The organism is Nocardia sp. NPDC057227, assembly GCF_042669725.1.
Classification (GTDB): Bacteria; Actinomycetota; Actinomycetes; order Mycobacteriales; family Mycobacteriaceae; genus Nocardia; species Nocardia asteroides_A.
In genome coordinates this window covers 277,836-330,740 of sequence record NZ_JBHUXA010000004.1, presented here as the reverse complement: position 1 = coordinate 330,740, position 52,905 = coordinate 277,836, and the positions used below count along the sequence as shown (strand labels likewise).

The following is a 52,905-nucleotide window of genomic DNA, read 5'->3' as shown; positions in this document are numbered from 1 at the left end:
CCCAGTCCAGCCCGAGCTCGTCGCGGAACCACTGCGGCAGGTAGCCGGTGGTGAAGAAGCGGTTCACGCGCTTGCCGAGCAGCTGCTGGACCCGGCTGTACGGGCCGAGGTCGACCACCTGGTCGAGCAGGTAGCGGCGCACGCCCTCGTCGATGGAGAGCTGCGGCAGCATGGACTCCCAGTACGCGGTGAAGGCCGCGCGGTCGGCGGGCCACAGCTCGGCGGGCATCTGCAGCGTGGTGCCGAACCGCGCCGACTCGCGGTACAGCGCGTCGGAGAACTCCTCGGTCTGCTCGCCGTAGAGCAGCCGGAAGGAGTCGGCGGTGCCGAGGTAGATGCAGCCTGCCACCCAGAGCTGCAGCTTCGGGTCGAAGGCGCTGTAGCGCACCTCGGCGCCCGGCTGCGAGCGGACCTGCCGGTGCGAGGTGTCGGTGGCCTTCCGGTAGGCCACCCGCTCCTCCTCGGTGCCGAGCATGGCGACCGCGAGGTAGGTGAGCGTGGTGCGGCCGCGCTTCTGCGGCCGGAGGTCGAAGCGGCCGCTGGCCACCGTGCTCTCCACGACGCCACGGCCGACCGGCGCCAGGCTCAGCTGCATGATCACGTTCGCCGGGCCGCCGAGCAGCGCGCCCGGACCCGCGATGAAGCGGCGGCGGTCCGTCGGCTCGGCGCCCGGCGTGCTGGGCACCGGCTGGATCGAGCGGGTCATCTCCGACCTCCCGAGAGTTGATGAAACAAGTTGACTCAAAGTCTCTCATGTAATCAACGGTTCAACAACGATCAGGCTTCCGATGACGCCGGATGTCGAAATAAGTGAATGGGCATTCTGCTCCTGCGCTACGCTCTGCGCACCGATCCGTCGCCGCTGAGGGAGAACCGCCGTGGGGCTGCAGGAGCTGACCCGTCCGCTCACCGATTCGCTCGCCGCGGCGAGCGTGCTGGTCCGGCGCGGCATGCTGGATCCGCTGCGCCCGGACCACACCCTGCGCGCCGCGCGGGACGCGAGCCGCTACGGCCCGTTCACCACGGTGCTGCGGGCGGCCGCGCGGCGCTGGCCCGCGCGCACCGCGGTGATCGACGACCGCGGCGGGCTGACCTTCGCCGAGCTGGACTCCCGCTCGGACGCGCTGGCCCGCGGCCTCGCCGCAGGCGGCCACGGCGCGGGCACCGTGCTCGGCGTGCTCTGCCGCGACCACCGCGGCATGCTGCTGGCGCTGGCCGCGGCCGGGAAGCTCGGGGCCAGGGTCGTGCTGCTGAACACCGGGTTCGGCGGGCGGCAGCTGGCCGAGGTCGCGGTGCGCGAGCGGATCGCCGCGCTCCTGCTCGACGCCGAGTTCCTTCCGCTGCTCGCCGCGGCGCCGGAGGCCATCGCGCGCATCCTCACCAGGGCGGACGGCGCCGAGCCGGGGGTGCCCACCGTGGACGGGCTGGCCGCCGCGCACGCGCCCGAGCCGCTGCCCGCGCCCGCAAGGGCGGGCGGGCTGGTCATCCTGACCAGCGGCACCACCGGGACGCCGAAGGGCGCGCCGCGGGAGAAGGTCTCGCCGCTGCAGTCGGCGCAGTTCCTGGACCGGATCCCGCTGCCGAGGGACAGCGCCATGGTGCTGGCGGCTCCGCTGTTCCACGGCACCGGGCTCTCCCAGCTCGGGCTCGGCTGGGCGCTCGGCAACACCGTCGTGCTGCGGCCGGGGCGCTTCGACCCGCGCTGGACGGTCGCGGCGGTGGCCGAGCACCGGGCCGCGAGCCTGGTGGTGGTGCCGACCATGCTGCAGCGCATCGTCGACCTGCCCGCCGCCGAGCTGGCCGCGCACGACACCTCCGCGCTGCGGGTGATCTTCGCGGCCGGATCGTCGGTGTCGCCGGATCTGAGCAGGCGGACCGCCGAGCTCTTCGGCGACGTGCTCTACAACCTGTACGCCTCCACCGAGGTGGCGGTGGCGGCGGTGGCGACGCCGGAGGACATGCGGCTGGCGCCGGGCACCGTCGGGCGGCCGCCGGTGGGGTGCCGGGTGGCGCTGTACGACGAGCGGCGGGCGCGGATCACCGAGCCGGGGGCGGTCGGGACGATCTTCGTCTCCAGCGGGCTGAGCTTCGCCGGGTACACCGACGGGCGGACCAGGGAGACCGTGGACGGGCTGCTCTCCAGCGGGGACGTGGGGCACTTCGACGCCGAGGGGCGGCTGTTCGTCGACGGCAGGGACGACGACATGATCATCTCCGGTGGCGAGAACGTCTTCCCGCTCGAGGTGGAGAACCTGCTGGTGGAGCGGGCGGATATCGCCGAGGCGGCAGTGGTGGGGGTGCCGGACGCGGACTTCGGGCAGCGGTTGCGGGCGTTCGTCGTCCCGGTCGAGGGGGCGTCGGTGGACGTGCGGGAGATCAAGGATTACGTCAAGGCGGATCTGGCGCGGCACAAGGTGCCGCGTGAGGTGATCGTGCTGGACGAGCTACCGCGGAACGCGACCGGGAAGTTGCTGCGCCGGGCGCTGCTCGACTACGACCCGGACGCCGCCGGATGAGCGCCTCCGTCGGGCGCCGCACCGCCACCGAGATCCTCGACTACTTCGGGAAGTGCCCGCGCTGCGGGTATCCCGCCACCGCGTGGCTGCACACCGTCGTCGCGGACGGGCGCACCAGGCGCGAGGTGATCGGGGTCTGTGACTCGCCCTGCGGGTGGAGTGGGCCGGTCCGGGTCACCAGCATGACGAAGCAGGGTCGGTGATCGTCGGGTCAGGCGAGCGCGGCGCGGACGGCTTCGGCCACCCCGCGGGGGCGGAGGGTCGGGGCGGTGTGCCCGCCGGGGAAGACAGCGACCGGAACTCCGAGGAGCGCGCCGAGGGCGTGCGCGCATTCGGCGGTCGGCCCGTCGGTGGACCGCCCGACCGCGGGCACGACGAGATCCGCGCGCAGTGCGGAGACGTCCGGGCGGTACTTCCGGACGGCGGGCGCGTCGGAGCGCAGAAAGACCTCGAGGTTGGGGCGCTCGAAATTCGCCGACCCCACCTCGACCTCGGGTTCCCGATCCCCGGGATCGACCGCGATCAACCGCGCGAACTCCACCATGGCCGCCGCGACCCCGGCCTCCGCATACGCCTCTTCGAGCCGCTTCTGCGCCGCGAACAGCGCCATCCCCTCGGCATCGGGCAGTAGCGCCGAGATCGGCGGCTCGTGCGCCACCACCCGGGAGACGGCATCCGGGTGCCGTATCGACAACTCCAGCGCGATGGCCGCGCCGATACTGCTCCCGAACACCGCCGCTGGCCCGCCGCCCACCTCGGCGAGGACGGCCGCCGCGTCGTCGGCGTGCTCGGCGAGCGCGGAGGCGGGCGGCAGCGCGGTCCGCACCTGCCCGCGCCGGTCGTGGTTCAGCACCGTGAAATCCGCGGCAAGCAGGTCACCGAGCGCACCGTAGGCATCGGCGTCCCCGTCTCCGCCGGGCAACAGCAGCAGCACCGGCCCCGAACCCCGGACGCGATAGTGAATCCCGGTCATACCGTCGAACCTACCCGCGGGGCTCAGGAGTGCGGCGGCCGCAACTCCAGATCGGCGACCTTGACCAATCCCGCCTCCGAGCGCGCGGTTTCGAGCACGAAACGCCCGCGCCGCCCGTCCAGGTGCAGCGCGGCGAGCGAGTTCCCGAAGTGCGGCCCGCTGATCTTCTCCCAGCGCACCGGGTCCGGCGAGATCCCGCGCCGATCGGCGAGCCGGCGCAGCGCCCGCGCCAGCCGGCGCCCCCAGGCCGCGGCGAAGACGGCGTGGAAGATCTTCGGCGGCTCGTTGTGCACCGGTGAGCAGACCAGTTGCAGCACCGTCGATGTGGTCGGCTCCGGATAGTCGGCGCGCGCGGCGTAGCTGTGGTGCACGTCCCCGGAGAGCACCGAGATGGTGGCGGGCGCGTCCGGCCCGCTCCCGATCCGCTGGATGAGCGCGGCCAGCCGCTCGAAGGAGGCACGGAACGCGGGCCAGTGCTCCAGATCCGCCTCCTGCCGCACCTTCTCGCCGAGCTTCCCGCGCCAGCCGGGCAACCCGGCGGCGCGCTCGTTCAGCGACTGGAAGTGGCTGAGCGCGGGCGGCATCAGCCACGGCAGCGACGACCCGATGAGCAGGTGGTCGATATCGCCAGCGGCGTTCGCCTCCAGCCACTCGAACTCCTCGGCGCCGACCATGAGCCGGTCGCCGTCCAGGATGCGCCCGCTGCGGGTGTCGATGACGAGCAGCCGGACCCGCCCGAAGTCGCGGCGGTAACTCCAGCGCACCGGCTTCCGCCCGTCCGCCTCCTTGTCCGCCGCGGCGCCGAACTCCTCGAGCAGCCCTTGGACGTCGCCGCCGTGCGCGGTCACCGTCCGGTACAGCTCGTTCGCGGCCAGGTCGTCGGGCGCGAGGTTGCCCAGGTGCTGGTACACCCAGTAGGAGGCGAGCCCGGAGCGGATGCGCTCCGGCCACCAGGGCAGCGCCGCCATCTGCTCGCGCCAGGTGCGTGAGGTGTTCCAGTCGTCGCGCACGTCGTGGTCGTCGAAGATCATCGAGGTGGGGACGGTGGACATGAGCCAGCGGATCTCCGGGTCGGCCCAGGACTCGTGGTACAGCTCGGCGTACTCGCGGAACGAGACCACCTCGCCCGCGGGCTCGGCCCCGTCCCGCCGCCGCGCCAGCCACTCCTTGATCCGCGGCGTCGGTTCGTCGGCGTACACCTGGTCGCCGAGCAGGACGAGCGCGTCCGGCCACGCCGACTCGGAGAGCTCCTTCATCCGCAGCGCGTAGGTGTCCAGCGCGTCCACCCCGACCTTGTCCGCGGCGAGCGCGCCCGGCGTCGCCTTGGCCGCGCGGCAGGAGCCGAAGATCAGGGTGCGCACCCGGTGCGTGCGGATCCGGCTCGGCGGGAACTCCGAATCCGGCTCCGGCCACACCCGCGCGCCGTCCAGCGCGACCTCGTAGGGCACCGAGCTGTCCGGCTCCAGCCCGGCCACCACGACCAGGGCGAAGTGCAGCTCGCCCACCTGGAAGGTGCGGGCGCGGGCGCCCAGCACCGTGACCTCGCAGGGCGCGTCGGTCTCCACCCACACCGTGGCCGAGGTGGCGTCGACGTGCCGCAGCACCGGACCGAGAACCAGTTCCGCCATGATCTCGACGGTACGTCGCCCGCGCCGCGGCGGCTCGCCGAATCGGCCCGGCCCGTTCGCTCAGGCGGCGCTGAACACGTCGAAGACCGCTTCCGCGCGGTCCCGCTCGCGGGTCATTCGCCAGGCCGTCTCGGCGAGCTCGTCGGGGTCGAGGGTATGTCCGGCGAGCGGCCCGAAGGTGCCGGGATCGGCGGCGACCATGGTGTGGATGTCGCCGCGCTCGACCACGCCGCCGATGGTGAGGGTGCCCGCGTAGACCCCGTCGCCTGCCAGCGCCGCGTGCAGGGTGAGCGCGTAGTTGCGGATGGCGGCGGCGGGCAGCGCCAGCTGGCCGAGCATCGGCATGGGCCGGACGCTGGAGAGCCCGCCGGCGAACAGCAGTGCGCCGGAACCCCGTTCCCGCATGCCGGGCAGCACCGCGGCGACCGCGTCGGCGGCGGGCCACACCCAGTCGAAGGCGGTCCGGGCGACGGCGCCGTCGGTCGCGGTGAGCGGGATCGGCAGGTGGCTCGGGGCGGGGCCGTAGTAGAGCAGCTCGACGTCGCCGTGGCCGCGCGCGGCGTCCAGCGCGGCGCCGAAGCTCGCCGGGTCGGTGACATCGGCGGGGTAGGCGTGCGCGGTGACGCCGTCGGCGGCCAGCTCGGCCAGGTAGCGCGGGTGCCGCTCGGCCGAGCGGGACACCAGCACCACACCGAGCCCCGCGCGGCCGAACCGCCGCGCGATGGAAAGGCCGAGACCGGGACCGGCGCCGACGACGAGGGCGATGGGGGAACGGGACATTGCTACTACCTCCGAAAGTGAGGGGGGCCTCGATTTACCGCACCGTACCACGGAACTCGAGGGGCACCTCGATTTCGTAGAATGGCGGCCGTGCCCACCCGACCGCTGCGCCGCGACGCCGCCCGCAACCGCGAGAAGCTGCTGCGCGAGGCGGCCGAGGTCTTCACCGAGCAGGGGCTGGACGGGTCGCTGGAGGAGGTGGCGCGCCGGGCCGGGGTGAGCATCGGCACGCTCTACAACCACTTCCCGCACCGCGACGCGCTGATCGAGGCGCTGCTGCCGGAGCGGCTCGCGGTACTCGGCGAGCTGGCCGTCGCGGCCGACGCCGAGCCCGACCCGTGGCGGGCGCTGACCGGGTTCTGCGCGGGTCTGGTCGCGCACATGATCGCCGACCGCGGGTTGCTGGAGGCGCTGGTGCGCGAGCACCCCGCGGCCGCCGGGATCGCCGAGGCGTGCCGCGACGGGGCCGCGCGGCTCACCGCCGTGCTGGCGCGGGCCAGGGCCGCCGGGGTGGTGCGCCCCGACCTCGGCGATACCGACGTGGCGCACCTGATCTGGGCCATGTCGCTGCTCGGTGCGGAGGCCGGGGCCGAGGCCGGGCAGCGCTGCCTCGCGCTCGCGCTGGACGGGTTGCGCGGCCGAGCCGATCTCCGATTCCGCCCGGAATAATTGCGTTGTCCCCCGAGCGCGGAATTCGTACCGTCGGTCGCATGGATCCGATCACCGAGGGCGAGATCCGCTCGTCGTTCGTCAACTGTTCCAAGGGCGAGGCCAAGCGGCTGCCGGTACCCCGCGACCTGGCCGAGCGGCCCTGGGACGACCTCGACTTCCTCGGCTGGAGCGACCGCTCGCTGCCCGGCCGCTGCTACCTGGTCGCGCCGGGCGCCGACGGCCCGGTCGGGGTCGCGCTGCGCTACGAGACCGGCGGCTCCGGCCGGGCCCAGATGTGCACCATCTGCCTGACCACGCACACCGGCGGCGGCGTCTCGCTGCTCACCGCGCACAAGGCGGGCGAGGCCGGGCGGCGCGGCGACTCGGTCGGCACCCTCATGTGCACCGACCTGGCCTGCTCGCTCTACGCCCGCGGCCGCAGACGCCCCGCGCTCGGCAACCGCTACCGCGAGAACCTGAGCACCGAGGAGAAGGTCGAGCGGGTGCGCGACAACCTGCGCGCCTTCCTCGACCGGCTGCACCGCTGAGCGCTGCAACCCGGCAAACAGGGGGTTACGATCCTCGGTATGGCCATCTTCTCGCCCGGGTTCCGGGGCCGGGCCCGCGGGGCCGACGACCGGCTGCCGCCGGGGCAGTACCTGACCGAGGACTTCCCGGTGCTCTCCGCGGGCCCGACGCCGCGGATCGCCCCGGAGCGCTGGAGCTTCACCATCACCGACGAGACCGGCGCCGAGACCACCTGGAGCCGCGCGGAGTTCCTCGCGCTGCCGCAGGAGCAACCGCACGTGGACATCCACTGCGTGACCCGCTGGAGCAAGCTCGACACCGACTGGACCGGCGTCTCGCTGGACACCCTGCTCGGCGCGGTCGAGACCCAGGCCGAGTACGCGCTGGTGTACAGCTACGGCGGCTACACCACCAACCTCCCGCTGGACGACCTGCTCGACGGCAAGGCCTGGGTGGCGCACCGCTACGGCGGCGCCGAGCTCGACCCCGAGCACGGCGGCCCGGCCCGGCTGCTCGTCCCGCACCTCTACTTCTGGAAGTCGGCCAAGTGGGTGCGCGGCATCCGGCTGCTCGACCGCGACGAGCAGGGCTTCTGGGAGGCCGCCGGCTACCACGACTACGGAGACCCATGGCGCGAGCAGCGGTACCGGGACGACTGACCGCGGCCCGCGGCTGGCGCCCCGCCGAACTGGCGGGCGAGCGGTTCGAGACGCCGACCGCCCGCACCCTGCTGCTGCGGGTCGCGGACTGGCCGGGGCACCTGCCCGGGCAGCACGTCGACATCCGGCTCACCGCGCCGGACGGCTACCGGGCGGTGCGCAGCTACTCGCTCGCCGCGCCCGCCGACGGCGACATCGTCGAACTCACCGTGCAGCGGGTGCCGGACGGCGAGGTCTCCGGCTACCTGGTGGACGAGCTGCCGGTCGGCGCGAGCGTCGAGCTGCGCGGCCCGGTCGGCGGCTGGTTCGTCTGGGATCCGGCCACCGGCGGCCCGGCGATGCTGGTCGCGGGCGGCTCCGGGGTGGTGCCGATCATGGCCATGCTGCGGGCGCGGCGCGCGGCGAACGCGGCGGTCCCGGTGCGGGCGCTGTACGCGCTGCGCACCCCGGCGCAGCGCTACTACGGCCCGGAGCTGGACGCCGACGGCGTCTTCGTCGCCTACACCCGCCGGGTGCCGGAGGGCTATCCCCGCGACCCCGGTCGGCTCACCGCCGCCGAGCTGACCGAGCACGGGCTTGCCCCCGCGCCGGACGTCACCTGCTACGTCTGCGGGCCGACCGGCTTCGTCGAGGCCACCGCGGCGCAGCTCGTCGAGCTGGGGCACGATCCGGCCCTGGTCCGCACCGAACGCTTCGGCCCGGCCGGGAGGTAGTCGATGAGCACGCACCTGGACGGAAATGCCCTGGCCGGGCCGCTGGCCGAGATCTTCGCGGCCGAGGTCACGGCCTGCGGCTGCCGCTGCGGGGCCTGCGGCGCCGCGGGCCCGATCGGCGCGGCCCCCGCCTACCTGCACGGCCCGGGCGCGGTGCTGCGCTGCGCCTCCTGCGCGGCGGTGCTGCTGGTGCTCACCGAGACCCCGGCCGGGCACCGGCTGCGCCTCGGTGACGGCGTGAGCCTGATCGTCCCCGAACTGGACACCTGAACGGAGTCCTGTCCATAGGATGGCCGGGTGAAAGTACACCTGCAGGTCGACGGCGCACCCGGCCGGGCCGCCACCCACGCCAGGGAATTGGCCGAGACCGGCGCCGACGGCCTGTTCACCTTCGAGGGCCCGCACGACGTCTTCTTCCCGCTGGTGGTCGCCGCGGGGGCGGGGCAGCTCGAGCTCATGACCAATGTCGCCATCGCCGGGCCGCGCAGCCCGCTGCACCTGGCGCACGCCGCGTACGACCTGCAGAGTTACAGCGCGGGGCGGTTCCGGCTCGGGCTCGGTTCGCAGATCCGGGTGCACATCGAGAAGCGGTACGGCAGTACCTGGGGCAACCCGGCCGCGCGCACCGCGGAGACGGTGGCGGCGGTGAAGGCCATCCTGGACGCCTGGGAGGGCAAGGCGCCGCTGAACTTCCGCGGTGAGTTCAGCACGCACACGCTCATGCCGCCGAACTTCGACCCGGGCCCGAACCCGTTCGGGCCGCCGCAGGTGCTCATGGGCGCGCTCGGCCCGGTGATGACCCGCAAGGCCGCCGAGGTGGCGGACGGGCTGCTGGTCATGCCGTTCAACACCGACCGGCACCTGGCCGAGCGCACCGCCCCGGCGATCGCCGAAGGGCTCCGCCGCTCCGGCCGCAGCGCCGCCGACTTCCCGGTGATCGGGCAGGTCATGGTGGCGGTGGGGCGCACCGAGGCGGAGCTGGCGGCGGCGCTCGCCGGGGTCGGCATGCTGATCTCCTTCTACGGCTCGACCCCCGCCTACCGCCCGGTCCTGGAGGCGGAGGGCTGGGGTGAGGTGCAGCCGAAGCTGAACCAGCTCTCCAAGACCGGTGGCTACGCCGAGATGCGCGCGCTGGTCACCGAGGAGATGGTGCGGCGCATCGGCATCGTCGGCACGCCCGCGGAGTGCGCCGCGCGGATCCGCGCCCGGTTCGGGGCCGACGTCGGCGAGGTCTGCTGCTACTTCCCGGGGTACACCCCCGACCCCGAGGCCGTCGCAGAACTGGTCACGGCGCTGCACGCCGCCTGAACCCGGCCACCCGCTCCCGACCCCGGCGCTGCCGGTGCCGGTGCCGGTGCCCGGGATCAGGCCACGCGCGCCGGGCCTGGCGCCACCGCTGCCCCCGGATCAAGCCAGGGGCGCTCGGTCCGGGGTGAGCAGGGCCGGGTTGTAGCCGCTGTCGCGCAGCGCCTCGAAGGCGCGCTCGCGGTTGCGCGGGCTGCGGAACTCGGCGTGCACCGTCTTGCGCTCCAGGTCGATGTCGTGCACGGCGATGTCCATCGAGGTGAGCACGGCGGTGATGGTGCGGACGCAGTGCTTGCAGTTCATGTCCGGCACCGTGACCAGCCCGTCCGGCCCGTCCTCGGCGGCGGCCGGGGGAGCGGGCAGCACGTCGACCCGCCGCACCGCGGCCGCGAACGCCTCGACGAACCGCTCCGCCACCAGGCCGTGCAGCTGCAGCGGGGTGCCGTCCACCCGCTGCCAGCTCGTGGCCGGGCAGACCGGCCGCTCCGCGGGGCCGAGCAGCGCGTACTGCCGGGAGATGAGGTCCAGCTCGTCGTGGTACTTCGCGATGGCCTGCTCGGTGCCGAGCCCCTCCGCGGTGCGGGCCCGGTGCATGACCGCGCGCGCCTCGGCGAGCGTCGCGTTCTTCATGGCGTGCAGCGTCGCCACCGAATCCGGGGTGTAGCGCAGCCGCTCGCCGGTGCTCTGGAACGCCACCGGGATCATGCCGCGCCGGTGCGTCGATGCCTGCAACTCCCAGAACCAGCGCGTCGCCACCGCGCCGAAGATCCCCGAGTCCCGCAGCGCCCGCGCGAAATCCACCGGATCTCGGTGCGGGGTGCGGTGCGCGAGCAGCGCGTGCTGGGTGAGCGCCCGCGCGGCCGCCTCCACGCCGACCCGGACGATCTCCAGCGGCTCCTGGTCGGTGGTCGTCCCGGCCAGCACCGCGCGGGCGGGCCCGTCCAGGGCGCGCACCCGGCCGAGGAACTCCGCGTCGGTGCGCAGCGCCCGCCAGAGCTCGAGGAACGCCGAGCGGGCGGCGATCGGCACGATCGGGCCGGGCCCGTCGGCGTGGAAGTGCCCGATGTTGCTGATGCCGTCCTCGTCCACCCAGGTGAGGCGGTGCGTCGCCGAGGTCACCAGCTCCGGCGGGCAGGGCCGCATGAAGCGTTCGAGGTAGAGCCGCTGCGAGAGCGTCAGGTGGCGGCCCGGTTCGGGGGTGAGCGGTACCGCCCGGTAGTGCGCGGTGAACGGCTCGCGCTCCGGCGCGGCCGCGGCGAGCAGCCCGGGGTGGGCGAGCGAGCCGAGTATCCGGGCGAGGGCGGCACGGTCGTGACGCGGTTCCACGGGACCTCCCGATTGCGTCCGGCGCACGACGACGCGGCGTCGTGCCCGCACGCGTAGTGCTGGCGCGGCGTCCGGCCCCCGTCCAGAATAGCGACGCACGCCGCGCGGACCGACGAGTTCCGGCGACTCGGCCCGTCGGTACCGATGACGTCGACGTGAGGAGCCGGAAATGCGAATCGTGCGCGAGGGGATCGGATTCGGGGAATCGCTGCGCTGGCACGGCGGAAGGCCATGGGTGGCCGACTGGGCCGCCGGGCAGGTGCTCGCGCTGGACGACGCGGGCGGCGCGGAGGTGGTCGCCGAGGTCACGTCCTTCCCGCTCTGCTTCGACTTCCTGCCGGACGGCAGGCTGCTGCTGCTCGACTCCGCCGGGCGCCGGGTGCTGCGCCGCGAACCGGACGGCACCCTCGTCACCCACGCCGAGCTGGCCGAATTCGGCGCCACCCCGTGGAACGAGATCGTGGTGGACGCGGCGGGCCGCGCCTACCTGAACAACATCGGTTTCGACTTCCCCGGCGGCGACTTCGCCCCCGGCTTCCTGGTCCTCGTCGACACCGACGGCACCGCGCGCCGGGTGGCCGGTGCCGTCGCCTTCCCGAACGGCATGGCCGTCCTGCCCGGCGGGCAGACCCTGATCCTGGCCGAGTCCTACGCGGAGCGGTTGACCGCGTTCGCCGTGCACCCGGACGGCACGCTCGGCGCGGCCGCGGAGTGGGCCGCCACCCCCGGTGACCACCCCGACGGCATCTGCGCCGACGCCGACGGCGCGATCTGGTACGCCGATGTCGGCACGTCCCGCTGCGTCCGGGTGCGCGCGGGCGGGGAGCGCTGCGGCACCGTGGAATTCGACCGCGGCGCCTTCTCCTGCACGCTCGGCCGCGGCGCGAATCCGCAGCTCTACGTGGTCGGCCAGCGGTGGGGCGACGAGCGGGGCGGGCCATCGGGAGTGGTGGCCGCGGTGCCTGCCCCCGCGCCCGGCGCCGGGTGGCCGTAACCCGTTCGCGGGCAGCGGTGCCCGTTTCGGCGCCGCGCGGCCGGGTAACTCGCCGAACGACCGCACCGCACTGATGAGAAGGCGCCATGGCTATCACCAATACCTCGACGGGCTCCGCTAGCCGGATCGCCCAGAACAGCACGTTCGAGCGCGTCGCCCGCGCCGGATACGTGATGAGCGGAATCGTCCATCTGCTCGTCGGCTACATCGCCCTGCGCGTCGCCTTCGGCGGCGGCGGCACCGCCGACCAGTCCGGCGCGATGGCCGAGATCGCCGCAGCGCCCGGCGGGAAGTTCGTGCTCTGGTTCGCCGTGGTCGCCTTCGTGCTGATGGCGCTCTGGCGGCTCGCCGAGGCGGCGTTCGGCAGCGCCAACAAGCCGGACAAGAACAGCAAGCAGGGCGAGGCGTTCCGCCGGGTCAAGGCGCTCGGCACCGCCGTGATCTACCTCGGGCTCGCGCTGACCGCCTTCTCCTTCGCCAAGGGCGGCGGCAGCTCCAGCAGCGGCCAGAACAAGGGCACCACCGCCAAGCTGATGGAGAGCACCGGCGGCAAGGCTCTGCTGATCATCGCGGCGCTGGTCGTGCTCGGCGTCGGCGCCTACTACGTGTACAAGGGCGTCACCAAGAAGTTCCTGGAGGACCTGGACACCAACAGCCAGCTGGCCAAGCGCCTCGGCACCACCGGCTACGTCGCCAAGGGGCTCGCCATCGCCGTCATCGGCGGCCTGATCGCCTGGGCCGTGTTCGACCACGATCCGAACAAGGCCTCCGGCCTGGACGGCGCCTTCAAGACCCTCGGCGCCCAGCCCTTCGGGCAGGTGCTGCTGGTGCTCGCCGCGCTCGGGATCGCCGTCTACGGCCTGTTCAACTTCTTCCAGGCGAAGCACGCCAAGATGTGACGTACCGGTTCAACCGGTCGGCCAGCTCGCGCGGACGGCTCAGCATCACCCCGTGACTTCCATCGATTTCATCGGGGTCGATGCCGAGCCGTTCGCGCACGAGCGTGCGCACGAACTCCGCCGGGAAGAAACGGTCGTCCCGGCACAGCAGGAACCGGGTCGGCACGTCCGGCCAGGCATCCAGCGGAATCGGGACGTCGCCGTCCTCCACCTGCTCCCGGCCGCGCGCCAGCTCCTCGGCCGCCAGCTCGGCGGGCACGTCGTGCAGGAACGTCGCGACGATCTGCTCCTCGGTCTCCATCGGCAGCTCCAGGCCGAGCGCGTCGTACCCGCTCTTCGACCACCACTCGTTCGGCGCCTCGCCCGGCGCCGGGATCATGGCGCTCACCAGGATCAGCTGCTGCACCGGGCGCCGCGCCGCGAGCACCGGCGCCACCAGCCCGCCGTACGAGTGCGCCACGACCACCACCCGCTCCGCGTCGCCGAGCTCGGCGGCCAGGAAGTCCGCGTACTCGGCGATCCCGCTCTCCGGGTCCTCGATCGGCAGATCCGGCGCCAGCACCTCGTGCCCGTACTCCCGCAGCAGCGGCGCGACCAGGTGCCAGTCCCAGCCGCTGGCGCCGCCGCCGCCGTGGATCAGCAGGACGGTGATGGGGGAGTCGGTCATGGTCGAAAGCCTAGACGCCGCGGTGCTGTCGGACGCCGATGGCAGGATTCCGGGTCATGACCGCATCGGGGGACGACGTCCGCGCCTACGCCCTGTCACTGCCGGAGACCTCCGAGGAGTTCCTGTGGCAGATGCCGATCTTCCGGGTGGGGCGCTCGCTCTTCCTGACGCTGCCCGACGACGAGACCTCGATGGCGGTGCGCTGCCCGATCGTCGACCGGGACGAGCTGGTCGCCGCGGAGCCGGAGAAGTTCTGGATCGCCGCGCACGAGGCGGGGAACGCCTGGGTCCGGGTGCGGCTCACGGCCCTGGACGACCGGGAGGAGCTGTGCGCCATCGTGCTCGACTCCTGGCGGCTGGCCGCGCCGAAGCGGTTGCTCGAAACCTGAGCGACCGACCGGATCGCTCCCGGATGCCGGCCGATACAGGCAGTTCGCGCCGGGTTTGCTCGCCGGACGCCGCTGCGCCCGGGCGCGAGTTGTCCCGGGAGCGCGGGGCGAGAATCGTCGGAGGCATGCATTCCGATGACTACGCCCAGTTCCTGCCACCGGAGTACCGGGAGCGGGCCCGCGTCGCCCCGGTCTCGACCTGGTGGCAGTGGCGCGGCCGTCGGGTGCATATCGCGCGCGCGGAGCGACCGGAGGCGGGCGTGCGGGTGCTGGTCCTGCACGGCGGCGGCGGGCACAGCGGGGCGCTCTGGCCGCTGGCCGCCGCGGTCGCGCCGGACGGCGTCGAGCTGCTCGCCGTCGACCTGCCGCTCTACGGCGCGACCGTCGAGCCGAACCCGCGCTCGGTGCGGTACCGCGACTGGGTCGAGCTGGTCTGCGACCTGGTGCGCGCCGAGACCGCGCGCGACCCGCGGCCGCTGGTGCTGTTCGGGGCGAGCATGGGCGGGATGCTCGCCTACGAGGCGGCGACCCGCACCGGCGCGGCCGCGCACGTGCTCGCCACCTGCCTGCTCGACCCCGCCGACCCGGCCGCGCGCCGCGCCGCGGCCCGCACCCCGGCGGCCGCGCGGCTGGCGCCTGTGCTGGCCGTGCTGGAGCCGGTGCTCGGCGGCGTCATGATGCCGATCCGGCTGCTCGGCGATCTCGGCCGGATGAGCGCGAACCCGGAGCTGACCCGGTTCTGCGCCCGCGACCCGCGCGGCGGCGGGGCGAAGGTGCCGCTCGGCTTCATGGCCGGCTTCCTGAACTTCGAGCACACCGCGCCCACCCGCTACACCGGCCCGCCGGTGACGCTGGTGCACCCGGCCGACGACGCCTGGACCCCGCCCGCGCTGAGCCTGCGGGTGCTGGAGCGGATCGCCGCGCCCACCGAGGCGGTCCTGCTCGAGGGCTGCGGGCACTTCCCGGTCGAGCAGCCGGGGCTGGATCAGCTCGCCGCCGTCATGCTGCGGCTGCGCGACACCGTTCAGCCGGTGCGCCGGAGCGCCGGCGAGTCCGGTTGATCGGCGGCGGTCGACACGCGGTGCGCTAGGTCGTGCCGCCCGGGGCGGTCGCCGCACCGGTTGCCCGCGCGGGGACATGGGCCCGGATCAGCGCCGCAGCCTGCGCTCGGCGGTGCGCAGCACCAGCTCGAAGCCGCTGCGCACGATCGGCGTCCAGACCCGGGTGAGCAGCCCGGCCGCGACCGGCGTCGCCACCGCGAACTCCGAGTGCCAGCGCACCCGCGTTCCGCCGGGGACCTCCGCGCAGGTGATGCTCCCGGCCTCGTGCCGCAGCGGGGGCACCGCCCGGACGATCCGGTACTCCATCCGGTGCGGCGGCTCGTACCCGGTGACCAGCTCGGTCAGTGCCAGCGCCGCCGTCACCACCTGCCGCACCGCCCCGGCGCCCTGCGGCACCGGCGCTCCGGGAGTCACCAGCCGGGCGCGGAGCACGCCGGGCACCGACCGGTAGTTCGCCGAGTCGGTGAGGAAGTCGAAGACCTCCGCGATCGGGGCCGCGATCACCCGCTCCACCTCGACCGTGCGCAGAACAGCGGTCCCCACCGCGGCGCTCCCTCCACTCGAAATGCATTCGCAAGAGTGCGAACCTCAGCTAACTTAGCGGTTTCCGTGCGCCGGTGGGGGCGAAACTCGCGCGTTGTTTCTGGCCGATATGGACCACGGGGTATTGGAATCGGCGGTAACATCGCCGACTGAATCATGTGGTGTGCCCTGATCCGGGCCACCGGGAGCAGGGAGGTTCTCGTGGGCGTCGAGGTCAGGACCGAAGGGGTCACCAAATCGTTCGGCTCGCAGCGGATCTGGCAGGATGTTTCGCTGACGCTGCCGTCCGGTGAGGTCAGTGCGTTGCTCGGCCCGTCCGGGACGGGTAAGTCGGTGTTCCTGAAGTCGCTGATCGGGCTGCTGCGTCCCGAGCGCGGATCGATCTACATCGACGGTGTCGACATCACGACGTGTTCGAACAAGCAGCTCTACGACATTCGCAAGCTGTTCGGGGTGCTGTTCCAGGACGGTGCGCTGTTCGGCTCGATGACGCTGTTCGACAATGTGGCGTTCCCGCTGCGGGAGCACACGAAGAAGTCGGAGTCCGAGATCCGGCAGATCGTGATGGAGAAGCTGGAGCTGACCGGTCTGATCGGGGCCGAGGGCAAGCTCCCGGGTGAGATCTCCGGTGGTATGCGCAAGCGTGCCGGGTTGGCTCGCGCGCTGGTGCTCGACCCGCAGATCATCCTGGTCGACGAGCCGGACTCGGGCCTGGATCCGGTGCGTACCTCGTACCTGAGCCAGCTGCTGATCGACATCAACGCGCAGATCGACGCGACGATTCTGATCGTCACGCACAACATCAACCTGGCGCGGACCGTTCCGGACAATATCGGCATGCTGTTCCGCCGTCAGCTGGTCATGTTCGGTCCGCGCGAGGTGCTGCTCACCTCCGACGAGCCGGTCGTCAAGCAGTTCCTCAACGGGCGCATCATCGGGCCGATCGGCATGTCCGAGGAGAAGGACGAGACCCAGATGGCCCGCGAGCAGGCCATGGTCGACGCCGGGCACCACCACGGCGGCGCCGAGGAGGTCGAGGGGATCGCCCCGCAGATGCGGGCCACCCCCGGCATGCCGGTGCGCCAGGGCATGCTGCGCCGCAGGCAGCGGGTGCAGGAGATCCTGCACACCCTGCCGCCGAACGCGCAGACCGCGATCCGCAACTCCTTCGAGGACGGCGATCGCACCGAAGTGATCGAGCACTATCCCGCCGGCGCGCAGAGCCGCTACTGATCCCCTGTTCCGTTCTGTGGTCTTCGTGACGGCGAAACGCGGTCGCGGCGGGTATACGCCTCAGGAGTAGAACCCGCCCGACAGGAGAAGCCGATGAGCGCCGTGCGCACCGTTGACCGGACGATACCGGGGCGGCAGGGCGCGATACCGGTCCGCGACTACCTGCCGACGGAGCCGCGCGCGGGGGCGGCGCCCCTGGTCTGGCTGCACGGCGGCGGCTTCGTCACCGGCGACCTGGACACCCCGGAGTCGCACCGGGTGGCGCTGCGGCTGGCCGCCGCCGGGCGGCTGGTGCGCGCCGTCGACTACCGGCTGGCGCCGCGGCCCTGGGGGCGGCGCTCGAAGGACACCCCGGCGGGGCACCACTACCCGGCCGCGCTGGACGACGTGGTCGACGCGAGCCGCGCGCTCGCCGCCGAGCACGGGCGGATCGTGCTCGGCGGCGCCAGCGCGGGCGCGTGCCTGGCCGTGACCGCGGCCGAGCGGATGCCGGGAACGGCCGGACTACTGCTCTGCTACGGCCTCTACCACCCGGAGCTCCCCGCGCTGCCGGCCTCGGTGCGCAGGCGGACCAGGGGGCTCGCGGGCTACCGCCAGTTCACCCCGGCGGCGGTGTACAAGATGAACGTCAATTACGTGGGCCACGAGGAGCTGCTCACCGGCGGCGCCTTCCCCGGCGGCACCGAGCTCACCGGCCTGCCACCCACCCTGATGCTGGACGCCGACTTCGACACCCTGCGCGCCTCCGGCGAGACCTTCGCCGCCGAACTCGCCGAAGCGGGCGTCCCGGTGGCGCACGCCGTCGTCCCGCACTCCTGGCACGGCTACCTGAACCGGCACCGCCTCAACGGCTTCCGGTTCGCCCTCACCGCCATGAACGGCTGGCTCGCCAAGCGCGACGCCGCCATCGCCCGCACCCCCTGAGCGGCGGGTCAGCGACCGGCGGCGGCCAGCCCGCGCCGCACCGCCTCGGCCACCGGAGCGGGCCGGTCGCCGTCGAGGTCGAGCCCGCCGACCGGCTCCAGTGGCGGCTGCGCCAGGAACCGCGGTACCCGGCCGCGGTGCGCCTGCGCGGTGTGCACCAGGAACGGGTGGCACAGGAAGACGTCGCCGATCCGGCCGGTCGCCGCGACCACCCGGCACCCGTCGGTGGCGGGCACGACCTCGGCGCAGACCTCCGTCCAGTCCCGCCCCGCCGGCCCCGAACCGCGGAGGAAGGGCGGCACGGCGAGGTGCGACCCCACCCGGAGCAGCGTCGGCGCGTCGTCCGCCCCGACATCGGAGAACAGGAACAGCATCAGCAGCGCCCGCCCGCGCGAGCGCAGATCGACCCGCGGCCCCCCGTCGGCCCCGGTGAACGACGCCTCGACGTGCCACCCCGCCGCCTCCGGCGGCTCGGAGCTGGGGAAACGCAGCGGGAAGGTGCCGAGCCCGAGCCGCGGCCGCCAGCGGCCCGCGCCCACCAGCCGGTCGTACGCCGCCACCAGCACGTCGGTGCCCGCCGCCGCGGTGAACGGCGGCGAGCTCAGCCCGGGCACCCAGATCAGCGAGCGGGTCCAGGACGCCGGATCGGCGGCGTCGAGGCCGATGTGCGCCCAGAGTTCGGCCGCGCAGCGCAGCCCGAGATCACGATCGAAGGCGCCTGCGACGCGCACGAACCCATCGGTGATGAAGCGCTCGACCGCGGCGTCGTCCATGGCCGGTGAGGATGCCACCTCGGGACGGCCACCTCAACCGAATTCCGGCCCGCCCCCGGGAGTTCCGGGGGCGGGGCGGGTTCAGCCGAGTTCCGCGGCCCGCGCCCAGACCCGGTGCTCGGGCAGCGCGGCGGCGAGCGCCTCGAAACCGGCGGTGAGCCCGGCGGCGGCGTCGACGCCCGCCGAGCCGGTGTCGATCCCGGCGCGGGTGAGCGCCTCGGCACCGCGCTCGGTGTAGGCGATGCCCTTGAGGTGCCGGTGCGCCTCCTGCAGCAGCACCCCGAGCTTCGGGTGCGGCGGCGCCGCGGCGATCAGCAGGGCGTCGAACTCGATCGAGCGCGCGGTGTCCAGCGTGCGGGAGATCGGCACCGGGCCGAACTCGCCGCCGTGCGGGCCGATCACCAGCGGCGTGACCCCGGCTCCGAAGGCCGCCGCGACGGCGTCGGCCAGTTCACCGGTGTCGGTGTCGTCGTCGGCGACGATCCCGACCAGCCTGCCGTCCACCGGCCAGGTGTCGCCGAGCTGGGAGAGCGCGGGCGAGGGCGTCACCTCGGCGAGCTCGGGCGCGGGCCCGTCCAGCGCGAGCCCGAGGTTGCCCGCGACGGTGCTCGCCAGTTCCTCGTCGATGTGCCGCAGCACGCCGAGCGTGCGCTGCTTGATCGCCTTCTCGTATACCTTGCCCAGCTCGAACGAGTACGCCTCGGCCACGTGCGCCCGCTCGATCTCGGTGAGGCTGGCGTAGAAGAGCCGGGCCCCGCTGAAGTGGTCGTCGAAGCTCGCTGGTGCCTCGCGGACCTTGTTCCCGACCACCATCTCCGGGAACTCGATCAGCGCCTCGGCCGGGTTCGCGGTGAACGGGCAGCCGCCGTCCAGGCTGTTCGGCCGGTACGGCGCGACGCCGGTGTGCACGGCGGTCTGGTGCATGCCGTCGCGCAGCATGTCGTTCACCGGTGTGTGCGGCCGGTTGATCGGCAGCTGCGCGAAGTTCGGCCCGCCGAGCCGGGTGAGCTGGGTGTCGATGTAGGAAAAGAGCCTGCCCTGCAGCAGCGGGTCGTTCGTGACGTCGATGCCGCGCACCAGGTGCCCGGGGTGGAAGGCCACCTGCTCGGTCTCGGCGAAGTAGTTGCGCGGGTTGGCGTTCAGCGTCATCGTGCCGATGATCCGCACCGGCGCCAGCTCCTCCGGCACGAACTTGGTGGGATCGAGCAGGTCGAAGCCCTCGAAGGTCTGCTCCTCGGTGTCCGGGAAGACCTGCACGCCCAGATCCCACTCCGGGAAGGCACCCGCCTCGATGGCGTCGGCCAGGTCGCGGCGGTGCAGGTCGGGGTCGACGCCCGCGGCGATCTGCGCCTCCTCCCAGACCAGCGAGTGCACCCCGAGCCGCGGCTTCCAGTGGAACTTCACCAGCGACGAGCGGCCGTCGGCGTCGATCAGCCGGAAGGTGTGCACCCCGAACCCCTCCATGGTCCGGTAGGAGCGCGGGATGCCGCGGTCGGACATGTTCCACAGCGTGTGCGCGGTCGCCTCGGTGTGCAGCGAGGCGAAATCCCAGAAGGTGTCGTGCGCGCTCTGCGCCTGCGGGATCTCCCGGTCCGGGTGCGGCTTGGCGGCGTGCACCACGTCCGGGAACTTGATGGCGTCCTGGATGAAGAAGACCGGGATGTTGTTGCCGACCAGGTCCCAGACGCCGTCGGCGGTGTAGAACTTGACGGCGAAGCCGCGGGTGTCGCGCACGGTGTCGGCCGAGCCGCGGGAGCCGAGCACGGTGGAGAAGCGCACGAAGACCGGGGTCTCCACGCCCTGCGCGAAGAGCCCGGCGCAGCTGATCTCGGCGGCCGCGCCGTTGCCGACGAAGACGCCGTGCGCGGCGGCGCCGCGGGCGTGCACCACCCGCTCCGGAATCCGCTCGTGGTCGAAGTGGGTGATCTTCTCGCGCAGGTGGTGGTCCTGCAGCAGCACCGGGCCGCGCGGCCCCGCCTTGAGCGAGTGGTCGGTGTCGCGCAGCCCGGCGCCCTGCGCGGTGGTCAGGGTGGCGCCCCGCTGGTTCCGCACCCCCGGCTCGCCGCCGGTGGGCGAGACCGCCGCAGGCCCGCGCTGGTCGGCCTTCGGCGGCAGTGGGTCGCGCGGGGTGGTCGGCTCGGCGAGCGGGGCGGGTTCGGTGCCCGGGACGCCGGGCGCTTGCGGGGTTTCCGGCATTGCGGAAGGACCTTTCGATCGGGGCTGGAGTCAGGGGCGCTCTACCCTGCGCCCCGGCCCCGAAACACCCCCCGATCAGCCGCGCTGATGCACCGTGAGCAGCACGTGGTCGACGACTGTTCGCAGCCGGGCCGGCACGTCGACGCCGTCGGCCACGGCCGCGCAGAGCAGCTCGGCGAAGCGGGAGAGCGCCAGCCCGTGCTCGGCGGCGCGGCTGCGCAGCAACTCGTCCGCGCGCCCGGCCGGGATGCCGTAGACCACCATGAGCATCCCGGCGGCCTGCTCGATCGGGCCGCGCAGCCGCGCGTACTCCGGCAGCGCGGCGTCGATCAGCGTCCGGTGCTGCGCCAGCACCGGGCCGGTGAGGTCGACGTAGAAGCCGGTGGGGCCCGGCTCGGCGAGCACGACGACCACCCGGGCGTTGCCCGCGGCGTCGGTGAGCCGCTGCCGCAGGCAGAACCCGTCCCCGGTGCCGACGGCGGCGAGGAACACCGCGCGATCGTCCGGGTGCTGGTGCGCGGCGAGCAGTTCCGCCGTCGGCACGACCTCGCCGAGCTCGTAGCCGTGCATGGCGGCGGTCTCCGCCGACCACTGCCAGCGCTGCTCGGCGGCGAGGTAGCCGAAGGTGCCGATGCGCAGCGCGGCCGGGGATCTCCGGCTTCTCATGAGCCCGGGTCGGCGGGGGAGTTCGTCATGGCCGTTTCAGTATCGTCCAGCCGTCCGGCGGGGCGGTGCGCGGGGCGCTGCCGCCGCTTCGCCCCGGCGTGCGCACCCCGGAGCAGCGCGGGGAGCACGGAAGCGGTTCGGCCGCCTGGGTTCACCACCGCGAGCCAGCCCGCGGCGCCGTAGAGCGGGTGCGCGAAGAGGGTGTCGGTGGCGGCGGGGTCGGGGGCGGGCACCCCGGCGCGCGGCGGGTGCCCGGTGTGCGCGGCGAAGGCCGCCGCGCCCGCGGCGATATTGAGCCGGAAGCGGTGGGGGGCGCGCAGCCGCGAACCCTCGTCACCGGGGTAGTCCTTGATCACGATGGTGGCGAAGGGCTGGGCGCGGGGGAGCCTGCCGTCCGGGGCGTAGAAGAAGAAGGTGTCGCCCCAGGCGATCTCGGGCACGCCGGGGTCGCCGGGGCGCGGGCACTGCGCGAGCACACCGTCGAGGGCGGAGACGAAGCGGACGATCTCGTCGATTTCCATGCCTTCGAGCGTTACATTCGAGTGCCTGTGGAGACTTGCGACCGCACGACCGGGGATTCGGCCCACCCGACCCTCCACTACGGCACCGCGCAGCTCGCCCGCCGCGCGGACTGTTCGGTGCAGCACGTGCGCGACCTGGAGCGCACGGGGGTGCTCCCGCCCGCCCGGCGCGCGGGCAACGGCTACCGTCGCTACGGCGACATCCACCTGCGCTGCCTGCTCGGCTACCGCGCGCTGGCCGCCGCGATCGGCCCGGTGGCGGCGAAGGAGCTGCTGCGCGCGCTGCACCGCGACCCACCGGACGCCGTGCTCGCCCGGCTCGACGCCGCGCACGCCGGGCTGCACCGGGAACGCGCCGAACTCGCGGAGGCGACCGCGGCGGCCGCCGCCGTCGCGGCCGAGCCGGTGCCCGATCCGCGCCCGGCCGATGCCATGGGCATCGCGGAACTCGCGGCGGCGCTCGGGGTCAGGGCCTCGGCGCTGCGGCACTGGGAGGCCGAGGGGCTGATCGGCCCCGGCCGCGACCGCGGCGGTGCCCGCCGTTACACCCCGGCTCAGGTGCGCGACGCCAGGATCGTGCACCAGCTGCGCGCCGCGGGCTACCGGATCGGGGCCGTGCGCGCGGTGCTCGCCGGGCTGCCGCGCGGCGGCACCGCCGCGGTCGCCGCTGCGCTGGCCGCCAGGGAGCGTGACATCGCCGCCCGGTCGCTGGCGCTGCTCGGCGCGGCCGCCGCGCTGGCGCCGCTCTGCGGAGCATGACGGATCTCTCACCGCCGGGCGGCGGCGGGCAGGGCATGCTCGATGGGGCGGCGATGTCGAGTGAAAGGTGCCCCATGTCCGCGGATTTCCACGGTCCGGAGCGGCCCATTCGGTTCGGGTGGATGCGGCCGTGGCATCCGAGCCCGCTGCTGCGCCCGCTGGACCGCGTGGAGGCGGTGCTCCGGCTGGCGGTGGTTGCCGCCGTGCTGTGCACCCTTCCGCTGGCCTGGGGGCTCGGCGCCGAGGTGTACGCCGCCGACGCGGCCCGCATCCGGGTCGAGCGGGAGACCAGGACTTCGGTGCAGGCCACCGTGGTCACCGAGCCCGTCGAGGTCGCGCCCTACACCGTCCGGGCCACCGTCCGCTGGGACGAGAGCGGCAGGTCGGGCAGCGCCGAGACCTCGGTCCCGCAGACCGCGTCGGCGGGCGACCGGATCACGCTCTGGCTGGACCCGGCGAACCGCCCGGTGCTCGCGCCGCGCAGCCCGGACGCCGCCTCGATCGGCGGAATCGGCACCGGGCTGCTCGTGCTCTTCGCCGCCGCCGGGCTCGGCTGGCTGCTGGTGCGCGCGATCGCGCTGCTCTTCGACCGGCACCGCTACGCCGCCTGGGGCGCGGCCTGGGAGCGCAGCGCCCCGCGCCGCTACCGCGACCCGCCCGCGGCGGTGTAGCGCAGCCCCCAGCCGCGCTCGGCGCGCTCGCCGGGCGCCAGCCGGACCAGCCCGCGCCTGGAGTTCAGCGCGTCCGGCGGCGCGGTCATCGGCTCGACCGCCACCGCGAGGCCGCGCGCGCCGTCGCGCGGGAAGATCCGCGGTGTGAAGACCTGGGCGTACCCCCAGCCCGCGCCCTGCAGCAGCTCGACGGCGGCGCCGTCCGGCGCGGTCAGCCGCGCCGCCACGCCGTCGACCGGGACCACCTCGCCGAAGGCGGTGTCCAGATCCAGCTCGCCGACCCGGACGCCGCCGCGCAGGTCGAAGGCGGTGCCCGCCACCGGATGCTCGCCCACCGGGTTCATCCGCTCGTCCGCCTCGAAGCGGGTGCCCGCGTGCAGCGTGAGCACCAGCTCCTCGATCGGGTGCGCGCCGACCCGCAGGTAGGGGTGCGCGCCGACCGCCCACGGCGCCGTGCGCCCGGAGTGGTTGCGCACGCTGTGCATGACCGCGAGGCCGTCCGGGCGCAGCGCGTACCGCACGGTGGTGTCGAGCAGGAAGGGCCAGCCGTGCTGCGGCGGGATCAGCGCGCCGAGCGTCACCGCGCCTGCGCTCTGCTCGAGCACGGTGTAGTCGGTGTTGCGCAGCAGGCCGTGGATGGCGTTGCCGCGGGCCGGTTCGGTGAGGTCGAGCTGCTGTGCGGCGCCGTCCAGGGTCCAGCGCCCGTCGCGCACCCGGTTCGGCCACGGGACGAGGACGAGGCCGCAGCCCTGCGGCGGCGGCGCGGTGGCGGGCACCGGTTCGGTGACGGCGACCCCGTCGACGGTCAGCGAGCGGAGGACGGCGGCCACGGTGCCGATCTCGGCGCGCACGCCGCCGGACTCCAGCGTGACCGCCCTTCCGGTGGCGGTGATAGCGGATTCGAGCACGTCGTGAGCCTACGGGGATAATCCCTGGCTATCGTGGTGCGGTGGCATCCGGAATCGTCAAGCGGCAGGCGCGGCTCGCCGACGGCCGCGAGCTGATCTACTTCGACGACGCCGACACCGGGCTCGGCGCCGAGCGCCGGATCGACACCAGGGCGCTGGAGCCGCGGCCCGGCACCGCGGCCATGCGGCTCGACGTGCTCACCGGGGAGTGGATCTCGATCGCCGCGGCCAGGCAGAACCGGGTGGTGCTCCCGCCGTCGGACCGCGACCCGCTGGCCCCGCAGACCCCGCTGAACCCCTCCGAGATCCCGGACGTCTACGACGTCGCCGTCTTCGAGAACCGCTCACCCGCCTTCGGCCCCGCGCTGCCCCCGCAGGTCACCGGCGCGCCGCCCGCCCCGACCGGCCTCGCCGACCTGGCCGAACTCGGCCTCGGCCGGGAGCTGGCCGCGGTCGGCCGCTGCGAGGTGGTCTGTTTCAGCCCGGAGCCGAACGGCTCGCTCGGAACGCTCGGCACGAGCCGCGCCCGCACCGTGATCGAGGCGTGGGCGGACCGCACCGCCGCACTCTCCGCGCTGCCCGGGATCGAGCAGGTCTTCCCGTTCGAGAACCGGGGCGAGGCGATCGGGGTGACGCTGCACCACCCGCACGGCCAGATCTACGCCTACCCCTACGTCACCCCGCGCACCGCCCGCCTGCTCGACGCCGCCGCGCGGCTCGGCCCCGGATTCCTCGGCGACATCCTCGACTTCGAGCGCGCGGGCCCGCGGGTGGTGCTGGCCGGTGCGCACTGGACCGCGTTCGTCCCCTTCGCGGCGCGCTGGCCCATCGAGGTGCACCTGCTCCCGCACCGGCACGTCCCCGATTTCGCCGGCACCGACGGGGCCGAGCGCGCCGAGCTCGCCGAGCTGCTGCCGCGACTGCTGCGCGGTATCGACGCGCTCTACGGCACCCCGACGCCCTACATCGCGGCCTGGCACCAGGCGCCGGTGCGCGCAGGCCGGGACGCGCTGCGGCTGCACCTGCAGCTCACGTCGCCGCGGCGCGGCATCGACAAACTCAAGTACCCGGCGGGATCGGAGGCGGCCATGGGCGCGTGGATCGGGGACATCCCGCCGGAGAGCGCGGCGGCCCGCATCCGGGAGGCGCTGTCGTGAGCGGCTCGGGAGCGGAGCGGGACGGCCACGGCGGGCCCCCGGCCGGGCCGGAACAGCGCGGCGTGACCGCGCGGGAGCTGTTCCGGCAGTTGACCGGGGGAGACGCGGCCGGGGTGTGGTCCGCTCCCGGGCGGGTGAACCTGATCGGCGAGCACACCGACTACAACGAGGGCTTCGTGCTCCCGTTCGCCATCGACCGGCGCACCGTGGTCGCCGCCGCACCGCGCACCGATGGAGTGCTGCGCGTGGTGAGCACCTTCGGCGAGGAGCCGGTCTCGCTCCCGGTGGCCGACCTGGTCCGCGCGCACGCCGACGGCGAGCTGCGCGGCTGGTCCGCCTACCCGCTCGGCGTCGCCTGGGCGCTCGGCGAATTCGGCGCCGACCTCGCCGCCGTTCCCGGCGCCGACCTCGCCATCGCCTCCACCGTCCCGGTCGGCGCCGGTCTCTCCTCCTCGGCGGCGATCGAGAGCGCGGTCGCGCTGGCGCTGACCGAGCTGTGGGGTCTCGCGCACTCCAGGGAGACCCTGGCGAAGGTGGGGCAGCGCGCGGAGAACGACGCGGTCGGCGCCCCCACCGGCATCATGGACCAATCCGCCTCCCTGCTCGGGAAACTCGACGCCGCCGTCTTCCTCGACTGCCGCTCGCTCGCCGCCGAGGTGGTCCCGCTCGGCTTCGCCGAGGCCGGGCTGGTGCTGCGCGTCATCGACACCGGCGTCCGGCACGAGCACGCCACCGGCGGCTACCGCGAGCGCCGTGCCTCCTGCGAGGCGGGCGCCGCCGCGCTCGGCGTCCCCGCGCTGCGCGACCTCGAGGTCGGCGACCTGGAGCGGGCGCGGGAGTTGCTCGACGACGTCACCTTCCGCCGGGTCAGGCACGTCGTCACCGAGGACCGCCGGGTCCTCGACACCGTGCGCACGCTGCGCGCCGACGGCGCCACCGCCATCGGCCCGCTGCTGGACGCCTCGCACGTCTCCATGCGCGACGACTTCGAGATCTCGGTCCCGGAGCTGGACGTCGCGGTGGAGTCGGCGCGCGGCGCGGGGGCGCTCGGGGCGCGGATGACCGGCGGCGGGTTCGGCGGCGCCGCCATCGCGCTGGCGCCCGCCGACGCCGTCGGGGCGATCTCCGACGCGGTCGACCGCGCCTTCGCCGCGCGGGGCTTCGCGCCGCCGACGCAGTTCACCGTCGTCCCGTCGGACGGCGCGCACCGGGACTCGTGAGCCGCGGCCTGTCGGCTCAGCCGCCGTGAGCCGCGGCTGGTCAGGTCAGCCGCTGTGAGCCGCGGCAGGTCAGCTCAGCGGCCGTGCGCCGCGGCCGCTGTGCGACCCGGTCCGCGCGGCGGGCGCGACCCGGCGCAGCACCGCGCCCCCGGCGATCCCGGCCACGATCAGCCCGATCCCGACCGCCGCGGAGGTGCCGTCGGTGATCAGCCCGGCCACGCCGACGCCGATCAGGTAGGGCGGGAACCAGTCCAGCAGCCGGGCCACCGGCCGCGGCGGCTCGGTCGGCTCGCCCGCCTCCTGCGCCGCCCTGTTCGGCGCGTACTCCGGATACCACTCGGTGAAGGCGATGGCGAAGAGCGTGGTGCCGAGCTGCACCACCCACCCGGTCCAGAAGTTGTCCGGGTCGTGCTGCACCCCGTCGGCGAGGAAGCCGAGCAGCGCGTTCAGCCCGAAGGACGCCGCCCAGACCCCGGTGATCGCGTAGTTGACCCGCAGGAAGAGCGGTGAGACCCAGTACTCGCGCGGCGTCTGCTCGCGCGCGTACTGCAGCGTGAACGGCACCCGCGCGAGCAACGAGCCGAGCGCGAAGAGCGCCAGCGCGATGTTCGAGACCTCCCCGGCCCACAGCTCCAGCCACTCGATGGCCCCGGGCGTCGCCAGGATCCCGATCACCGCCAGCGTGCCGAAGAAGGCCAGATCGAAGAGCTCCAGCAACTTCACCGAGGTCCCGTGCCGCCGCGCGGCGACGAAGACCAGCAGCGCGATGCCGAGCGCTGCCGCCACCGCCTCCTCGAAGCGGCCGGGGCCGTTGAACAGCGACATCACGATCCACGGCGCGAGCCCGGCCAGCGGGGATTCGACGAAGCGGTCGATCAGTCCGGAGCCGGAGACGTGCGGACGGTTCACTGCGCCCTCCTCGACGGTCGGGATCTCAGCGTAGACCGGCGTCCGGCGAATGTCTGGCAATCAGCGCCGCGGCGGCGAGGTGCTCCACAGCGCGAGCCCGATCAGCACCGGCTGGAAGAACAGCCGGATCAGCCGCTTCCGGTCGGTGTCGAGGCCGAAGCCGTCCCGCTTGTTCGTGTACTGCGCGACATTGCCGGGGAAGACCGCGACGAAGAAGAGCGCCAGCAGCCTGCCGAAGCGGGCCCGGTCCCGCGAACTCGCGGCGAGCAGCGTGCCGAGGGTGATCTCGACCCCGCCGGAGGCCATCACCACGCCGTCCTCGTCCAGCGGCGTCCAGCTCGGCACCTGGGCGCGGAAGGTCTCCCTTCCCCAGAAGAGGTGGCTGAGCCCGGCGAACACCATGCCGCCCGCCAGCCCGTACCGGACGACGTCCCTGGCGGTCGAAGAAGAGGTCATGCGTGCTGGGCTACCCCGCGCCCGCGGCGCCAACCCGTGGCCTCCGCCGCCGGTTTCCCGGCCGGGAAACCGGACACCCCGCCGATGGAACGCCCCCGACCCGAGAGGAGCACGCGATGCCGGACAGGGACACCATCGCCCAGCTGAACCAGGACATCACCACCGCCGACAACCTCGGTGACACCGAGACCGTCGAGCGGCTGAAGGGTGAACTGGAGAAGGCGAAGCTGGCCGCCGAAACCGGGGACGCGAACCTGGAGTGAGCGCGCGCGGCGGGGCCGGTCCGGCTCCGCCGCACCCGGCGACCCCTGGGCTAGGTTCGGTGGCGACCGTCCGAGAGGGGAGATCCATGCCGGATTACGAGAACCACGCGGGCACCCGCCCCGCCGCCTGGTACGAGGACGCCACCGCGGGCGCCGGCTCGCCCTACGCGGGCCGCCCCGAGCCGGTGCGCGAACACCGGTACGCCACCCTCACCTACGAGGTGACCGACCGCATCGCGCGGATCACCTTCGACCGCCCCGAGCACGGCAACGCCATCACCCCGGACACCCCGCTCGACCTGGCGCACGCCGTCGAGCGCGCCGACCTGGACCCGGCGGTGCACGTCATCCTGGTCTCCGGCCGCGGCAAGGGCTTCTGCGGCGGCTACGACCTGGCGCTCTTCGCCGAGCAGTCCGGCTCCGCCGACGATCCGGACTCCACCCTCGGCACCGCGCTCGATCCGATGGTGCAGGCCCGCAACCACAACCCGTGGGGCACCTGGGACCCGGTGCTCGACTACCAGATGATGAGCCGCTTCAACCGCGGCTTCGCCAGCCTGCTGCACGCGAACAAGCCGACCGTCGCCAAGCTGCACGGCTTCGCCATCGCGGGCGGCACCGACATCGCGCTCTACGCCGACCAGATCGTCTGCGCCGACGACACCCGCATCGGCTACCCGCCCACCCGGGTCTGGGGCATCCCCGCCGCGGGCATGTGGGCGCACCGCCTCGGCGACCAGCGCGCCAAGCGGCTGCTCTTCACCGGCGACTCGCTCACCGGCGCGCAGGCCGCCGAATGGGGGCTCGCCGTCGAATCCTGGCCCGCCGCCGAACTCGACGCCCGCACCGAGGATTTCGTCGCCCGGATCGCCCGTATGCCGCTGAACCAGCTGGTCATGGCGAAGCTCGCGGTGACGAGTTCGCTGCTGGCCCAGGGCGTCGCCAACTCCGGCATGGTCAGCACCGTCTTCGACGGCATCTCCCGGCACACCCGCGAGGGGTACGCCTTCCAGCTCCGCGCCGCCACCGCCGGGTTCCGCGAAGCGGTCCGCGAGCGCGACGAGCCGTTCGGCGACTGGAAGGGCAGCCCGAAGGGCTGACCGGGCTCAGCGCTCCGAAATCCCCTCCGCGCGCGCGAAACTCGACTCCTCCGGGCTGACCAGGCCGAGCAGCGCCAGCGGGCGCTGGGTGACGGTGTTGGTCAGGTAGGTCATGACGATGGCCCAGCGGTTGACCCCGCGCGGCACCGCGAACGTGTGGTAGGCGCGGGTGACCACCTTGGCGAGCAGCCCGGAGAGCGGAATCCCGAGCGGGTTGGCGACGGCGAAGCGCGGGCCGAGGTCGACGACCAGCCCGAGGTCGCGGTGCCGGTACGGCGCGAAGGTGCCGATCCCCAGGCTGGCGGCGACATTGCGGGCCAGCGTCTTGCCCTGCCGGGAGGCGTGCTGGGCGGTGGGCGGGGTGATCTCGCCCGGCTTGGTCAGGTCGGGCACGGCGGCGGCGTCGCCACCGGCGAAGACCGACGGGTGGCCGGGCACGCGCAGTTCGGCGTCGACCACCAGCCTGCCGCGCTCCAGCGGCAGGTCGAGCGTCTCCAGCACGGGGGCGCCGGTCACGCCGGTCACCCAGGCGACGGTGTGCGTCGGCACCTCGGTGCCGTCGGTGAGCACCACCCGGTCGGCGGTGAGTTCGCGCAGCGAGGTCTCCAGCCGGATCTCGATCCCGCGGCCGCGCAGCTCGTGCAGTACCTTCTCGCCGAGTTCGGCGCCGACCTCGGGCATGACCTGCTTCGCGGTGTCGAGCAGCAGGAACCGGATGTCCGCGCGGTCCAGCCCGCGGCGCCGCGCGTAGTCGTCGGCGAGCGCGCGGAGCTGGGCGATCAGCTCGGTGCCCGCGTAGGAGGCGCCGACCACCACGACGGTGCGGCGGGCCCGGCGCACCGCCTCGTCCTCCTCCTGATCGGCCAGCTCCAGCTGCCGCAGCAGCTGCTCGCGCAGGTAGAGCGCCTCGGCGACGGTCTTCAGGCCGCGGGCGTGCTCGCGCAGCCCCGGCACGTCGAAGAGCCTGGTCACCGAGCCGGGGGTCAGCACGAGGCGATCCCAGGAGAGTGTGCGTGGCGCGTGGTGGTCGCTGGTCACCGTGATCGTGCGGCCCGCCAGGTCGATCGAGTCCGCGCTCGCCACCACCAGCCTGACCTTCGGCAGCGCGTCCGCCAGCGGAATCGCGACGAAGCGCGGGTCGATCAGCCCGCCCGCCACATCCGGAAGCAGCGGCGTGTAGAGCATGTAGTCCTGCGGGGTCACCAGCACGATCTCGATGTCGCGGCCGGACTTCGCGACCCGCCCGCACAGCTCACCGGCACAGGTGAAGCCGGCGAATCCGCTGCCGACGACGACGATCCGTTCACGGGCGGTGGTCTCGGGCACGGCGCACCCCTCCTTCGATTCGGTTATCGGGGGCGTTGCCCGGTTGCCGCCGCCGAAACTCAGACGGCCAGCCCGATGGCGAGGATCACGATACCGAGCAGCGGCGCGACCAGCTGGATCAGCGCGGGCCGCAGCTTGCGCCGGTCGGAGAGCAGCAGCACCAGCCCGGCCGCGACCATGCTGCCCGCGCCCGCGAACACCAGCGTCGCGCCGACCGCCCGGTGGTCGAGCGCGACGGCGACGATCCCCGCCGCGATCGTGATCGCCAGGAAGAGGTTGTAGAAGCCCTGGTTGAAGGCGAGCGGCTTGGTGATCTCGGCGTCCTGGGCGTTCACCCCGAAGATCGCCCTCGTGCGCGGCGCGGTCCAGGCCAGCGATTCCAGCTGGAAGATGTACACGTGGATCGCCGCGGCGATTCCGGCCAGGACGAGTCCGGCGACGATCATGGGGTGGCCTCCCTCGGTTGTGCGGTGGGGTCCCAGTATGGCCGCGGCACGGCCGCACCGGCGGTATGGCACAGTCGGTGCCGTCGTGGCGCCGCGCGCTGATCAGCGCAGCGCGGCCGCGATCCGGAGCCACTCCGCGCGCGGGAAGGCGGTCTGGTCGGCGCGGAGCACCTGCAGGCACACGTGGTCGGCGCCCGCCTCCCGGTGCTCGGCGATCCGGCGCAGCACCGCCTCCTCGTCGCCCCAGGCGATGACGGCGTCGAAGAGCCGGTCGCTGACGGTCGCGATGTCCTCCTCGGTGAAGCCCGAGCGCAGCAGGTTGTTGGCGTAGTTCGGCATGGAGAGGTAGCCGCGCAGCCACGGGGTGCCGATCGCGCGCGCCTCGGCGGCGTCGCCGGTGAGGATGACGGTCTGCTCCGGCAGCAGCAGCGGGCCGTCGCCGAGCACCTCGCGCGCGGTGCGCGTGTGCTCGGGAAGCACCAGGTAGGGGTGCGCGCCGCGGGTGCGCTCGGCGGCGAGGGCGAGCATCTTCGGGCCGAGCGCGGCCAATACCCTGCGGTCGGCGGGGACCGGGCGCTCGGCGGCGTCCAGCCCGTCCAGGAACGCCGTCGTCGCGGCCAGCGGCCTGCGGTAGCGGCCGGGCGACTTCGCGTCGACGAGCGGCGCGTGGCTCACCCCGATGCCGAGCAGGAAGCGGTCGCCGTAGCTCTCCGCGAGCCGGTGGTACGCGGCGGCCACGTCGGCGGGCTCGTGCATCCAGAGGTTGAGGATGCCGGTCGCGATCACCGTCTTCGAGGTGGCGCGCAGCAGGTTCTCCACCGCGTCGAGGACCGGGCCGCCGACATCCGGGATCCAGAGCGCGGAGAAACCCGCCTCCTCCAGCTCGGCCGCGGCCTCCGCGGCCTCGACCGGGTCGCTGTAGCGCAGCGGGGAACTCCAAATTCCGACACCTGAGAGATTCACGGTCGCCATCTTTCACACCGTTCGGTCGGCCCGCCACCCGCGCCGGTCAGGGCGGGGGCGTCGTGGTGGCGGACGGGCTGGTGGTGGTGGGTAGTTCGCGGGCTTCGGGGGGTGGGGTGGTCGTTGTCGTGGTGGTGGTGGGTGCGGGGGCCGGTGGTTCCGGCGCGGGGGCGGGGGTCGTGGTGGTGGTCGCCGGGGCGGGGGGTGGTGTGGTGCCCGGTGTGGGGGAGGTGGCCGGGGCGGTCGTCGTCGGGGTGGTCGAGCCGGTGCCGGTGGCGGTGGCGGAGGTGCTGCTCGACGGTGCGGACTGCGCGCGCAACCCCGCGGCCGGGCAGGCCACCGAGGTGGTGGTGACGGTCAGGTTCTGCTGCGCGAACTCGCTGGAGACGGCGGAGCCGTTCGTCGCCCGGATCTCGGCGACGGCGGCGTTGCCGGTGCGCTGGGTGAGGTCGAGGTCGGCGACGGCGATCGTGCTGGTCACGTTCTGTCCCGCCTGCGCGGGGCCCGCGATGTTCTGGCGGGTGAGCATGCTGTTGCGGCTGGTGCCGTCGCGCACGATCAGCGTGTAGGTGTACGGGGCGCCGAGGTGCGGCCAGGTGAGGGTGACGCGCGGGGCGGCGTCGGCGCAGGAGACCGAGGCCGGGCCCGGCACGTAGGCCGGGGTGCCGTTCTGCTCGGTGCGGAGCACGCCGCAGTCCAGGTCCTCCGGGGTGATCAGCCCGATGAGCAGCACCTGCTGCACGCCGTAGCCGCGCCAGGCGGTGCTCACGGCCCCGGAGGAGACGGGCGGGCCGGGGAGGACGGTGTGCACCTCGAGGTCGTAGAGGTACGGCAGCGCCAGCCGGGCGGGCAGCCCGGCACCGGTGATCACGAAGCTCACCGTGTCGCCCGCCGCGGCGGGAACGGTGGTGACGTCCCAGGTGCGCCAGATCGTCCCGCTGAGATCGCGAAGCACCAGGCGGTAGCGGTACGGGGCGCCGATGTGCCGCCAGCGCATCGTCACCGGGTCCGGTCCGGTCGCGGAGGCCTTCGAGCACGTCACGTAGGAGCCGTTGGCGAACGGCTGGTTGATCCGCGGCACGAACTCGGTGCGCGAGGTGAAGGCGCCGCTGTTCGCCGCCGCGGCGTCGGTGGACGCGGCCCGCGCCTCCGGGGCGCCGGCCGACCCGGTGGCGGTGACCAGCGCCGCCACCACGAGGAGCGGCGCCACCGCGTGCTTCCCGCCCCCGCCGGGGGCGGTGCGGGCCGGGCGGGGCAGGAACGCGATGGCGAGCAGCAGCCCGGCGAAGGCGCCGCCGAGGAACACCGCGGCCGGGCTCGCCAGCCACGCCACCGCGTAGCCCAGCTTCTCGACGTGGAAGAAGACCCGCTCCGCCTCGGTCACGGTGTAGGGCTGGGCATCCTCGGACTCGTTCGCGTCGCCCTTGAGCCGGATGGTCGCGCTGTTGCCGGTGACCGCGTCGACCGCGACCACCCGGTGCGTGAGCCGCTCGCCCGCCGCGTTCCGCACCGACACCACGTCGCCTGCCTCGATCTCCCCGGCGTCGATCGTGCGCACCAGCGCCACCGCCCCCGACCCGATCTCCGGCTCCATCGACCCCGAGCGGAACAGCAGCGGCGTGATCCCGAACAGCAGCGCGGCCGCCGCCGCGATCAGGCAGAGCGTCCCCGCCACCGCCCCGATCGTCAGCGCGAGCTGCGCGGGCGTCCGCAGCTCCGGTCGCGCGTGCTTCCCGGCCGAGCCGGAAGGCCCGTCCGGCGTCCAGGGCCCGCCGACCTGCCCGGGCGGCCCGAGACCGCCTCCCGGCAGTCCAGCTCCGCCGTTCGTCGCGACACCGCCGCGCAGTCCGATCCCACCGCCCGGCCGGGCTCCGCCGTTCGCACCGGTCTCGCCGTTCGGCGGGGCCGAACCGCCGGGTCCGTTCGCGTATCCGTCGGCGGGCCGCACCGGCGCACCACCCGCGACGGCCTCCGGAAACCCGGACCCCCGCGTTTCGGGCGCCGCCGGGAAACCCCGGTTCCGCTGCCACGGCGGCACCCCGCTCACGGCTGCCCCACCGCGGTCGCGGTGAACGCGAAGCGCACCGAGGCGACACTCTGGTTCTGCACGGCGACCGGCGCCGCGGTCGTCAACTGCGCGACCACGCAGAGCGGGTCGGTTCCGGTGCCGGCGGCGATCGGCCGCGCCGTGCTGACCAGCGGCGTCGAGCCGCCCGCGGTCAGCGTGGCCTGGGCGAGCCGGGTCCCGCTACAGGTTCCGGTGCGCATCCCGTTCGCGGCGGCATTGCTCGCCGCACCACCGGGGTGGATCGAGATCTGCAGGTACCCGGCGAGCGCGGCGCTGCCCGCCGGAGTGCTCGCGGCCATGGTGTAGGTCAACGGGATCGTCCCCCTGTTCTGGGCGGTGAGCTGGGCGGCGACGCTCTCGCCCGGCAGCATGCCGGTGAGCGCGAGCGCGGGCAGCGCGAGCTCCTTGGTGTCGTCGACGCGCAGGTCGAGGGTGCCGATGCTGAAGGTGCCCGAGGTGGCCGTGGCCGAGTCGCTCCAGGCCGCGAGCGTGCCCGCGGTGCCGAGCCCGAGCACGATGCCGAGCGTCAGCAGCGCGCGCACCCGCGCGCTCGCCCACAGGTTCCCGAGCGCGGCCGGGTACTTCACCGCCCCTCCCGCCCGGCCCGCACCCGGTCCCTGGTGTCGGTCGCGAGCGCGAACAGCGCGTACCCGCCGAGCAGCACGATGAGCGCGGCGATGGTGTAGGTCCGCTTCGGCCCGGAGAACCAGTTGTTGACGTAGCCGAGGTACGGGATCGAGTACCAGACGGCACCGCGGATCTGCTCCGGATTCACGATCTGCTCGTCGTCGACCGGGTTGGCGTCGCCCCGGGTGAGGAAGCCGATCCGGCCGTCGGCATTGCGCCGGACCTGCACGATCCGGTGCGTCACCACCTCCGGCTGCCCGGACCGGAGCTGGTAGGTGATCGGGGTGCCGACCGCCAGGTCGATCGGGTCCTCCGGCCGCACCACCACCAGCGTCCCCGGCGGATAGGTCGGCACCATGGACCCGGTCAGAATGGTGTAGCGGTGCCCGCCGACCACGAGCGGCAGCACGATGGTCACCACCAGCAGCGCGCCGAGGACGAAGAGCAGCACCCAGCTCAGCACGGACTTCAGCCACCAGCCCGCGCCGGTGGAGTCCTCTGCCTGCGCCTCGGGCGCGGTACCGCGGTGTGCGTTCACGATGAACTCGCCAGGAAGTCGAAGGTCACGGTCGTGGAGGTGTTCGGGGCGGCGGCCGCGCCGACGGTGGCGCGCAGGCACCACACGGCGCTCGCGCCCGGCGTGAGCGTCGGCGCCCAGGCCGGTGCGCTCGGCACCTGGGCACCGGCCATCGGCCCGCTGTAGAGCGCGGTCCCGCCGGGCGCCGCCGACGCCGGGCAGCCGGATTCCGCGCCCACCAGCCAGATCTGCAGCGTGAGCGGCAGCGCCGCCGAGCTCTGCCGCACGTTCTGCAGCCGGTAGAACATGGTCACATCACCCGAGTTGCGCACGGTGAGCGGTTTCTGCACGACCGCGGCCGGGGCCAGGTTGCTACCGCCGAAGGCGTCGAAGACGTAGTTGCTCACCTGGTTCGACGCGCCGCCGACGCGCAGTGCGAGTGTGCCGGAGCGGATGATGTCGCCGCCGATCCGCGACTCGCCGCGCCAGTAGGCGCCGGACTGCTCGGCCACGCCGAAGGCCAGCAGCACCAGCGCCGCACCGGCGATCGCCCACCATCGCAGCCGTCGCATCGGATCCCTGTCAGGGCGCGGGATTGGTGTTCTGCGTGAGCGTGATCGCCACGTTGTTCAAGGTGACGCTCGCGTTCTGCGCCTCCTTGTTCGGCGTGGTCGGATCGAAGGTGAGCCGGGCCGCGACGGTGACGGTCTGGCCGTCGTTCGCCTCGGTGATCTGCGCGTTCGGCAGCACCGCGCCGCTGCTGCTGGTCGCGGTGAGCGAGGTGTTGATCAACCGGGCCCGCAGCGTGGGATCGCTGCCCGCCGCGAACATCTGCGAGGTGTCCGCGGCGAGCGTTGCCGTCAGGTTGTCACCGTCCGCGCTGACCGTGGTCGTGCAGGTGTAGCGCAGGGTGTCGCCGGGCACGATCCGGAAGCTCGCGACATCGACCGGCTTCGCGGTGCCGCCGGTGATGTCTTCCCACCCGGTGGTCCCGACCGGGACGCAGGGGCTGAGCGCCAGCTCGCCCGCGGTGATGGTGCCACCGCCGGACTGCGTGCTGTCCTGCCAGAAGGCCAGACTACCGGCGCCGCCGAGCAATAGGATCGCGGCGGCTCCGGCGGCGAGTGCCGCCTTTCCTCTCTTGTCCATTCGTCCTCATCCTCACGTCGCTGTCGGCTTGGACCATTGCACTTCGACAATTCCCGGGAATTCGGTAAAGCAAACTTATGGCTAATCGTTCCGTCCGGCACCGTAAAGAGGACTGAACGTGCAGTTCAAGCCCTACGGGGATCGCGCCTTACGCATGTCGAGTTTCCCGGCGGAAAGAAGACCGCTAACCATAGTTCGGCGGCGTCTCTTCCGATCGCGGTGAGAGAAAGGATTCAGTACCGGCGCCCGCGCTCGTAGCGTGCGTTCGGGATATTTTCCGTCACGGAGGAGGTCGGGGCATGGCGCTCGTCGTCGGAGTGGAGATTCCGGATGCCGATCTGGCCGCCACGGTCGGCTCCGGTTTCGACCGGCTGCCCGAGCGGCTGGACGCCGCCGGCGTCGGCTACGTCCTGCTCGGCGCCGACCGCGCGGCAGGTACCGGCCCCGCGCTCAGCCCCGCGCTCACCGGCACCGTCTTCGCCCGCCGGACAACCGGTCTCGGGCTCGTCGCCGCCGCCTCGCCGCAGCGCGACCACCCCTACAACCTGGCCCGCCGCATCGCCTCGCTGGACCACATCGCGCGCGGCCGGGCCGGTTGGCTGGCGCTGCGCGCCGACGCCGCCATCGCGCTCGGCGCCCCCGACCGGGGCAGCTGGGCGCCCGCCCGCGGGCCGCGCGGCGCCGAGCTGCTCGCCGACGCGGTCACCGCGGTGCGCGCGCTGTGGCGCACCTGGCCGCTGGAATCGCTGACCCTGGAGCGCCCCGCGCGGGTCCGGCCGCCGGAGGCCGAGCTCCGCTACGCCGACCACACCGGTGCCTACGCCAGCACCGGCCCGCTGAACGTGCCCACCACCCCGCAGGGCGAACCGGTCGTCTTCTGGGAGCACGCCGACGGCGACGGTGCGCACGCGGCCACCGCCGACCTGGTCCTCGCCGGCCCCGGCGACGAACCGGCGGCGTCCGCGCACCTCCGGCTCGACGCCGCCGATCCCGCACTGCGCGAACGGATCACCGCGCTCGCCGACCGGCCCGGCGGGACCGGCGTCCTGATCCGGGTCGGCCGCGCCGACGTGGGCGGCTTCCTCACCGGCACCCTGCCCGCGCTGGCCGCGGCAGGCGTCGTCCGGCTGCGCGACACCGCCGACCCGGAGCCGCTGCGCGTGCACCTCGGGATCGACCGCCGCGCCGAACCCGACCCGCGCCGGTGGCGCCCGGTCTACGCCTGATCGCCAAGGAGCCAACCATGAGCCGTGCGCACGTCGTCCTCAATGTGAACGTTCTCGACCTCGGGATCAGCCCGGTCGCCTGGGAGCTCTCCGGGCTGCCCAAGACCGCGGTCGCCACCGGCGACTACTTCGCCCGGATCGGCCGGATCGCCGAGCGCGGCACCCTGGACGCCTTCTTCCTCGCCGACAACCCCGCGGTCCGCGAGGACCCGCTGACGCGCCCCGGCGGCCGCGCCCTCGAACCGACCGCCATCCTCGCCGCCGTCGCGGCCGAGACCGAGCACCTCGGGCTGATCGGCACGCTCTCCACCACCTTCAACGACCCGGTCGAGCTGGCCGAGCGGCTGCTCACCCTCGACCACCTGAGCGGCGGCCGCGCCGCCTGGAACGCGGTGACCACCTACAACCCGGCCGCGGGCGGCAACTTCGGGCTCGGTGCCATCCCGGACCGCGCCACCCGCTACCGGCGCGCGCACGAGTTCGTGGACGTGGTGCTCGCGCTCTGGCGAGCGGCGGTGGACGGCAGCGGAATCCGGCACCACGGCGAGTTCTTCGAGGTCGCCGGGCGGTTGCCGCTCGGCGCCTCGCCGCAGGGGTACCCGCTGCTGGTGCAGGCGGGCGGCTCGCCGCAGGGCAGGGCGCTGGCCGGGCGCACCGCGAACGCGGTGTTCAGCGCGGAGCTCTCGCGCGCGGCGGGGGTGGAGCACTACGAGCAGGTCAAGCAGATCGCGACCGGGCACGGCAGGGCGCGCGGCGACATCGCGATCCTGCCCGGGCTGATCACCGTCATCGGCAGCACGCACGCCGAGGCGGTCGCCCGCTACGAACGGGCGCGGGAGCTGCAGGATCCCGGCTACGAGGCGGCCAGGCTCGGCGCCGTGCTCGACCACGACCTCACCCGCTACCGGCTGGACGAGCCCTTCCCGCGCGAGACGCTGGCCGAGCCGGCGAACCCGGACACCTTCACCGCCTCGCTCGGCTTCCGCGAGTCGGTGGTGCGCGGCGTCGAGGAGCGGATCGCCGCCCGCGGCGACCGGTACACCCTGCGCGACGCGCTGTCCGAGTTCGGCACCGGCGGGCACCGCCGCATCATCGGCACCCCCGAACAGGTCGCCGACACCATCGAGGACTGGTTCCTGGCAGGCGCCGCCGACGGATTCAACCTCATGCCGGACGCCTTCCCGTCCGGGCTGGAGATCTTCGTCGACGAGGTGGTGCCGATCCTGCGCCGCCGCGGCCTCTTCCGGCACGAGTACGCCGAGACGACGCTGCGCGATCGCTTCGGCATCGGCCCCGTGCGCGCCCCCGCCGCCGCCTGACCTCGAAGGAACCCCGTCCCATGAGCCGACCCCGGCTGCTGCTCAACGCCTTCACCATGAACACCGTGACGCACGTGTCGTACGGCTCGTGGCGGCGCGACGACACCCGCCAGACCGAGTTCCACACCCTCGACCCGTGGCTGGAGCTGGTCCGGATCCTGGAGCGCGGCACCTTCGACTCGGTCTTCTTCGCCGACATCGTCGGGCTCTACGACGATTTCGGCGGCGGCTGGGAGACGCACGTGCGCGAGGGGCTGCAGGTGCCGAACCACGACCCGGCCGCGCTGGTCTCGGCGCTCGCCGCCGCCACCGAGCACCTCGGCATCGTGATCACCAGCTCGGTGCTGCAGGACCACCCGTTCTCCTTCGCGCGCAAGATCTCCACGCTCGACCACCTCTCCCGCGGCCGGATCGGCTGGAACATCGTCACCAGCGCGCTGCGCAACTCCGCGCGCAACTTCGACCTCCCCGACCGGGTGCCGCACGACGAGCGCTACGCCTGGGCCGAGGAGTACTCCGAGGTCGTCTACAAGCTGTGGGAGGGCTCCTGGGACGACGGCGCGCTCGTCCGCGACCGCGTGCGCGGCATCCACGCCGACCCGAGCCGGATCCACAAGATCCACCACCGCAGCGAGCGCTACGCCGTGGAGGGGCCGCACCTCTCGGCCCCGTCCCCGCAGCGCACGCCGGTGCTCTTCCAGGCGGGCACCTCGGACGCGGGCCGCGCCTTCGCCGCACGGCACGCCGAGGGCGTCTTCATCAACCAGGGCTCGCCCGCCGCCGCCCGCGAGGTCATCGCGCACACCCGCGACCTCGCCGCGGCGGCAGGCCGCGCCCGCGACGACATCAAGTTCTTCCAGGGCCTCACCGTGATCGTCGGCTCGACCGCGGCGGAGGCCCGGCGCAAAGCCGCCGACCTGGACGAATCCTTCAGCCTCGACGGGCTGCTCGCGCACCGCAGCGGCAGCATCGGCATCGACTTCGGCGGGCTGCCCATCGACACCCCGATCGGCGAGCTCAGCTCCGCGGTCGACGGCACCCGCAGCGCCATCGAGAGCCTGATCCGCGCCGCCGGCGGCCGCACCGACGTCACCATCGCCGACTTCGTCACCCACAAGCAGCACGCCACCCGCCTCGTCGGCGCCCCCGAGCAGATCGCCGACGAACTCGAGCGCTGGCAGGACGCCGGCGTCGACGGCATCAACCTGCAGTACGCCGTCACCCCCGGCTCCTTCGCCGACTTCGCCGACCACGTCGTCCCCGAGCTCCGCAAGCGCGGGCTCGCCCAGCACGAGTACACGCCGGGCACGCTGCGGCACAAGTTCTTCGGCGCCGCCGACACGCTCCCGGAGACGCATCCGGCCCGGCGCTGGCACGGCGCGTTCACCCCTGCTCCGGCAGCTCCATCCACTCCAGCGCCCACCGGTTGAGCCGGAGCAGCACTCGCCCGAGTGCCGCGCCCTTCTCGGTGAGGTGGTACTCGATGCGCACCGGCGTCGTCGGGTGGACCCGCCGCTCGACGAGCCCGTCCGCCTCCAGATCCTTGAGCCGCTGGGAGAGCAGCTTGTCGGTCATGCCGGGGACGGCGGCGGAGATGTCCCCGAATCGGGTGGCGCCGCCGACCAGGGCACGCAGGACGACGGCGGCCCAGCGGCGGCCGAGTGATTCGGTGGCGGCGGCGAAGTAGGGGCAGTAGGGGAGGATGTCGTCGGGAACCTCCGGCTGTGGCATGCGTCACCCTCCATCTACTTTCTTTTCGAAAGTGCCTATCTTCAGGATATGACAATCGAGACCGCGCCGGCCACCTGGGGTCCGGCTCGCAGCAAGACCGTGACCTGGTTCGACCCGATGGCGACGGCGCAGGCGGGCGCGGCGCTCTCCGGCATCGCGTACATGCGGGCGATCGCGGCGGGGGAGCTTCCGGCGCCGCCGATCAGCGGGCTCTTCGGCGGGTTCGGCGAGATGACCGTCGCGGACGGCGAGGTCGGGTTCGCCTGCGTGCCCGACGAATCCGCGTACAACCCGATCGGGCTGGTGCACGGCGGGCTGGTCTGCACGCTGCTGGACTCGGTGGTCGGCTGCGCGGTGCACACCACGCTGCCCGCCGGCACCGGCTACACCTCGATCGAGCTGAAGGTGAGCTACCTGCGGCCGATCCACGGGCACACCGGCGCCATCCGTGCGGTGGGCCGGGTGACCAAGCCGGGGCGGCGGATCGCCTTCGCCGAGGGCGAGGTCCGCGATTCCGGCGGGAAGCTGCTGGCGACGGCGTCGAGCTCGCTGCTCGTGTTTCCGCTGGGGGAGGGCTGAGTCACTCGCTGATCGCCGCGCGGGCCACGGTGGTGAGCGCGGCGGCGATGGCGTCCGGTGACATGCCGCGGGCCCGCTGGTAGCGGTAGACCTCGGCGGCGAGCGGCGCGAGCAGCACGTCGACCAGCGCCTCCGGTTCGCGAACGCCCGCCTCGGCGAGGAGCGCGCGCACATGGGCCGACCAGAAGCCGTAGGCGCCGGTGTCGAACCGGGCGCCGCCGCTCTCGGTGCCGAGCACCAGGTCGGCGTGGTGCTCGAGCAGCTCCACCATGGCGGCGTAGAAGGCGGCGAGGCGTTCGGTGGGCGGGGCGCCCGGTCCGAGCGGGGGAGCGCCGCGGAGCAGTTTCTCCTGGAGGTCGCGCTCGTGCTCGTCGAGCAGCGCGGTGGCGATGGCGGCGATGTCCGGGTAGCGGCGGTAGAGGGTGCCGCGGCCGACGCCCGCCGCCCTGGCGATGTCGTCCATGGTGACGGTGCGCGGGTCGCGGGTGGTGAAGAGCTGCCCGGCGGCGGTGAGGATGCGGGCCCGGTTGCGCGCGGCGTCGGCGCGTTCGGCGACCGGGGCGGGCCGGTCGGCCAGCAGATTCTCGCGGGGGTCCATGGGCCCAGCCTAGCAAGTGGACAACCTGTCCATTTGCTACTAGGCTGTAGCCGTCCAGTTGGAAGAGATGTCCATACCTGGATATGCGCATCAAACTATGTGAGCGGCGGTCGAAAGCGTGACGGGGTGGTTGTTTCTGGGGCTCGCCGGACTCGTCGAGGTGGCCTGGTCGCAAAGCATCGAGCCGACCAGGAACTTCACCCGCCCGCTCCCGACCCTGCTGTGCTTCGTCCTCGCGGCGAGCGCCGTCTACCTGCTCTCGCTCGCCATGCGCACCCTGCCGGTCGGCACCGCGTACGCCGTCTTCACCGGCATCGGCGCCGTCGGCGCCATCGCGCTCGGCGTCGTTCTGCACCGCGATCCGCTCACCGTCGGCCGGGTGCTCGCGCTCGGGTTGATCGTGGGCGGGATCGTGCTGGCGCGGGTCACGAATCCCGGCTGATCCCGGCGAGCGCCGCGATGGCGACGGCGAGCCGGTCGCCGTCGGGGAGCGCGGCGTCGGGGGCGATGGTGTGCAGCAGCCCGAGGCCCTGCGAGAAGACGAAGTGCAGCTCCGCGACGGCCCGCGCCTGCTCGGGGGTGAGCTCGGGGTGGGCCTCGCGCAGCGCGTCGTCGAGGTCGCCGAAACCGCCGTCGAGCATCTCCTGGAAATGCTGCTGCGCCTCGGGGGAGCGGGCGACCCGGACCAGGTTCTCCATGCTGGCGAGCATGGCGGGCCGGTTCGCGGCGAAGGCGGCAGGCATGGCGTTCCAGACGGCGGCGAAGCCGTCCAGTGGGGTGTGGCCGCTGCCCTCGCGGATGCGGTCCTCCATGGCGTCGCCGATGGCGGTGCCGAGTGTGTCGCTGATCGCCTCGGTGATCAGCTGCTCCTTGGAGCCGAAGTGGTAGCCGATGGCCGCGAGGCTGACCCCGGCGGCGGCCGCGATCTCCCGCGCGGTGGCCTTGGCGACGCCGCGCTCCACGATCACCTGCCGCGCGCCGGCCAGCAGGTCTTCCCGATTGCCCATGCACAGACCGTACACCAGCGTCTTAGACACTTGTTCTAGACAAACGTGCAAGAACTGTTTATACATATGTCTCAGACGTTCGTTTCAGGGAGAGGTCGGTCATGCAGGTTCTGATCAGCGGTGGCGGTATCGCGGGGAACGCGCTCGCACTCGGGTTGGCGGCGAAGGGAATTCGCCCGACGGTGGTGGAGCGCGCGGCGGCGCCGCGGCCCGGTGGGCAGGCGGTGGACCTGCGCGGGCAGAGCCGCGCGGTGGTGGAGCGGATGGGGCTGCTCCCCGCGATTCGCGAGCGCAGGCTGCACGAGCGCGGCATGGCGTACGTGGACGCGCAGCGCCGGGTCTACGCCAGGATGCCCGCCGAGATGTTCGACGGCGCCGGCCCGGTGGCCGACCTGGAGATCACCAGGGGCGACCTGAACGACGTGCTGCTCACCGCGCTCGGCGACGGCGCCGAGTACCGCTACGGCGAGTCGATCGCCGCGCTGCACGACGACGGCTCCGGCGTCGACGTCACCTTCGCCTCGGGGCTGCGCGGGCGGTACGACCTGGTGGTCGCCGCGGACGGGCTGCACTCCGGCACCAGGGCGCTCGCCTTCGGGCCGGAGGAGCGGTTCGCCACGCACCTCGGCGGCGCCATGTCCTTCTTCACCGTCCCCACCCCCGCCGATGCCGAGCCGGGCTGGTTCTCCCTGCACCCGGCGGTCGGGGTCGCGGTCGGGATCCGCCCGGACGCCGACCCGGCCACCGCCAAGGCGATCGTCACGCTGCGCGCCCCCGCCGATCCGGCGCTGCGCGGCGATCCCGCGGCACAGCGGGAGCTGGTGCGGCAGCGGCTGACCGGGGTCGGCGGGCACGCGCCGGAGATCCTGGCCGCGCTGCCGGAGACGCCGGACTTCTACTTCGACGAGCTGGTGCGGGTCGACATGCCGTCGCTCTCGGCCGGGCGGGTGACGCTGCTCGGCGACGCCGGGTACTGCGGCTCGCCGCTCACCGGAATGGGCACCGCGATGGCCATCGTCGGCGCCTACGTGCTCTGCGGCGAGCTCACCGCCGCGCCCGGCGACATCCCCGGCGCGCTGGCCCGTGCCGAGCGGGTGCTCGCGCCGTACCTGGAGCGGGCCAAGCAGGTGCCCGGCGGCGGCGTCGGGGCCATGGTTCCCGGTTCGAAGGCGACCGTCCGGCTGGCCCGTGCCGTAGCCGGGGTGCTGACCTCGCGGGCGGCGCGCCCGCTCGTGCGCCGGATGTTCATCGGGGCGGACGAGGCCGCGGTCCCGGTCTACTGATCCGGCCCGGCGAGCCTGGAGTTTGCTGCAACTCGCCCTCACGCCTACTGTGGCCGGTCACAAGATACGTGGGCGTAGGAACTGGATTGCACGGGACCGTCCCGGCTCGCCCGCGGACCCCGGCGCACTCCGATACCGTCTGTCGCCGCACGGTCGAGGCGAACGAGACGGTGGGCGAGGAAGGAAGCGACGTGGAGAACCGAAGGGGTACCGGAGAGCGCGACACCCGCGCGGCGACGCACGCGGCCTTCCACGTCGTGCTGACGCTGCTCGAGGTCGCGGAGAGATCGGGGATGCCGACGCTGGAGCGGCTGGAGCGCGCGGTGCGCACCTGCGCCCAGCAGGGCATCCCGGCCCCGCGCGTGCTGGACGCGGTGAACGAGGGCATCGAAGACGCGCTGCACCGCTGGCCGGGTGCCAGGCGTTCGGCCGCCGCCGAGGAGACCGACGACTACCGGGCCGCGCTGCGCGGCGTGATCCTGCGCGGCTACGCCTCCTGAGCCTCGGCGGCGAGCAGGGCGGACTCGGCGGCGAGCAGGGCGTCGCCGTGCTCGTGCGCCCAGGCGGCGAGCGCGCGCAGCGGCCCGTCGACCAGCCCGCGGCCGAGCGCGGTGAGCGCGTAGTCGACCCGGGGCGGCGCCTCGGCGTAGCGGCGGCGCTCGATCAGGCCGCGCCGGTGCAGCCGGGCGAGCGCGGCGGTGAGCGCCTTGTCGCTGATGCCGCCGATGCCGGTGCGCAGCGCGCTCCGGCGCCGCGGGCCCGCCTGCAGCGCGGCGAGCACCACCGGGTCCCAGGTGTGCGCCAGCAGATCGGTCGCGGCCCGCACCCGGCAGTCCGCCACCCGGCCGCGCCCGGCTTCGTCCATCCCCTGATCATGCCGCGTCGATACGCTCCCGGCGGTGCGTATCGGGGTGGCTACCGTCGGCGGCCATGCGAATCGGAATCGTGGGAAGCGGTGCCATGGCGGCGGCGCTCGGACATCGGTGGGTGCGCGCGGGGCACACCGTGCTGCTCGGCGGGCGGGATCCGGGGCGGGCCGCGGTGACCGCCGAGGCGATCGGCGCGCGGGCGGGCACTCCGGCCGACGTGGTGGCCGGTGCGGAGGCGGTGCTGCTCGCCGTGCCGTCGGCTGTCGCGGCGGAGGTCGCGGGGCTGCTGCCCGCGGGCGTCACCGTGCTCGACCCGACCAACCCCGTGACGCACGGGATCGGCGTCCTGACGCTCCCACCGGGCACCGCGGCGGCCCGGCTGATCGCGACCGCCGCGCCGCACGCGCACGTGGTCAAGGCATTCCACCTGTTCCCGGCGGACACCTGGGCCGGCACCGAACCGGTACCCGCCACCGTGGCGCTGTGCGGCGACGATCCGGCCGCACTGCGCACCGCCGAGACGCTGGTGCGCGCGGCCGGGGCGACCCCTGCGGTGTTCGGCGGGCTCGACCGGGCCAGGCAGCTCGAGGAGGTGGCCGGCTTCGTGATCGGGCTCGCCTTCGGCGGGCACGACCCGCGCGCGGCGGTCCCCGGCCGGTGATCGGCACCGGCCGGACACCGTCGTCGTCGGCACCCGCACCACCACGCGCTCGGCGTCGTGCACGGCGGCCGGATCGAACTCGGCGTACGGCTTGCCGGTGTACTTCACCGTGCGGTATCGGTCACCTGCGGGATCGACCCCGCACTCCCGGTGCGCATTCCGCTACGGGTGGAAGGGCGGAACCGGCATATCGGCGCCGAAGATGTCCGGGATGTCGGTGCTCGGGCGGTCCGGGAAGCGCGCGGGGCGCTTCTCCAGGAACGCGGAGACGCCCTCGCGGGCGTCGGCGCTCGCGCCGCGGGCGAGGATGCCGCGGGTCTCCACCCGGTGCGCGATCATCGGGTGCTCGACGCCGAGCCCGCGCAGCAGCATCTGCCTGGAGAGCGCCACCGAGACCGGCGCGGAGTGCTCGGTCACCGAGCGGGCCAGCGCGTACGCCTCGTCCAGCAGCCGCTCGACGGGGTAGAGCCGGTAGAGCAGCCCGGCCTCGTGCGCCTCGGCGGCCTCGACGAGGCGGCCGGAGTAGACCCAGTCCAGCGCGGTCTGCAGCGGCACCAGCCGGGGCAGGAACCAGCTGGAGCCGGACTCCGGCACGATGCCGCGCCGGTTGAAGACGAAGCCGATGCGCGCGTTCTCGGCGGCCAGCCGGAAGTCGGCGGCGAGCGTCATGGTGATGCCGACGCCGACCGCGGGGCCGTTGATCGCGGCGATGATCGGCTTGCGCGACTCGAACATCCGCAGCACCACCCGGCCGCCGCCGTCGCGCCAGTCGTCCGGGGCGACGAAGGTATCGGCGCCGGCCGAGAGGTCGGCGCCCGCGCAGAAGGCGCGGCCGGAGCCGGTGAGCACGACCGCGCGCACGGCGTCGTCTGCGTCGGTGCGATCGAAGGCCTCGATCAGCTCGTTCTCCATCACCGTGGTGAAGGCGTTCAGTTTGTCCGGGCGGTGCAGCGTGATGGTGGCGATGTCGTCGGTGATCTCAAGGCGAATATCGGGCATTCGGACAGCATGCCACGACACCATGTCCGGTCCGGCTGCCCGCGGACCGCGGGCCGCGGGCCGGGCTCAGCCGGCCAGCGCGGCGTCCAGGCTGTCGAAGGTCGGGATCACCTTGACCAGGCCGGTGGCCTCCATCGGCCGGTGCACCGCCCTGGAGGCGGCGATCCGCAGTTCGGCGCCGTCCGCCGCCTGGATGAGCGCGTTGAGCCCGGCGGAGTCGAAGAACGGGACGGCGGTCAGGTCGGCGATGACGACGCCGGAGCCCGCCTCGGCCAGCGCCTGCTGCAGCCGGGGTGCGGTGATGATGTCGACCTCGCCGTGGGCGGTCACCACGACAGCGGCATCGACCGACCTGACCTCGACGTGGAAATCGCGGGGCGGATCTGTGAAGCGCACGGTGAACCTCTCTCGACGGCGACGGCCGGGCGTGGTCGGATCCGGCGGTGGCCGGTGCCACGCGGGATCCCGCCGCGGGAGATCGCGGGAAGAGTTCGCTTGCGGCTGTGAGCTCAACCGCGTACTCAGCGTATCCCATGGGAAACCGCTACCCCGGCCGTTCCGCCGGGGGGCGTCGCCGGGAAAACATACCGCAGGAAGGTCACCCGGCGCCGGGCTCGGCCTCGAGGGTGAAGTAGACCGTGGTGCCCGCCCCCGGCGCGGATTCCAGCCACAGCCGGCCGCCGTGCCGCTCCACGATCCGATCCACGATGGCCAGCCCGGCGCCGTGGCCGCCGCCGCGCGACTCCCTCGGGTGCAGCCGGCGGAAGAGCCGGAGCACCTCCCGCTGGTCCGCCTCCGGTATGCCGATCCCGTTGTCCCGCACGAAGTACACCGGGACCCGGCCGCCGCCGCGCACCCCGACCTCGACCGTGCGCGGCGGCTCGTCGGCGGCGTACTTGGCGGCATTGACCAGCAGGTTGATCAGGATCTCCTGCAGCCGATCCGGGTCGGCCGGAACCGTCACCCCCGGCTCGGGCAGCGTGATCGCGACCCGCTGCTCCTCCAGCCGTGCGCCCGCGATCTGCAGCGCGCGCTCGGTGGCGGCGCGCAGCGCGACCGGCTCCCGGCGTAGCTCGCCCTGGCCGAGCTGGGCGAAGTGCAGCAGCGAGTTGATCAGCTCGTCCATCCGGACCGCCAGCGTGCGGATGGTGCCGAGCCTGCGCACGGTGGTCGGGTCGAGGCTGTCGCCCGCGTCCTCGCCGATGAAGGTGGCGGAGTTGGAGATTCCGCGCAGCGGCTCCTTGAGCTCGTGCGCGGCGGCGTGCGCGAAGGTGTCCAGATCGTGGTTGGCCCTGCGCAGTTCGGTGTTCAGCGCGGCGAGCCGGGCGGTGTGCCTGAGCACAACGGTGGTGATGGCGTGGCCGAACTCCTGCACCACGGCCTCGTCCGGCGCGGTCCACGGCACCGAGCAGCCGCGCACCACCGCCCGGTACACCGCCGAGGAGCCGCGCGGGGTGAGCCGCTCGCCGCGCGGGCCGAGCCGCACCGGCTGCGCCGGGTCGGCGGCCCAGGTGCGCGACGCCCTTCGCTCCCGGCGCAGCCAGGCGATGCCGGTGCCCGCGCCGTCCAGCGCGAGGACCAGCGCGCCGCTGAGCGCGGGGGAGAGCGCGGTGAGCGCGGGGTCGTGGTCGCCGAGGCAGTCGCTGCTCCAGACCTGCCCCGGCGCGAGCGCGGGCAGCCGCTGCCACAGCGTCTCCAGCGCGGTGGCGTCGAACTCGGCGGGGTCGCCGTGCGCGACGGTCGGCGCGAGCTCGCCGGTGCTCGGATCGGCGGCGCGCAGTACGACGGCGTCGGCTGGCACCAGCTGGGCCAGCAGCGCGCCGTTGTCCCGCACCGACTGGCCGATGTCGGTGTCCAGCGCGGTGACCAGCTGGGCCAGCGCCTTGCGCGCGGTCTGCCTGGCCCGCGAGGTCTCGGCGTCCTGCAGCGCGGCGAGCTGCAGCGAGAGCATGACCCCGAAGAACTCGCAGGAGGTGCGGACCTCGGGGCTCAGCGTGCGCGGCTCGACGCCGTGGCAGGCGATCAGCCCCCACAGCTCGCCGTCGCGCAGCAGCGACACCGACATGGACGACCGCACCTCGATATTGCGCAGGTACTCCAGGTGGAAGCCGGAGACCGTGCGCAGCGTGGAGTCGGAGAGGTCGAGCGGGGCGCCGGTGTCGGAGAGCAGCGGCGGGACAAGCACTGCGGTGTCGTCGTCCACGTCCTGGATGACCCGGATCCAGTTGCGCTCGTAGAGCCTGCGCGCCTGCGGCGGGATGTCGGTGGCCGGGAACCAGAGCCCCTGCCAGGGGTCGAGGCCGTCGGCGACCGACTCCGCGATCACCTCGCCGGGGCCGTCGCGCCCCTCGAAGCGGTAGGCGACCACCCGGTCGTAGCCGGTGAGCGCGCGGATCTCGGTGACCGCGGCGGCGCAGGCGGCGAGCACCGTCCGCGCGTTCTGCAGCCGGGTCAGGGTGCTGCGCAGCCGGGGGTAGAAGCGGGCGAACTGGAACGGCCGCTCGACGGCGGCGGGCTCCAGCTCGATGACGAGCACGCCGTCCGAGCGGTAGACGGTGGCGTCGAACTCGGGGCCGCCGGGCGGGATGTGCAGCCCGAGCAGCCCGCGGTCACCGGTCGGCGCGCGCAGCGTCTCGTGCACGGCGGCCAGCCCCTCGGGGCCGATCAGCTCGGCCACCGGGGTGCCGACCAGGGCGGCGGCCGGGCGGCCGAGCACCCGCTCGCTGTTCGAGCCGGCGACCGCGATCACGTCGGCGGCGTCGATGGCGAGCAGCGTGCCGTAGGACTGGATGCCGCCGAGCCGATGGATCGGCTCGTTGACGCACTGCGACAGGTCGAATGCGGTCCCCACCGCCTGCTCGGCCGCCAGATCGCGGTCGTCGAGCCGGAACAGGGCGTCGTCGTCGGAGAGCGACGTCATCGCAGCTCCTTCCGTATGGGTCGCCGGGTGGAGCAAACGTGGCGGAACCTTACAGTAGGGGTCGGACCGATCGGGGTCCGCCGGAGAGCGGGAGGACGAGCAACCATGCCGACGACTCCGCGCACCCCGTGGGCGACGCTGCTGCACGCCTCCTGGCGCTCGGCCTTCGACGCCCGCAGCGTCGCCGACCTGCCGGACGAGCTGGTCGGCGGGCTGCTCTCGCTGCCGGGCGTGGCGGCGACCTTCGCCGTCGGCGTCGCGGCCACCGACGCCGCGGTCGCCGCGCGCTGGGCCGACCGCGACGGCACCGCCTTCGTCCCGGCGACGCTCGCCGCCGAGCTGGCCGCGCGCGCCGCGGAGTGGTACCCCGACCGCGCCGACGGCTCGGCCGAGGCCACCCTGGTCGAGGTCGAACCGGCCGAATTGGCAACCCGATCACCCGAACTCGCGGCCAGGCTGACCGCGCTCGGCGTGGCCGCGCTGCTGGTGGCGCCGTACCGCCCGGTGGCGGGGCCGTGCGGGCTCGTCGCGCTGGCCACCGTCGCCGCGCACCCGGTGCCGCCGGATACCGTGACCGCGCTGCGGCAGGCGCGCGACATCATGATCGCGATCGACCGGCAGGTCACCGAGCAGCGGGCGCTCGCCGACCGCAGCCTCGCCGATGCCATCCTGGCCGAGGCCTCGCTGCGGATGGGCTCCTCGCTGGAGATCGAGGAGACGCTGCGCGCGGTGGTCAGGATGACCGTGCCCGGCCTGGCCGACGGCGCCGCCGTGCACATCGCCCGCGGCGGGCAGATGGAGCTGGTCGCGGTGGCGCACCTGGACGCGCGCCGGGAGCGCAGCCTCGGCGAGCACCTGCGCGCGGGCCGCTGGGCCGGCGCGCCGGTGGTGCAGCGCGCGGACCGCTCCGGCTGGGAGGACAGCCCGCTGCCCGCCGGGCTCCCGCCCGACGCCAACCTGGACACCGCCACCATCTCGGTGCTGCGGGCGCGCGGCCGCGATGTCGGGCTGCTGACCCTGTTCCACCGGCACGGCTCGGCGCGCATGCCGACGCACGCCTTCCTGCGCAACCTGGCCGGGCGGGCGGCGCTGGCGATCGACAACGCCGCGCTGTACGCGCAGCAGCGCGCCGACGTCATGTCGCTGCAGCAGCACCTGCTCCCGGCCGCGCTGCCCGAGGTGCCGGGGCTGGAGATGGCGACCGCCTACCGGGTCGCCGACCACAGCCTCGACGTCGGCGGCGATTTCTACGGCCTGGTGCACGAGCCGGAGCACACACTCACCGCGCTGATGGGCGATGTCTGCGGCCGCGGCGCGCCCGCGGCCGCGCTGACCGGGCTGGCCAGGCACACGCTGGAGACCATCCTGGCCGAGGGGCACAGCCCGGAGCGCGCCTTCGACATCCTGAACACCAAGATGCTGCGCACCGGCGTCAGCCGCTTCCTGACCCTGACCGCGGTCACGCTCGACCTCGCCGCGGGCGGCCCGGAGGGGGTGCCGATCCGGGTGCTCTCCGGCGGGCACCCGGCGCCGCTGATCCTGCGCCGCGGCGGCGAGGTGGAGCAGCCGGACTGCTCCGGGCTGCTCGTCGGCGTCCGCCCGGAGCTGGGGCTGAAGCCCTACGACGGCGTGCTGCGCCCCGGCGACCTGATCCTGCTCTACACCGACGGCCTCACCGAGGCGCGGGACGCGGACGGCCGGTTCTTCGAGGACGAGCTGCCCGCGACGCTGGCCGGGCTGCGCGACCTCCCCGCCGCCGAGCTCGCCGAGACGCTCGCGGCGGGCGCCGACCGCTACCGGGTCGGCGACGACGCCGCCGTGCTCGCCATCCGGCACCGGGGGGCGGCGTCGTGACCGGGCAGCGCCTCGTCCTCGTCGTCGAGGACTCCGCCGACGACCGGGAGGCGATCGAGCGCGCCCTGCGCGCCTCGCACCCGGACCTGCTCGTCGAGTTCGTCGCCGACGGCGCGGACGGGCTGGCCCGGCTGCGCGACACCGGGCGGCCGCGCCCCGCGCTGGTCCTGCTGGACCTGAACATGCCTGGCACCGACGGCTACACCGTGCTGTCCCGGCTCCGGGCCGAGCCCGCCGCCGCGGAGCTCACGGTGGTGGTCTTCACCTCGTCGACGGCGTCCAGCGACATCGACAGGTGTTATGCCGCGGGTGCGGACAGCTATATCTACAAGCCGGTGGATTTCACCCTGTTCCGGACCGTGCTCCAGGGTGCGGTCGACTACTGGCTGGAGCAGGATCGAGACCACGAGAAGCCGGAAGGGCCGCTGCCGCCGGGGTGAGCCGAGACTCAGGTGTGTATCCCGGAAAGACGGGTAGGCCCAGGAATGCCGGTTTCGACGTGAAGAGGAGAGATGGACATATCGGATCGCTCCCCGCGAGCGTTGGAGATCGAGTTCCCCGCGCGCGGCGCCGAACTGGCCGATGTCAGACACGCCCTGCGCGACTGGCTCGCGGAGCACACCGCCGACCCGGACCGGGCCTACGACCTGCTGCTCGCCGCCAGTGAGGCGTGTACGAACTCGGTCGAGCACGGCCACCGCGAGGACGGCAGGGTGATCACGCTGCGCGCGGAGATCGACGGCGGCAGGGTCTGCATCACCATCACCGACGGCGGCACCTGGCACCCGGCCGACGAGGACGCCGATTCGCATCGCGGCCGCGGCCTCATGCTGATCCGGGCGCTCGTGCCGGATACCAGGGTGATCGTCGGCGACGCCGGGACCATCGTCGAGCTGAGCGCCCCGCTGCCCTCCTGAGCAGTATCTTTCCCGGCCTGCGAGGCCACCCCGGCGCCGCCGTCATCGCCACGGCCCGGTTTTCGGGCATCCGGGGCGGCCCGCCGCTTCCCGCAGCCGCTCACTACGGGTGCCGCGGCACTCCCGATCCCGGCGCGCGCCTGGCCCACCAGGCCCTGGCCAGCCCGGCACCGCCGACGGCGAGCCTGCGCGGGATCCCCACGCTGGCCCGCTGCTCGAAGACGGCGAAATCGCTCGCCTCGATCCGGTCCAGGATCTCCGAGTACAGCGTGAGCGCCGTCGCCACGCAGGCCCGCGAGCGCGGCTGCAGGAGCGCGATGCCCGCCTCGGCCTGCCGGTAGATCGTGCGGGTGATCGCGTGCTGCTCGGCGAGCGCCCGGCGCACCCTCGGGTCGGTGCCGCGGTGCGCCTGGCACCAGAGCAGCAGGTCGCGGTCGACGCCGTGCGCGGCGAGTTCG

General features: G+C 73.8%; 61 protein-coding genes (2 of these 61 running past the window's edge). 31 read left to right on the top strand and 30 right to left on the bottom strand.

Annotated features, from left to right (window positions below; genetic code table 11):
* Nucleotides 1–706, bottom strand: the 5' portion of a protein-coding gene (locus ACFUJ1_RS09510; protein ID WP_378644297.1) for an oxygenase MpaB family protein. 149 nt of this gene lie to the left of the window's left edge; the window shows 706 of its 855 coding nt (coding positions 1–706); it begins with the start codon at nt 704–706; the stop codon falls past the left edge of the window.
* Nucleotides 707–878: 172 nt separating this feature from the next.
* On the opposite strand from ACFUJ1_RS09510, the gene ACFUJ1_RS09505 reads away from it, so the two are divergent.
* A complete protein-coding gene (locus ACFUJ1_RS09505; protein ID WP_378644295.1) occupies nt 879–2,516 on the top strand; it encodes an AMP-binding protein in 1,638 nt (545 codons plus the stop codon).
* Complete coding sequence (locus ACFUJ1_RS09500; RefSeq protein WP_378644294.1) at nt 2,513–2,719, top strand: hypothetical protein; 207 nt, start codon at nt 2,513–2,515, stop codon at nt 2,717–2,719. Before ACFUJ1_RS09505 ends, ACFUJ1_RS09500 begins: the two co-directional genes overlap by 4 nt.
* Nucleotides 2,720–2,727: 8 nt before the next feature.
* Here the strand turns inward: ACFUJ1_RS09500 and ACFUJ1_RS09495 are convergent, their stop codons facing one another.
* From ACFUJ1_RS09495 to ACFUJ1_RS09485, 3 genes are read right to left on the bottom strand one after another with little or no spacing between them, the layout of a single operon-like run.
* On the bottom strand, nt 2,728–3,489 hold the full coding sequence (locus ACFUJ1_RS09495; protein WP_378644292.1) for an alpha/beta fold hydrolase: 762 nt from the start codon (nt 3,487–3,489) through the stop codon (nt 2,728–2,730).
* A 23-nt stretch (nt 3,490–3,512) separates the two neighbouring features.
* The gene (locus tag ACFUJ1_RS09490; RefSeq protein ID WP_378644291.1) at nt 3,513–5,117 is read right to left on the bottom strand and encodes an alkaline phosphatase D family protein; all 1,605 of its coding nucleotides are present in this window, start codon (nt 5,115–5,117) and stop codon (nt 3,513–3,515) included.
* A 60-nt stretch (nt 5,118–5,177) separates the two neighbouring features.
* The gene (locus ACFUJ1_RS09485) at nt 5,178–5,897 is read right to left on the bottom strand and encodes an SDR family NAD(P)-dependent oxidoreductase (protein WP_378644289.1); all 720 of its coding nucleotides are present in this window, start codon (nt 5,895–5,897) and stop codon (nt 5,178–5,180) included.
* 90 nt (nt 5,898–5,987) lie between these two features.
* On the opposite strand from ACFUJ1_RS09485, the gene ACFUJ1_RS09480 reads away from it, so the two are divergent.
* The 6 genes from ACFUJ1_RS09480 to ACFUJ1_RS09455 are packed head-to-tail and all read left to right on the top strand — an operon-like array spanning nt 5,988 to nt 9,756.
* On the top strand, nt 5,988–6,566 hold the full coding sequence (locus tag ACFUJ1_RS09480; RefSeq protein ID WP_378644288.1) for a TetR/AcrR family transcriptional regulator: 579 nt from the start codon (nt 5,988–5,990) through the stop codon (nt 6,564–6,566).
* 41 nt (nt 6,567–6,607) lie between these two features.
* Nucleotides 6,608–7,096, top strand: coding sequence for an FBP domain-containing protein (locus ACFUJ1_RS09475; RefSeq protein ID WP_378644287.1), 489 nt, complete (start codon nt 6,608–6,610; stop codon nt 7,094–7,096).
* A 39-nt stretch (nt 7,097–7,135) separates the two neighbouring features.
* A complete protein-coding gene (locus ACFUJ1_RS09470) occupies nt 7,136–7,735 on the top strand; it encodes a sulfite oxidase-like oxidoreductase (protein WP_378644286.1) in 600 nt (199 codons plus the stop codon).
* Nucleotides 7,705–8,448 (top strand): FAD-binding oxidoreductase, encoded by a 744-nt coding sequence (locus ACFUJ1_RS09465; protein ID WP_378644285.1) that lies wholly within the window; start codon nt 7,705–7,707, stop codon nt 8,446–8,448. Before ACFUJ1_RS09470 ends, ACFUJ1_RS09465 begins: the two co-directional genes overlap by 31 nt.
* A gap of 3 nt (nt 8,449–8,451) precedes the next feature.
* Nucleotides 8,452–8,718: a DUF6510 family protein gene (locus ACFUJ1_RS09460; RefSeq protein ID WP_378644283.1), complete on the top strand. Its 267-nt coding sequence runs from the start codon at nt 8,452–8,454 to the stop codon at nt 8,716–8,718.
* 27 nt (nt 8,719–8,745) lie between these two features.
* Nucleotides 8,746–9,756: a TIGR03617 family F420-dependent LLM class oxidoreductase gene (locus ACFUJ1_RS09455; protein WP_378644281.1), complete on the top strand. Its 1,011-nt coding sequence runs from the start codon at nt 8,746–8,748 to the stop codon at nt 9,754–9,756.
* Between the two features lie 99 nt (nt 9,757–9,855).
* Here ACFUJ1_RS09455 and ACFUJ1_RS09450 read toward each other — a convergent pair whose 3' ends face one another.
* On the bottom strand, nt 9,856–11,079 hold the full coding sequence (locus ACFUJ1_RS09450; protein ID WP_378644279.1) for a heavy-metal-associated domain-containing protein: 1,224 nt from the start codon (nt 11,077–11,079) through the stop codon (nt 9,856–9,858).
* A 169-nt stretch (nt 11,080–11,248) separates the two neighbouring features.
* Here ACFUJ1_RS09450 and ACFUJ1_RS09445 point away from each other — a divergent pair, with 169 nt between their 5' ends.
* Together ACFUJ1_RS09445 and ACFUJ1_RS09440 are read left to right on the top strand one after the other, a co-directional pair.
* Entirely contained in the window at nt 11,249–12,073 is an 825-nt protein-coding gene (locus tag ACFUJ1_RS09445) for an SMP-30/gluconolactonase/LRE family protein (protein WP_378644277.1), read from the top strand.
* Between the two features lie 86 nt (nt 12,074–12,159).
* Nucleotides 12,160–12,972, top strand: coding sequence for a DUF1206 domain-containing protein (locus ACFUJ1_RS09440; RefSeq protein ID WP_378644276.1), 813 nt, complete (start codon nt 12,160–12,162; stop codon nt 12,970–12,972).
* On the opposite strand, the gene ACFUJ1_RS09435 is transcribed toward ACFUJ1_RS09440, so the two are convergent.
* Complete coding sequence (locus ACFUJ1_RS09435) at nt 12,938–13,639, bottom strand: alpha/beta fold hydrolase (RefSeq protein WP_378644274.1); 702 nt, start codon at nt 13,637–13,639, stop codon at nt 12,938–12,940. The genes ACFUJ1_RS09440 and ACFUJ1_RS09435 overlap by 35 nt on opposite strands.
* A 56-nt stretch (nt 13,640–13,695) precedes the next feature.
* Between ACFUJ1_RS09435 and ACFUJ1_RS09430 the strand changes: the two genes are divergently transcribed.
* Both ACFUJ1_RS09430 and ACFUJ1_RS09425 read left to right on the top strand, forming a co-directional pair.
* Nucleotides 13,696–14,028 (top strand): MmcQ/YjbR family DNA-binding protein, encoded by a 333-nt coding sequence (locus tag ACFUJ1_RS09430; protein ID WP_378644272.1) that lies wholly within the window; start codon nt 13,696–13,698, stop codon nt 14,026–14,028.
* A 125-nt stretch (nt 14,029–14,153) separates the two neighbouring features.
* On the top strand, nt 14,154–15,089 hold the full coding sequence (locus ACFUJ1_RS09425) for an alpha/beta hydrolase (RefSeq protein ID WP_378644270.1): 936 nt from the start codon (nt 14,154–14,156) through the stop codon (nt 15,087–15,089).
* Nucleotides 15,090–15,176: 87 nt separating this feature from the next.
* Here ACFUJ1_RS09425 and ACFUJ1_RS09420 read toward each other — a convergent pair whose 3' ends face one another.
* Nucleotides 15,177–15,632 (bottom strand): SRPBCC family protein, encoded by a 456-nt coding sequence (locus ACFUJ1_RS09420; protein ID WP_378644268.1) that lies wholly within the window; start codon nt 15,630–15,632, stop codon nt 15,177–15,179.
* A gap of 201 nt (nt 15,633–15,833) precedes the next feature.
* Here ACFUJ1_RS09420 and ACFUJ1_RS09415 point away from each other — a divergent pair, with 201 nt between their 5' ends.
* Both ACFUJ1_RS09415 and ACFUJ1_RS09410 read left to right on the top strand, forming a co-directional pair.
* Nucleotides 15,834–16,865 carry an ABC transporter ATP-binding protein gene (locus tag ACFUJ1_RS09415; protein WP_378644266.1) on the top strand — a complete coding sequence of 344 codons (1,032 nt, stop codon included), beginning with the start codon at nt 15,834–15,836 and terminating at the stop codon, nt 16,863–16,865.
* 93 nt (nt 16,866–16,958) lie between these two features.
* Nucleotides 16,959–17,789, top strand: coding sequence for an alpha/beta hydrolase fold domain-containing protein (locus tag ACFUJ1_RS09410; protein ID WP_378644264.1), 831 nt, complete (start codon nt 16,959–16,961; stop codon nt 17,787–17,789).
* A gap of 8 nt (nt 17,790–17,797) precedes the next feature.
* On the opposite strand, the gene ACFUJ1_RS09405 is transcribed toward ACFUJ1_RS09410, so the two are convergent.
* The 4 genes from ACFUJ1_RS09405 to ACFUJ1_RS09390 form a co-directional block, all read right to left on the bottom strand.
* Nucleotides 17,798–18,580, bottom strand: a complete 783-nt coding sequence (locus ACFUJ1_RS09405; protein ID WP_378644262.1) for a phytanoyl-CoA dioxygenase — start codon at nt 18,578–18,580, stop codon at nt 17,798–17,800.
* 63 nt (nt 18,581–18,643) lie between these two features.
* Nucleotides 18,644–20,758 carry a catalase gene (locus ACFUJ1_RS09400; RefSeq protein ID WP_378644261.1) on the bottom strand — a complete coding sequence of 705 codons (2,115 nt, stop codon included), beginning with the start codon at nt 20,756–20,758 and terminating at the stop codon, nt 18,644–18,646.
* Nucleotides 20,759–20,833: 75 nt separating this feature from the next.
* Nucleotides 20,834–21,424 (bottom strand): antitermination regulator, encoded by a 591-nt coding sequence (locus ACFUJ1_RS09395; RefSeq protein WP_378644260.1) that lies wholly within the window; start codon nt 21,422–21,424, stop codon nt 20,834–20,836.
* Nucleotides 21,421–21,945, bottom strand: coding sequence for a DUF6194 family protein (locus tag ACFUJ1_RS09390; protein ID WP_378644259.1), 525 nt, complete (start codon nt 21,943–21,945; stop codon nt 21,421–21,423). Before ACFUJ1_RS09390 ends, ACFUJ1_RS09395 begins: the two co-directional genes overlap by 4 nt.
* A gap of 21 nt (nt 21,946–21,966) precedes the next feature.
* On the opposite strand from ACFUJ1_RS09390, the gene ACFUJ1_RS09385 reads away from it, so the two are divergent.
* Both ACFUJ1_RS09385 and ACFUJ1_RS09380 read left to right on the top strand, forming a co-directional pair.
* Nucleotides 21,967–22,704, top strand: a complete 738-nt coding sequence (locus ACFUJ1_RS09385) for a MerR family transcriptional regulator (RefSeq protein WP_378644257.1) — start codon at nt 21,967–21,969, stop codon at nt 22,702–22,704.
* Between the two features lie 74 nt (nt 22,705–22,778).
* On the top strand, nt 22,779–23,375 hold the full coding sequence (locus ACFUJ1_RS09380) for a hypothetical protein (RefSeq protein WP_378644255.1): 597 nt from the start codon (nt 22,779–22,781) through the stop codon (nt 23,373–23,375).
* On the opposite strand, the gene ACFUJ1_RS09375 is transcribed toward ACFUJ1_RS09380, so the two are convergent.
* Nucleotides 23,348–24,283 carry an aldose 1-epimerase family protein gene (locus ACFUJ1_RS09375; protein ID WP_378644253.1) on the bottom strand — a complete coding sequence of 312 codons (936 nt, stop codon included), beginning with the start codon at nt 24,281–24,283 and terminating at the stop codon, nt 23,348–23,350. The genes ACFUJ1_RS09380 and ACFUJ1_RS09375 overlap by 28 nt on opposite strands.
* Nucleotides 24,284–24,324: 41 nt before the next feature.
* Between ACFUJ1_RS09375 and ACFUJ1_RS09370 the strand changes: the two genes are divergently transcribed.
* The gene (locus tag ACFUJ1_RS09370; protein ID WP_378644251.1) at nt 24,325–25,440 is read left to right on the top strand and encodes a galactose-1-phosphate uridylyltransferase; all 1,116 of its coding nucleotides are present in this window, start codon (nt 24,325–24,327) and stop codon (nt 25,438–25,440) included.
* A complete protein-coding gene (galK, locus tag ACFUJ1_RS09365) occupies nt 25,437–26,660 on the top strand; it encodes a galactokinase (protein WP_378644249.1) in 1,224 nt (407 codons plus the stop codon). Before ACFUJ1_RS09370 ends, galK begins: the two co-directional genes overlap by 4 nt.
* 69 nt (nt 26,661–26,729) lie before the next feature.
* Here galK and ACFUJ1_RS09360 read toward each other — a convergent pair whose 3' ends face one another.
* Both ACFUJ1_RS09360 and ACFUJ1_RS09355 read right to left on the bottom strand, forming a co-directional pair.
* Complete coding sequence (locus tag ACFUJ1_RS09360; protein ID WP_378644247.1) at nt 26,730–27,569, bottom strand: hypothetical protein; 840 nt, start codon at nt 27,567–27,569, stop codon at nt 26,730–26,732.
* A gap of 60 nt (nt 27,570–27,629) precedes the next feature.
* On the bottom strand, nt 27,630–28,025 hold the full coding sequence (locus tag ACFUJ1_RS09355; RefSeq protein ID WP_378644245.1) for a hypothetical protein: 396 nt from the start codon (nt 28,023–28,025) through the stop codon (nt 27,630–27,632).
* Nucleotides 28,026–28,141: 116 nt separating this feature from the next.
* On the opposite strand from ACFUJ1_RS09355, the gene ACFUJ1_RS09350 reads away from it, so the two are divergent.
* Nucleotides 28,142–28,288 (top strand): hypothetical protein, encoded by a 147-nt coding sequence (locus tag ACFUJ1_RS09350; protein ID WP_378644243.1) that lies wholly within the window; start codon nt 28,142–28,144, stop codon nt 28,286–28,288.
* An 86-nt stretch (nt 28,289–28,374) separates the two neighbouring features.
* Nucleotides 28,375–29,388 carry a crotonase/enoyl-CoA hydratase family protein gene (locus ACFUJ1_RS09345; RefSeq protein ID WP_378644242.1) on the top strand — a complete coding sequence of 338 codons (1,014 nt, stop codon included), beginning with the start codon at nt 28,375–28,377 and terminating at the stop codon, nt 29,386–29,388.
* A 6-nt stretch (nt 29,389–29,394) separates the two neighbouring features.
* Here ACFUJ1_RS09345 and ACFUJ1_RS09340 read toward each other — a convergent pair whose 3' ends face one another.
* The 8 genes from ACFUJ1_RS09340 to ACFUJ1_RS09305 all read right to left on the bottom strand — a co-directional run bounded on the left by ACFUJ1_RS09340 (nt 29,395) and on the right by ACFUJ1_RS09305 (nt 36,484).
* Nucleotides 29,395–30,714, bottom strand: coding sequence for an NAD(P)/FAD-dependent oxidoreductase (locus tag ACFUJ1_RS09340; protein WP_378644240.1), 1,320 nt, complete (start codon nt 30,712–30,714; stop codon nt 29,395–29,397).
* Between the two features lie 59 nt (nt 30,715–30,773).
* Nucleotides 30,774–31,160 carry a DUF1304 domain-containing protein gene (locus ACFUJ1_RS09335; protein ID WP_378644238.1) on the bottom strand — a complete coding sequence of 129 codons (387 nt, stop codon included), beginning with the start codon at nt 31,158–31,160 and terminating at the stop codon, nt 30,774–30,776.
* Nucleotides 31,161–31,262: 102 nt separating this feature from the next.
* Nucleotides 31,263–32,123, bottom strand: a complete 861-nt coding sequence (locus ACFUJ1_RS09330) for an LLM class F420-dependent oxidoreductase (RefSeq protein WP_378644237.1) — start codon at nt 32,121–32,123, stop codon at nt 31,263–31,265.
* Nucleotides 32,124–32,169: 46 nt separating this feature from the next.
* The gene (locus ACFUJ1_RS09325) at nt 32,170–33,798 is read right to left on the bottom strand and encodes a S24/S26 family peptidase (protein WP_378644235.1); all 1,629 of its coding nucleotides are present in this window, start codon (nt 33,796–33,798) and stop codon (nt 32,170–32,172) included.
* A gap of 368 nt (nt 33,799–34,166) precedes the next feature.
* Nucleotides 34,167–34,778, bottom strand: coding sequence for a TasA family protein (locus ACFUJ1_RS09320; RefSeq protein ID WP_378644233.1), 612 nt, complete (start codon nt 34,776–34,778; stop codon nt 34,167–34,169).
* Nucleotides 34,775–35,356, bottom strand: coding sequence for a signal peptidase I (locus tag ACFUJ1_RS09315; protein ID WP_378644232.1), 582 nt, complete (start codon nt 35,354–35,356; stop codon nt 34,775–34,777). Before ACFUJ1_RS09315 ends, ACFUJ1_RS09320 begins: the two co-directional genes overlap by 4 nt.
* On the bottom strand, nt 35,353–35,907 hold the full coding sequence (locus ACFUJ1_RS09310) for a hypothetical protein (protein WP_378644230.1): 555 nt from the start codon (nt 35,905–35,907) through the stop codon (nt 35,353–35,355). Before ACFUJ1_RS09310 ends, ACFUJ1_RS09315 begins: the two co-directional genes overlap by 4 nt.
* Nucleotides 35,908–35,917: 10 nt before the next feature.
* Complete coding sequence (locus tag ACFUJ1_RS09305; RefSeq protein WP_378644229.1) at nt 35,918–36,484, bottom strand: alternate-type signal peptide domain-containing protein; 567 nt, start codon at nt 36,482–36,484, stop codon at nt 35,918–35,920.
* 299 nt (nt 36,485–36,783) lie between these two features.
* On the opposite strand from ACFUJ1_RS09305, the gene ACFUJ1_RS09300 reads away from it, so the two are divergent.
* Genes ACFUJ1_RS09300 through ACFUJ1_RS09290 form a run of 3 tightly spaced genes read left to right on the top strand, consistent with a single transcriptional unit; the run spans nt 36,784 to nt 40,459 of the window.
* Nucleotides 36,784–37,710 (top strand): hypothetical protein, encoded by a 927-nt coding sequence (locus tag ACFUJ1_RS09300; RefSeq protein WP_378644227.1) that lies wholly within the window; start codon nt 36,784–36,786, stop codon nt 37,708–37,710.
* A gap of 17 nt (nt 37,711–37,727) precedes the next feature.
* Nucleotides 37,728–39,029 (top strand): LLM class flavin-dependent oxidoreductase, encoded by a 1,302-nt coding sequence (locus ACFUJ1_RS09295; protein ID WP_378644225.1) that lies wholly within the window; start codon nt 37,728–37,730, stop codon nt 39,027–39,029.
* Nucleotides 39,030–39,049: 20 nt separating this feature from the next.
* Nucleotides 39,050–40,459, top strand: a complete 1,410-nt coding sequence (locus ACFUJ1_RS09290) for an NtaA/DmoA family FMN-dependent monooxygenase (protein WP_378644224.1) — start codon at nt 39,050–39,052, stop codon at nt 40,457–40,459.
* Here ACFUJ1_RS09290 and ACFUJ1_RS09285 read toward each other — a convergent pair.
* Complete coding sequence (locus ACFUJ1_RS09285; RefSeq protein ID WP_378644222.1) at nt 40,413–40,760, bottom strand: winged helix-turn-helix transcriptional regulator; 348 nt, start codon at nt 40,758–40,760, stop codon at nt 40,413–40,415. The genes ACFUJ1_RS09290 and ACFUJ1_RS09285 overlap by 47 nt on opposite strands.
* 48 nt (nt 40,761–40,808) lie before the next feature.
* Here ACFUJ1_RS09285 and ACFUJ1_RS09280 point away from each other — a divergent pair, with 48 nt between their 5' ends.
* Complete coding sequence (locus ACFUJ1_RS09280; protein ID WP_378644221.1) at nt 40,809–41,339, top strand: PaaI family thioesterase; 531 nt, start codon at nt 40,809–40,811, stop codon at nt 41,337–41,339.
* A gap of 1 nt (nt 41,340) precedes the next feature.
* Here the strand turns inward: ACFUJ1_RS09280 and ACFUJ1_RS09275 are convergent, their stop codons facing one another.
* Nucleotides 41,341–41,937: a TetR/AcrR family transcriptional regulator gene (locus tag ACFUJ1_RS09275; RefSeq protein ID WP_378644219.1), complete on the bottom strand. Its 597-nt coding sequence runs from the start codon at nt 41,935–41,937 to the stop codon at nt 41,341–41,343.
* A gap of 118 nt (nt 41,938–42,055) precedes the next feature.
* On the opposite strand from ACFUJ1_RS09275, the gene ACFUJ1_RS09270 reads away from it, so the two are divergent.
* Nucleotides 42,056–42,379 carry a DMT family transporter gene (locus ACFUJ1_RS09270; RefSeq protein ID WP_378644218.1) on the top strand — a complete coding sequence of 108 codons (324 nt, stop codon included), beginning with the start codon at nt 42,056–42,058 and terminating at the stop codon, nt 42,377–42,379.
* Here ACFUJ1_RS09270 and ACFUJ1_RS09265 read toward each other — a convergent pair.
* On the bottom strand, nt 42,363–42,944 hold the full coding sequence (locus ACFUJ1_RS09265; protein ID WP_378644216.1) for a TetR family transcriptional regulator: 582 nt from the start codon (nt 42,942–42,944) through the stop codon (nt 42,363–42,365). The two genes, ACFUJ1_RS09270 and ACFUJ1_RS09265, sit on opposite strands and share 17 nt — an antisense overlap.
* A 101-nt stretch (nt 42,945–43,045) precedes the next feature.
* Between ACFUJ1_RS09265 and ACFUJ1_RS09260 the strand changes: the two genes are divergently transcribed.
* Together ACFUJ1_RS09260 and ACFUJ1_RS09255 are read left to right on the top strand one after the other, a co-directional pair.
* Entirely contained in the window at nt 43,046–44,227 is a 1,182-nt protein-coding gene (locus ACFUJ1_RS09260) for an FAD-dependent monooxygenase (protein ID WP_378644214.1), read from the top strand.
* Nucleotides 44,228–44,418: 191 nt separating this feature from the next.
* Nucleotides 44,419–44,727 (top strand): hypothetical protein, encoded by a 309-nt coding sequence (locus tag ACFUJ1_RS09255; protein ID WP_378644213.1) that lies wholly within the window; start codon nt 44,419–44,421, stop codon nt 44,725–44,727.
* Here the strand turns inward: ACFUJ1_RS09255 and ACFUJ1_RS09250 are convergent.
* On the bottom strand, nt 44,715–45,092 hold the full coding sequence (locus ACFUJ1_RS09250) for a winged helix-turn-helix transcriptional regulator (protein ID WP_378644211.1): 378 nt from the start codon (nt 45,090–45,092) through the stop codon (nt 44,715–44,717). The two genes, ACFUJ1_RS09255 and ACFUJ1_RS09250, sit on opposite strands and share 13 nt — an antisense overlap.
* Before the next feature lie 65 nt (nt 45,093–45,157).
* Between ACFUJ1_RS09250 and ACFUJ1_RS09245 the strand changes: the two genes are divergently transcribed.
* Entirely contained in the window at nt 45,158–45,757 is a 600-nt protein-coding gene (locus tag ACFUJ1_RS09245; protein ID WP_378644210.1) for an NADPH-dependent F420 reductase, read from the top strand.
* 162 nt (nt 45,758–45,919) lie between these two features.
* Here ACFUJ1_RS09245 and ACFUJ1_RS09240 read toward each other — a convergent pair whose 3' ends face one another.
* The 3 genes from ACFUJ1_RS09240 to ACFUJ1_RS09230 all read right to left on the bottom strand — a co-directional run bounded on the left by ACFUJ1_RS09240 (nt 45,920) and on the right by ACFUJ1_RS09230 (nt 49,676).
* Nucleotides 45,920–46,756 (bottom strand): crotonase/enoyl-CoA hydratase family protein, encoded by an 837-nt coding sequence (locus tag ACFUJ1_RS09240; RefSeq protein WP_378644208.1) that lies wholly within the window; start codon nt 46,754–46,756, stop codon nt 45,920–45,922.
* A gap of 66 nt (nt 46,757–46,822) precedes the next feature.
* Nucleotides 46,823–47,152 carry an anti-sigma factor antagonist gene (locus ACFUJ1_RS09235; RefSeq protein WP_378644207.1) on the bottom strand — a complete coding sequence of 110 codons (330 nt, stop codon included), beginning with the start codon at nt 47,150–47,152 and terminating at the stop codon, nt 46,823–46,825.
* A gap of 202 nt (nt 47,153–47,354) precedes the next feature.
* On the bottom strand, nt 47,355–49,676 hold the full coding sequence (locus ACFUJ1_RS09230; protein ID WP_378644205.1) for an ATP-binding protein: 2,322 nt from the start codon (nt 49,674–49,676) through the stop codon (nt 47,355–47,357).
* A gap of 105 nt (nt 49,677–49,781) precedes the next feature.
* On the opposite strand from ACFUJ1_RS09230, the gene ACFUJ1_RS09225 reads away from it, so the two are divergent.
* From ACFUJ1_RS09225 to ACFUJ1_RS09215, 3 genes are all read left to right on the top strand, one after another.
* Nucleotides 49,782–51,530, top strand: coding sequence for a PP2C family protein-serine/threonine phosphatase (locus tag ACFUJ1_RS09225; protein WP_378644203.1), 1,749 nt, complete (start codon nt 49,782–49,784; stop codon nt 51,528–51,530).
* Nucleotides 51,527–51,970: a response regulator gene (locus ACFUJ1_RS09220; RefSeq protein ID WP_378644202.1), complete on the top strand. Its 444-nt coding sequence runs from the start codon at nt 51,527–51,529 to the stop codon at nt 51,968–51,970. Before ACFUJ1_RS09225 ends, ACFUJ1_RS09220 begins: the two co-directional genes overlap by 4 nt.
* A 72-nt stretch (nt 51,971–52,042) precedes the next feature.
* Nucleotides 52,043–52,447, top strand: a complete 405-nt coding sequence (locus ACFUJ1_RS09215; RefSeq protein ID WP_378644200.1) for an ATP-binding protein — start codon at nt 52,043–52,045, stop codon at nt 52,445–52,447.
* A gap of 103 nt (nt 52,448–52,550) precedes the next feature.
* Here the strand turns inward: ACFUJ1_RS09215 and ACFUJ1_RS09210 are convergent, their stop codons facing one another.
* Nucleotides 52,551–52,905: the end of a phytoene/squalene synthase family protein gene (locus ACFUJ1_RS09210; RefSeq protein WP_378644199.1), read on the bottom strand. It continues 590 nt past the right edge of the window; only the last 355 of its 945 coding nucleotides appear in the window; its start codon lies off the right edge, out of view — the gene reads right to left on this strand; its stop codon occupies nt 52,551–52,553.

What these genes read in the sequence shown, in the direction of transcription:
- ACFUJ1_RS09500 (WP_378644294.1), top strand. Translation starts at nt 2,513, where the DNA reads ATGAGCGCCTCCGTCGGGCGCCGCACCGCCACCGAGATCCTCGACTAC.
- ACFUJ1_RS09495 (WP_378644292.1), bottom strand. Translation starts at nt 3,489, where the DNA reads ATGACCGGGATTCACTATCGCGTCCGGGGTTCGGGGCCGGTGCTGCTG.
- ACFUJ1_RS09490 (WP_378644291.1), bottom strand. Translation starts at nt 5,117, where the DNA reads ATGGCGGAACTGGTTCTCGGTCCGGTGCTGCGGCACGTCGACGCCACC.
- ACFUJ1_RS09485 (WP_378644289.1), bottom strand. Translation starts at nt 5,897, where the DNA reads ATGTCCCGTTCCCCCATCGCCCTCGTCGTCGGCGCCGGTCCCGGTCTC.
- ACFUJ1_RS09475 (WP_378644287.1), top strand. Translation starts at nt 6,608, where the DNA reads ATGGATCCGATCACCGAGGGCGAGATCCGCTCGTCGTTCGTCAACTGT.
- ACFUJ1_RS09470 (WP_378644286.1), top strand. Translation starts at nt 7,136, where the DNA reads ATGGCCATCTTCTCGCCCGGGTTCCGGGGCCGGGCCCGCGGGGCCGAC.
- ACFUJ1_RS09465 (WP_378644285.1), top strand. Translation starts at nt 7,705, where the DNA reads ATGGCGCGAGCAGCGGTACCGGGACGACTGACCGCGGCCCGCGGCTGG.
- ACFUJ1_RS09460 (WP_378644283.1), top strand. Translation starts at nt 8,452, where the DNA reads ATGAGCACGCACCTGGACGGAAATGCCCTGGCCGGGCCGCTGGCCGAG.
- ACFUJ1_RS09445 (WP_378644277.1), top strand. Translation starts at nt 11,249, where the DNA reads ATGCGAATCGTGCGCGAGGGGATCGGATTCGGGGAATCGCTGCGCTGG.
- ACFUJ1_RS09440 (WP_378644276.1), top strand. Translation starts at nt 12,160, where the DNA reads ATGGCTATCACCAATACCTCGACGGGCTCCGCTAGCCGGATCGCCCAG.
- ACFUJ1_RS09435 (WP_378644274.1), bottom strand. Translation starts at nt 13,639, where the DNA reads ATGACCGACTCCCCCATCACCGTCCTGCTGATCCACGGCGGCGGCGGC.
- ACFUJ1_RS09430 (WP_378644272.1), top strand. Translation starts at nt 13,696, where the DNA reads ATGACCGCATCGGGGGACGACGTCCGCGCCTACGCCCTGTCACTGCCG.
- ACFUJ1_RS09425 (WP_378644270.1), top strand. Translation starts at nt 14,154, where the DNA reads ATGCATTCCGATGACTACGCCCAGTTCCTGCCACCGGAGTACCGGGAG.
- ACFUJ1_RS09410 (WP_378644264.1), top strand. Translation starts at nt 16,959, where the DNA reads ATGAGCGCCGTGCGCACCGTTGACCGGACGATACCGGGGCGGCAGGGC.
- ACFUJ1_RS09400 (WP_378644261.1), bottom strand. Translation starts at nt 20,758, where the DNA reads ATGCCGGAAACCCCGCAAGCGCCCGGCGTCCCGGGCACCGAACCCGCC.
- ACFUJ1_RS09395 (WP_378644260.1), bottom strand. Translation starts at nt 21,424, where the DNA reads ATGAGAAGCCGGAGATCCCCGGCCGCGCTGCGCATCGGCACCTTCGGC.
- ACFUJ1_RS09390 (WP_378644259.1), bottom strand. Translation starts at nt 21,945, where the DNA reads ATGGAAATCGACGAGATCGTCCGCTTCGTCTCCGCCCTCGACGGTGTG.
- ACFUJ1_RS09380 (WP_378644255.1), top strand. Translation starts at nt 22,779, where the DNA reads ATGTCCGCGGATTTCCACGGTCCGGAGCGGCCCATTCGGTTCGGGTGG.
- ACFUJ1_RS09355 (WP_378644245.1), bottom strand. Translation starts at nt 28,025, where the DNA reads ATGACCTCTTCTTCGACCGCCAGGGACGTCGTCCGGTACGGGCTGGCG.
- ACFUJ1_RS09350 (WP_378644243.1), top strand. Translation starts at nt 28,142, where the DNA reads ATGCCGGACAGGGACACCATCGCCCAGCTGAACCAGGACATCACCACC.
- ACFUJ1_RS09345 (WP_378644242.1), top strand. Translation starts at nt 28,375, where the DNA reads ATGCCGGATTACGAGAACCACGCGGGCACCCGCCCCGCCGCCTGGTAC.
- ACFUJ1_RS09335 (WP_378644238.1), bottom strand. Translation starts at nt 31,160, where the DNA reads ATGATCGTCGCCGGACTCGTCCTGGCCGGAATCGCCGCGGCGATCCAC.
- ACFUJ1_RS09310 (WP_378644230.1), bottom strand. Translation starts at nt 35,907, where the DNA reads ATGCGACGGCTGCGATGGTGGGCGATCGCCGGTGCGGCGCTGGTGCTG.
- ACFUJ1_RS09305 (WP_378644229.1), bottom strand. Translation starts at nt 36,484, where the DNA reads ATGGACAAGAGAGGAAAGGCGGCACTCGCCGCCGGAGCCGCCGCGATC.
- ACFUJ1_RS09300 (WP_378644227.1), top strand. Translation starts at nt 36,784, where the DNA reads ATGGCGCTCGTCGTCGGAGTGGAGATTCCGGATGCCGATCTGGCCGCC.
- ACFUJ1_RS09295 (WP_378644225.1), top strand. Translation starts at nt 37,728, where the DNA reads ATGAGCCGTGCGCACGTCGTCCTCAATGTGAACGTTCTCGACCTCGGG.
- ACFUJ1_RS09290 (WP_378644224.1), top strand. Translation starts at nt 39,050, where the DNA reads ATGAGCCGACCCCGGCTGCTGCTCAACGCCTTCACCATGAACACCGTG.
- ACFUJ1_RS09285 (WP_378644222.1), bottom strand. Translation starts at nt 40,760, where the DNA reads ATGCCACAGCCGGAGGTTCCCGACGACATCCTCCCCTACTGCCCCTAC.
- ACFUJ1_RS09280 (WP_378644221.1), top strand. Translation starts at nt 40,809, where the DNA reads ATGACAATCGAGACCGCGCCGGCCACCTGGGGTCCGGCTCGCAGCAAG.
- ACFUJ1_RS09275 (WP_378644219.1), bottom strand. Translation starts at nt 41,937, where the DNA reads ATGGACCCCCGCGAGAATCTGCTGGCCGACCGGCCCGCCCCGGTCGCC.
- ACFUJ1_RS09265 (WP_378644216.1), bottom strand. Translation starts at nt 42,944, where the DNA reads ATGGGCAATCGGGAAGACCTGCTGGCCGGCGCGCGGCAGGTGATCGTG.
- ACFUJ1_RS09260 (WP_378644214.1), top strand. Translation starts at nt 43,046, where the DNA reads ATGCAGGTTCTGATCAGCGGTGGCGGTATCGCGGGGAACGCGCTCGCA.
- ACFUJ1_RS09250 (WP_378644211.1), bottom strand. Translation starts at nt 45,092, where the DNA reads ATGGACGAAGCCGGGCGCGGCCGGGTGGCGGACTGCCGGGTGCGGGCC.
- ACFUJ1_RS09245 (WP_378644210.1), top strand. Translation starts at nt 45,158, where the DNA reads ATGCGAATCGGAATCGTGGGAAGCGGTGCCATGGCGGCGGCGCTCGGA.
- ACFUJ1_RS09240 (WP_378644208.1), bottom strand. Translation starts at nt 46,756, where the DNA reads ATGCCCGATATTCGCCTTGAGATCACCGACGACATCGCCACCATCACG.
- ACFUJ1_RS09230 (WP_378644205.1), bottom strand. Translation starts at nt 49,676, where the DNA reads ATGACGTCGCTCTCCGACGACGACGCCCTGTTCCGGCTCGACGACCGC.
- ACFUJ1_RS09225 (WP_378644203.1), top strand. Translation starts at nt 49,782, where the DNA reads ATGCCGACGACTCCGCGCACCCCGTGGGCGACGCTGCTGCACGCCTCC.
- ACFUJ1_RS09215 (WP_378644200.1), top strand. Translation starts at nt 52,043, where the DNA reads ATGGACATATCGGATCGCTCCCCGCGAGCGTTGGAGATCGAGTTCCCC.